This window comes from Sinorhizobium arboris LMG 14919 (assembly GCF_000427465.1).
GTDB lineage: Bacteria > Pseudomonadota > Alphaproteobacteria > Rhizobiales > Rhizobiaceae > Sinorhizobium > Sinorhizobium arboris.
Map to the genome: position 1 here is coordinate 283,426 of NZ_ATYB01000009.1, position 57,671 is coordinate 341,096.

The window sequence follows — 57,671 nt, forward strand, 5'->3', positions numbered from 1 at the left end:
GACGAAGCAGCCGGACGCTACCATGGGCGGGGAGAAACGCGCCCCCTCCTCGTTGGTCCAGTCGACGACGACGATCGGGCGACGGGTCACGTGGCCGGCATCGTTCAGCGTGCGAACCACTTCCAGACCGGCAAGAACCCCGGCGATTCCGTCGAAGCGGCCGCCGTTGATCTGCGTGTCGAGGTGGCTGCCCATGAGGACCGGCGCCAGCGTGGGATCGCTTCCTTCGCGCCGGCCGAAGATGTTGCCGAGTTCATCGATCTCGACGCTCAGGCCCGCATCCCGGCACCAGTTGACGAAGAGGTCACGCATTTGGCGATCGTCGTCCGTCAGCGTGAGCCGGGCAAGGCCGCCCGGCCGTCCCTGGCCGATTTCGGCGGAGCTTTCGATGGTCGACCAGAAGCGATCGACATCGACACGAATGTTCTGTGCGAACGGCATGGTTCACCTTTCAGATAGGGTGGGGAATGGAGCGGCCTACATGCCGAGCGACATCACGGTCGTCAGTCCCGGAAAGAGAACAAGCAGGAACATGATGAGCGCCATGACGCCGATGAACGGCAACAGGTATTTGAAGGAGGCCGACATCGGTATGCCTCCGGTGCGGCAGGCCGCCATGAGGTCAATGCCGAGCGGCGGCGTGTTTGCGCCAATCGCCAGGTTGATGGTCAGCAGCACGCCGAAATAGACGGGATCGATTTCGAAGGCCCTGAGGACCGGCAGGAAGACCGGGGCCAGGATCAGGATGATCGCGATCGATTCCATGAACGTGCCGAGCGCAAGAACGGCCAGCATCATCAACAGAAGGGCGACCGTGGCACTCTCCGTTGCGCCGGTGATGGCGTTTACGACGAGCTGCGGCACCTGTTCGACGGTCAGGATCCAGCCGAACACGGAAGCCGCGGCGATGACGATGAGGATCGAGCCCGTCATTTCCGTCGTGTCACGCAGGAGGCCGAAAACCTTGGCGACCGGCAAGCGACGATAGACCAGCGTTCCGACCAGCAGCGCATAGGCAACGCCGATGCCTGCTGCTTCCGTCGGCGTGAAGATGCCGAAGCGGATCCCGCCCACGATGATGACCGGTGCCAGGAGAGCCAGCACGGATTCCCTAAGCGCGACCGCCAGCCGGGCCCAGCTGAAGGGCTCGCCGCCCTTCCAGCCGTTCTTTCGCGATATCCACCACGCCACGACTATCAACCCAAGCCCGAGCAGGATGCCCGGGCCGATGGAATGGATGAAGAGCTGACCGATGGAAGTGCCGGTCGCCGTTCCGTAGACGATGAGCACGATGGAGGGCGGAACGACCGTGCCGAGCGAACCCGCGCAGCCGAGGCCCGCGGCGGAGAAGCCTGGATCGTAACCACGTTCTTTCATAGCCGGCAGCAGCATCGAGCCGATCGCCACCACGTCGGCAACGCCCGAGCCAGACAGCGAGCCGAACATCATGCAGGCGGCGATCATCACGATGGCAAGACCGCCGGTGCGCTGGCCGACGACGGCCGCGCAGAGATTGACGATCCTTGGCGCAAGCCCGCCATGGACCATCAGCAGGCCGGCCAGGAGGAAAAGCGGTATGGCGAGCAGCGTGAAACTGTCGATGCCGGCGACCATGCGCTGCGCCACCACCATTACCGGTAGCGCATCGCCGACCAGAAGATAGGCAACCGAGGACAGCGCGAGCGCGACGACGATCGGAGCGTCGATGAGAAGCAGGAGAACGAAGACGGCAAAGAGGACGAGAAGCGCGAGGCTCATTTGCGCAACTCCTTGGCCAGCAGGGCGACGAAGGCGAAGACCGCAGTGACCGGCAGAGCGAGGTAGACGAGGCCGGCGGGCCAGCTCATCACCGTCGTCTCGTGCGACCAGGTGAGCGCCGTAATCTTCCAGCCGGACCAGAAGACGACGATCAGGAACAGGAACGCGGCAAGACGTGCGAGGAGATCGAGAATGGCGCGGAAGCGCCCTTGCGCGACGATGAGGTCCGTAAGGCCCGCGCACAGGTGGGTCTTGCGCACGAAGGCGGAGATCGCACCTATGAATGTCACCCAGACGAGCAGGAGGCGCGGAATCTCCTCCGACCAACGCGGAGTGAAGGCGAAGGCGTAACGGCAGATGACGACATAGACGATGATGGCGGTGAAAATGGCGATGGCCAGGCCGCCGATGGTGCCGGCCGCCCGTTCTATGGCGCCGGCGATCCGCGAAGGCGGCATCGGAGCGTCTTGCATTGAAACCTCGTTGGCGTCGTTGAGAACGGCGGCGTCCTGCCCGCCGGAAGCGGACAGGACGGAGCTCTTACTTGCGGTAGCTGTCCATGATGGCGAGCAGCTCGGGACCGAACACGTCCTTTTCGCTTTCCCAGATTGGCTTCAGCGCCTCGATGAAGGCCGTCTTGTCGACTTCGTTGAACTCCATGCCCTTCGACTTGAGCTTCTCGATCAGTGCGACCTCGTTATCGGCGACCATCTGTCGCTGAGCATCACCCCACTTGAGGGCCGCTTCCTTGACGATGGCCTGGTCTTCGGGGGAAATCTGCGCCCAGGTCATGCCCGAGACCGTGAGGCAGGCCGCACCCCAGATATGGCCGGTCATCGAAACGTATTTCTGCACCTCGTAGAACGAAGAGGCGTCGATGATCGACAGCGGGTTTTCCTGCGCGTCGAAGACGCCCTGCTGCAAAGCCGAATAGAGTTCACCGAAGGCCAGCGGTGCCGGCTGCGCACCAAGAAGCTCGAAGGTCGCAAGGCGCACCTTGTCCGGCGTCACGCGGATCTTGATGCCGGCAAGGTCGCCTGGCTTTTCGATCGGGTGCTTGTTGTTCGTGATGTTGCGGAAGCCGTTCTCCCACCAGGCCAGCACCTCGATGCCCTTCGGCCGCAGGAGATCGGCGAGCGCCGTGCCAAGCTGGCCGTCGAGCGCGGCGAACGCCTGCTCGCGGCTGGTCCAGGCATAGGGCATTTCGATGATGCCAAACTTCGGCTCGACGAACTGGAAGGAGCCGCTGCCGATCAGACCGCCCTGGATGGTGCCGATCTGCATGCCCTCGATCACTTCCTTCTCCGTGCCGAGTTGGCCTGACGGGAAGATCTCGATCTTGACGCGGCCTTCCGTCTTCTCCGAGACTTCCCTGGCAAAATCCGTCGAAGCCTTGTGCCAGCTATGGGTATCGGCAAGCACATGGCCGAGACGAATCGTCGTTTCGGCCATGGCAGCCGAAGGAGCGGAAAGACCGATGATGCCTGCGATCACCGTCGCAGCCAAGCCGCGGGAAACTCTCGATATGCCCAGTTTCATAGCACCCTCATTTGTTGCGTCTATTCTGGGCATATTAGGCCGGCAGGATTGCTCGCAGGCAAATAACCGGGATCAATGGCAAGCATTGCATGCGCCTATGTCGGGGCCGGCGATTTCCTGTGGCAAAACCCTCTTCAATCGATTGTGGCGATGCACTCGATCTCGATGTCGAAGTGCGCCCAAGGCTTGACCGCAACACAGCTCCGAGCCGGGAAACTGGAGGGAAAATACTCCCGGTAGATCCCGTTCATATCGGCGGCAAAGTCATTGTCCGTAATAAAAACGAGCGATTTGAAGACGTTATCGAGCGAGGAACCGGCATGGCGCAAGCTAAAGGAGAGCGCGTCCAGCGACGCCCGCGCCTGGACCGCGATGTCACCTTTGATGATGTCTCCCGTCTTGAAATCGATCGGAGGCATCCCACAGGTATAGAGGACCGCGCCGACGCGCGTCAGCGCCGAAGTGGGTGCACCCAGCTTTCGGATCGCTTCGGAAATGACCGGAATTTCAATAACTTCGTGCTTCAAGATCTCGATACTCCAATCGCCATGCCGCTGACCTCGCGAATTTAGCGGATGGCTTGCGTGCCGGAAAGGGGCGGACCGCCATGAGCGGACCCGGACCAAGGGCGCCCGAAGGTCACGGGGCCGCCTGCCGTGAACGGCACCGGGTCTTCGTCGATCCAACCACCTGTCCTTCGCCGGACTGGCGCTCTCCACAGCACCGGGAGCGCCTTGGCTCCTCCTTTGCCGTGCGCCGCCTTTCAGCCGGTGACGCGAATGCGGAAGCGGCTCATGAAGTCGCCCTCCCACCACATCGGGAAATTGGTGCCCCATTTGTTGTTGTGGAGATTGAACGCGAGCCCTGTCTCGTAGGTGGGCGGCCCGTCGGGAAACTGCATGAATGGCTGTCCAAGCGGTCCCGCGAGCGGCGAGTCGAGCGGTTCGATCGCCAATCCCCTGCCGCCGGCAAGTGCTGCCCGCGCAAGGAAGATCGCCTGCAACGCTCCCCCACCCCGCCGGACGGTCCGCGCCGCCTCCTGCCAGAGCCCGGTCTTCAACAGTTCCCAGCGGTGGGCACTCTTCGGCGCAATCTCGACAAAACCCGCTTCCGGCATTCGGTTGGCAGGCTTGCCTCGCAGCACCACCGCGATTTCCACGCCTTCATCCCGCGACTGCACGACATAATCCACCCGGGCAGGGGCGCCTAGCTGCTCCTGTGCTGCGCTGGGAAGTCGGCAGGCAATCACAAGCCGGCCGCCTTCGCTTGCAACGCCGATCAGCTGGGGCTCAAAGGAAGCGGACAGTGACGTCTGCGCCCGGTGGAGCCCCGGTTTGCCGTGATCAAGGATCGCCCATTCCGGCCGATTCGTGAGATAACTGTCCATGAACCGGTCTAAATCGTTGGCGTCATAGCTCCGGTAACGGTAGCCGATTAGCCGTCCATCCCCTTCGAGCCGCCAATTGCCCGCTGCAAGCGCCAGGATGTCGCCGGTCCCGGGGTCGAGTTCCACTTCCACGCCGTCGATCGTGACCTTGCCCGTCGGCGCCAGCGGCCGGACGTCGATCGCGGCCGGCACCTCCGTCTCCCGAAGTGCCTCTTCCGCGCGCGTGCGGTCCTCCGCAGAAAGCGCCTCTACCGCCTGACCGAGATAGGCCCGCTGTTCGCGCCAGGACGCCTCGGCATAGCCGAAGCGGTAGTCACCTTTCCGCATCGCCTCGAATGCCGGCCGGTCCCAGGCCGTTTCGTCGCGCAGGAACGTCTTGATGTCGACGCCGCAAGTATGCTCAGCCACCAGCGCCAGCTTGCGCCCGAAATCGCGCCGCGCCGGCGACAGGCCCTCGGCCTCGAAGGTGTCGTAGAGCCGCTGCAGGGCGCGGAACCGCGCGATCTTTACCGGGTCGGCGGCAGCGCCGTGGATCCAGCTGTCGCCGAGTTCCGCGTCCACCACCGGGAAACGCTCGCGATGCTCCCAGAGGAATGCGCCGTAGTCCTCGAGCGTGGCCGCGCGGACTTCTGCATCCGGATGCCGGTGGCCCATTTCCCGCAGGACCTCCACCACCTGATGGATCTGCTGCGGGCCGACATTGTCGCTGGTGTGGGCAAAGCTCAGACCCTCGGAAAGGCCTTCGGGCAGGTGGGTGGCGCCGTAGCTTTGCTGATACATGACGACGATCTCCTCGCCGCCGGGGGCCCGCCATCGGAAAATCTCCGGAACATCAGGAGGCGGACAGGCGGTGTTGACGCCGATATGCAGGAATTTCAGTCCGGCATTTGCCATCAGAGACGCAACGCCGCGCGTGTGCCCGGGCACGTCCGTCATCTTCGCGGCGATGGTTTTCTTGCCAAAGCGGCGGTCGAGCTCGGCCGCATAGGAAAGCCCGGCCCGGAAAAGCGCAGGACTCATCAGTTCCGAATGGGTCGTGAACGGCAGGCCGTGCCAGCGGATCACCCCCTTCCCGATCGCCCGTTCGAGCCGCGCCACCTCTTCCGGCGAGCGCGTATTGAGATGATCCCAGATGAGCCAGGCGCCGGTCGTCCAGATGAATTTCGGGTTTTGCGGGTCCTCGGCATAAAAATGCTCGCCCGTCGCGATCGCCTGCGGGATGAAGCGCTCGTGATAGAGCCGCCGCACGGTCTCCGCATGGTCGGTGAAACCGATATCGAGGTGGGTCTTGAAGATCAGATGGATGCGCCGAGCGGTCAATGCACTGCCTTTGAGCTTGAAGCAACTCCGGGAAAGCTGCGTCACGGCGTTTCGTCCGGAGTTGCATGTTTTCAGAGAGTTAGATCATTCACTGTTTTCGTGGGCCGATGACATGATCTATCCCACCGTGCCGCGCACCACGAGCCGCGTGCGCACGGTTTCAGAAAGGGCCGGCGCCGCGGGATCCTTCAGGCGACGCAGGATCAATCGGACGAGCGCGCGGGTGCGCGCCTCGAGATCCACCTTCACGGTCGTCAGATTGTAGCTGCGCCAGTGCGACTGGGAGATGTCGTCGAAGCCGACCACCTTCACATCCTCGGGTACGCGCCGCTTCAATTCGTACCGTAGCGCATCGAGCGCCCCGAAGGCGCTCTCGTCGTTGGCTGCGAAAATAGCATCCGCGCCCTCGCCAACGCGGAAGAGATCGAGCGTGCCCGCATGGCCGGCGTCGTAGCTGAAATCACCGGGGATGATGGTCGGCCCGGGCAAGCCTCGCCGCGCCATCAGTGCTGCCAGGGTCCTGCGGCGGGCCTGTTCGGCAAGAGAATCGCGCTTGCCGGAAAGATAGGCGATGCGCCGGCAGCCATAGCCGGCAAGAAGCGCCACCGCCTGCTCCATGCCTTCCCACTGATCGACATCGATCCGGTCATGGAGGGCCTCCGGCTCGGGCGTGCGCGCCCCGCCTGCCGGCTCCTGGTCCATAAGATAGTTGATGTAGATCGGCACTGCCCGGTCGAGAAAGCGGGTGAGGACGTGGGGACGCACGTTCTCGGTGAAGGCGATCACCGAGTCCGGATTGAAGCCGCGCATGTAGGCGAGAAGCGTCTCGTCCATGCTGAAATCCGTGCGCGTCTTGAAGAGCAGCGTGGCGAAGCCTTCGGCCTGGAGAGCTGTGGTGAGCGCATCGATCTCCTGGCTCTCCCAAGGGCTGCAGACATCGGGCACGATCACGCCGACAAGGTGGGTGCGCCGCGTCACGAGCGCGCGCGCCGCGCGATCGGGGACATAGCCCAGTTCCTCGGCGATCCTCAGGATGCTTGCCCGCTTTTCCGGTTTCAGCGGCGCGTCCGGATTGAAGGCGCGCGAAACCGCGGCCCTGGAGACCTTGGCCGCCTCAGCCACCGTCTCCGCCGTGATGCGCTGCGGCGTCTCGTTAAGTTTGTTGGTCAAACGATCGACCCGACTTTCCCACAAAATTGAAATCGTGTTCACCAATATCCTTCCGCACGGAGCTCAGACGGTCAAGCCCCACATGCGCAGTTCCGCCCAGTTGTTCCTGTTTCTCAGGCTTTCCGGCAGGATCCGTCCGCCGGACCCGCGCCAGCAAATGAATTCCCTTCGCCTCGGGTTGACGCAAAATTGAAAACGTGTTCACTTTTTGCCGTGAGGGCGACGGCCATTGCCGAGCGGGCTCTCGCAGGCCGCGGGAGCCGGCCGATCCAATCGCGAAGGGAGGAAAATCGCGATGCGCATTCACCTGCATGCACTCTGGTTAAGTCTTGCCGCAGCAACCACGTTCGCCTCGCCGGCAATCTCCGCCGATCTTTCGATCACCTGCCGCTGCGTCGAGGGTGGCGTGAACTCCGAACTCGCCGCATGGGTCAAGAAAAGCGTCATTCCCGGCTTTACCAAGATGAAGGGCGACGCGGTCAAAGTCACTCTGACCGAATTCGCCGGTTCGGACGAGCAATTGACGCAGCAGCTCGCGCTCGACTTTTCCACGGGCGCCGGCCCGGACGTCGCCGGTTTCGACGGCTTCCTGATCCCCAGTTTCGTCGAGGGCGGGCTTTTGAAGCCGCTCGACGAACTGGCGGGCGACGCGGTGGCGAAATGGGACGGCTGGAGCCATATTACCGAGGGGGCCAAGGCACTGATGTCCTATCAGGGCAAGCCCTATGGCCTTTCGCTCGGCACCGATGTGCGCGTGATCTTCGTGCGCGCCGATCTCCTGAAGGAAGCCGGCATCGACCCCGCAACCTGGCAGCCCACGTCCTGGAACGAACTGCTCGATACCGCCCGCGCGCTCAAGGCTAAGAAGCCCGACTCCTTCCCGCTGCAGATCAACGCCGGCGTGCCTATGGGCGAGGCGACGACCATGCAGGGTTATTGGATGGCGCTGCTCGGTACGGGCGAGCAGGTCACCGATGACAAAGGCCGCTATATCGTCTCGAGTCAGGGCATTCTCGACACGCTCAACCTCTACAAGACCATTTATGTGGACGAGAAGCTCGGCGACCAGCGGGCACAGCTGCTGGGGGACGGTCGCAATCGCACATTTGCGAACTTCCGCGACGGCAAGACCGCGATGCTTCTCGAAAGCGACTGGTTCTATCGCTCGGTGACCGCTCCGGGTTCCGAATTCGCCGTCGAAGATCGCGACCAGGTGGTGACCTGGGCAAAGATGCCGGCCAAGGAGCCCGGCAAGGGCATTCGTGGCCAGGACTTCGTGACGATCTCCGGCGGCACCGGCTTCGTCCTTAATCCCAGTACCGATGAAAAGGAACTGGCCTGGGAACTGCTCGCCTTCATGAACAGCAAGGAACAGCTCGCCGAATTCCAGAAATACGAGCCGCGCATCCGCATTCGCGACGACGTGGAGATTGCGGACGCTCCCTTTCTTGCAGAAACTTCGCAGGCGCTGATGCCGCTCACAACCGCGCGACCGAACGACGCCAAGTACAATGCCGTTTCGGCCGAAATCCAGCGCATGACGGAGGCAGTCGTGTCGGGCGAGCTGTCGCCGGAAGACGCCATGAGCCGCTATCGCGACGCCGTTACCCGGATCGTGGGCGAGGAAAACACCGTAAGCCTGCTCTAACGGCTTGCGCTCGCCCCGGATCCCCCACGGCAGACATGACAATCCTCCGCGCATGTGGGGCCGGCAGGAGACGCCCCCGTGCGCGGAAGCAGGAGGTCGGATGAAATCCTTTTCCCTTCTATCCCGCGGCACCGGGGTCGCATTTCTCACTCCGGCGGGACTGCTGATCGGCGCCTTCGTGATCGCGCCGTTCTTCTGGGTCATCTATGTGTCGTTCACCAACCGCTCGCTGCTGGGCCGCACGGCGCTGAACCCGGACTTCGTAGGGCTCGCCAATTATTTCTCGCTCTTCGACGCAGCCACCTTTCTTACCCGCGGCGAATTCGGCTCCTCGCTGATCCTTACCATTCAGTTCGTTCTCCTGTCGGCGGTCGTCGGCCAGGCCGCACTCGGCATGGTGCTCGCGTGGATGCTGCAGTCGGTGCCCAGATCGCTGAAGCATGTGACCGAGGCGGTGGCGATCGGTGCATGGATCCTTCCCGAGGTCGTGATCGCCTTCGCATGGTTCGCCTTTCTCGACTATGAGAACGGTACGCTCAACATGATCATGGAAGCCCTGGGCTTCCCGCCGGGTGACTGGCTCCTGTCCTTTCCCTTCTGGGCGGTCGTCGTCTTCAACACCTGGCGCGGCACGGCGTTCTCCATGATGTTGTTCAATTCCGCCTTCTCCTCGATTCCGCCGAGCTATTTTCAGGCAGCGGACGTCGCCGGCGCTTCGAGCTGGCAGAAGTTCCGCGATATCGGCCTGCCGCTCATCCGCGGCCATGTGGTTACCGATCTGATCCTCATCACCATGTGGAGCTTCAACGTCTTCACGCCGTTCCTGCTGACGAGCGGGGGACCGTCCTACCGCACCGAGATCCTGCCTATCTACACCTATCGCATCGCCTTCCGCGATTTCGATTTCGGCAAGGGTGCGGCTGTCGGCGTGGTCGTCATGCTGATAAACCTCGTCTTCGCCCTCTTCTATCTCTGGGTGATGCGCCGTCGCGCCAAGGGGGTGGCTGCATGACACGCTATCTTGGCCTCTACTTCACCCGAATCGGCTTTTCACTGGCAACTGCGCTGATCGGGGCCTTTTTCGCCCTGCCGCTCGTCTGGTTCATCTTCGCGCCCTTCAACCCGCGCGCCGAGTTGGGGTTTTCCATTCCCGAGCCGTTCTCGCTTGCCAATTTCGAGGCCGTCTTCCAGAACGGCTTCGCAATGCGCGGCCTCTGGAACTCGCTCGTCCAGAGCGTCGGCGGCGTCATCCTCGTGGGTGCAGGCGCCACGCTTGCCTCCTACGCCCTGTCGCGCTCGCCGATCCCCGGCAAGAGCGTCATCACCTATATCCTGCTGCTCTTTTCCTCCGTCGTATCGGGATCGGCCGCGATGGTGCCGATCTTCCTCATCATCAACGGCATCGGCCTCATCGACACGCAAATCGCGGTGATCCTCGTATTCGCCGGCGGGCTTTTACCGACCGCCATGTTCATCCTGCGTGATTTCATCGACAGCATCCCGAAGAGCTACGAGGAGAGCGCCATGGTGGCCGGAGCCTCGCCGGTCCAGGCCTTCTTCGACGTGGCGCTGCCGGTCATCCGTCCGGGCGTCGTGGTCGTGGTCGTGTGGGCATTCGTGAGCATCTGGGGAAGCTTCCTCATTCCCTTCATCCTGCTGCGCTCCAGCGAAAAGATGCCCGCTTCAGTGGCGATCTATTCCTTCTACTCGGAGGCGGGGACCCCGATCGTCACGCTGCTTGCCGCCTATTCCCTGCTCTACTCCCTTCCCGTCGTCATTCTCTACCTGTTCGTGAGCTGGAAGTTCGGCTTCCGGTTCTTCGGCGGTATCAAGGCTTAAGGTTCCATGGCTTCCATACGCTGCAAAAGCATCACCAAGAAATTCGGCGAGTTTGTCGCCGTCTCGGATCTCAACCTCGAAATGGATGACGGCGAATTTGTATGCCTGCTCGGCCCCTCCGGGTGCGGCAAGACGACGACCCTGCGCATGATCGCCGGCCTGGAGACGCCGACATCCGGCCAACTTCTGATCGGCGACCGCGACGTCACCTTCCTGCATCCGAAGGACCGCAAGATCTCGATGGTCTTCCAGGATTACGCGCTCTACCCGCACATGAACCTCGCCGACAACATCGCTTACCCGCTGAAGGTGCGCGGCGAAAAGGAAACCAAGCGCCATGCACGGGCCCGCGAAGTGGCGGATGTGCTGAAGATCGGCCACCTCATGGAACGCATGCCCTCGCAGATTTCCGGCGGGCAGCAGCAGCGCACGTCGCTCGCGCGCGCGCTGGTCTATCCGTCCGAGGTCTACCTCTTCGACGAGCCGCTCTCCAATCTCGACGCGAAGCTCAGGCTGGAGGCGCGCGGTTTCCTGAACCATCTGCAGCGCGACATGGGAATGACGGCGGTCTATGTCACCCACGACCAGGCCGAAGCCATGGCGCTTGCCACCCGGGTCGCCGTTATGGATGCGGGCAAGGTGGTGCAATATGCGCCGCCGATGGAGGTCTACCGCCGGCCAGCCACCACTTTCGTCGCCAATTTCGTCGGCAGCCCGCCGATGAACCTGTTGCCGGTCGAGGCGATGATCGCCGACGGTGCGCTCCAGCTGAAAGCGGACAGGGTTTCCGTCGCGCCGCTCCCGGTCTCACGCGCGGCCGCGGCGGCATTGAAAAACAACAGCAAGCTGACCCTCGGCGTTCGCCCCGAGCATCTGGCGATCGCGCGCGGCGGAGAAGCAAACGCGATCACCGGCCAGCTCTTCGCCAACGAAAACATGGGGCCGGAGAAGCTCGTCACGCTCGAGCGGGACGATGCCGCGCGATTTACCGCCCGGATCTTCACCGACGACGTGATCGCGCTCGACACGACCGTGACGCTCGGCTTTTCCTCCGAACACATCCACCTTTTCGATCCGACTGGCGCTCGGATTCCCATGAACGGGGAAGAGGTCTGAAATGCAGTACAACCTGCATCTGACGACAGTCGACAAGGCGCGTTCGCCCTATTTCTACGTGCCGTTCGACGTTCCCCCGGGCACGACCCGGCTCGATGTGACGATGCGCTACGAAAAGGCCGGCGACTGCATCATCGATCTCGGCTGCGCCGATCCGCGGCTTGGCGACTTCCCGAGTGAGCAGGGCTTTCGCGGCTGGAGTGGCGGCGCGCGCGACTGCTTCTTCGTGGCAACCGATGACGCCACGCCCGGTTATGTGCACGGCGAGATGCCGGCCGGGACATGGCGGGTGATGCTGGGTCTCTACAGGGTTCCCGATCACGGCGTCGACTTGGAACTGACCGTCGCCTTCGACGACGCGCCGCGTCCGCATGCGCCGCAGCCATTGCGCCCGCGCCCCGTTCGAAACGGAGCCGGCTGGTACAGGGGAGACCTGCACTGCCACACCTTCCACTCGGATGCGAAAGGCAGCCCGGAACTCCTGCATGCCGCGGCGAGGCAGGCCGGGCTCGATTTTCTCGCCGTGGCGGACCACAACACGACCACCCAGCGGCGCTATTTCCATACCCACTCCTCACCCGACCTCGTCTTCGTGCGCGCCATGGAGGTGACCACGGCCGAAGGCCACGCCAATGTCTTCGGCGTCGACGACTGGATCGACTTCCGCATGACCGGCCGCGAGGACGCGCTGAGGCTATCGCAGATCGTGCACCGGAAGGGTGGATTGCTTTCGATCAACCACGACAAGCCGGCTATCCCCTGGAATTACGAGTGGCCGCGCGCCGACTGCATGGAGGTCTGGCAGCAGGCGTGGTTTGCCCGCAACTGGATATCGCTCAGACGCTATCAGGAGCGGCTCGCTTCGGGCTGCAAATTGTCTGCCATCGGCGGCAGCGACTATCACCAGCCCGCCCGATTGCTGCCGGAGGGGCCTTTGGTGCTTGCCCGTCCAACGACGGTTCTGTGGCTGCCGGAACTCTCCGAAGACGCCGTGCTCGCCGCAATGAAGGCAGGGCACGGCTACGTCACCGAAGGCCCTCGCGGCCCACATCTTGCGCTGACCGTCGATGGCGCGCCGATGGGTGCGACCGTTTCGGGCGGACGCGCGGAGGCGCATGTCACCGGTGCGGCGGGCGACGTCCTGGCCTGGTACGACGCGACCGGCGAGATCGCGCGCATGCAAATCGACACGGTCGACCAAACGTTCGTTCTCGAAGCCGTCCCGCAAGAATTCCTGCGTTGCGAAATTCTCGCTCATGCCAGCCACGGCGCACTCGTCGAGGAGTTTCGCGCCGCCATCGGTAATGGCCCCCTTCCCTGGGGCCTGACCGAAGCGGAACTCGAGGCCGAACCGTTGCGCCGCGCAATTTCAAATCCCGTCTATTTCGCGCCATAGGAGTGCCCGCATGCTCCTGTCCAACGCCCCCTGTTCCTGGGGCATCTTCTATCCCGACAATCCGCGCGTGAGCGCCTCGCAATATCTGGACGAAGTTGCCGCAGCCGGTTACCGGGGCACCGAACTCGGCCCCTACGGTTTCCTGCCCACCGATCCGGCAGCTTTGCAGGATGCGCTTGCCGCCAGGGACCTGGAACTCGTGGGCACGGTGCACGTGCATACATTTTCCGATCCTCACAGCGGCCCGCAGCTGCTTGCGGATGCCGAGAAGATCGGCAAGCTGCTTCATGCCCTCGGCGCCCGCTCCCTTACGCTCATGGACGAGGGCAACGTCTATCCGTCACATGCAGTTGGCCGGCTCACCGACACGCAGTGGCGGGCGATGACAGGTGCGCTGCGGGACACCCGGGCGCTGCTTCTTGAAAGGTTCAACATCACGCTGGCCTTTCATCCGCATGTGGCGACGGCGGTGGAGTTCGAGGAGCAGATCGATCGCCTGTTGCAGGATACGGAAATTCACCTCTGCTTCGATACGGGCCACCACGCCTTCTGGAATCAGGACCCGCTCGCCCACATGGAAAAGGTCTGGGACCGCATCGACTGCATGCACCTGAAGAATGTCGACGCAAGCGTGCGTGCGCGCATGCTCGCCGGGGACCTGACCGTGCGCGAAGCCTTCGAAGCGGGCGCGATGTGCCCGCTTCCGGACGGTGCCGTCGATATCGCCGCAGTGGCCCGGATGCTGAAGGAACGCCGCTTCCCCGGTCCCGTGGTTGTCGAGCAGGACTATTTCGAGGTCATGTGCGAAGGCCCTGCCCAACTCGCAAAGCGTAACGCCGAATTCCTGAAACTTCTGATCTAGGAGAAGTCGCCGATGCAGATTTCTGTCGGTCTGATCGGACTGGGCGAGGTCGCCCAGCTCATGCATCTACCCCTCCTCGCCGATCACCCCGGCTTCCGGATCGCCGGCGTCTGCGACGTCTCGCCTATGCTTGTCGAGGCTATTGGCACGCGCTATGGCGCCCGCCTTCGCACCACCCGCGTCGAGGAAATGCTCGCTGCCCCGGATATCGATGCGGTGTTCATCCTCGCCCCGGACTACCTGCATTCGGAGCTGCTTGGCCAAACGATGGAAGCGAACAAACACGTCTTCATCGAGAAACCGGTCTGCCTCACGCGACGCGAGCTTCTTCCACTCATAGAGCGCAACAGAAACAACCCGAAGACCGTCTTCGTCGGCTATATGCGTCGCTACGCCCGGCCGTTTCTGGAACTCAAAAAGCGTATGCCTCCCATCGACGAGATCCGCCATGTCCGGATCCGCGACCTGATCCGCGAGTCGCGCTTCTTCGTCGAACAGACGCGCCACATCGTGCGTGCCACGGATGTTTCCGCGGCCGTCATCGCTGAGGGCCGCGCACGGACGCAGGCGCTTCTACGGGAAGTGATGGGCGAGGATCGCCCGGATCATGCGGTGCGCGCCTATCAGGTACTGACCGGACTGTCGTCGCACAGCTTTTCCGCCATGCGCGAGCTATTGGGCCGGCCGAAGGGTGTGGCGGCGGCGCGGCAATCTGGCGGGGAATCGCTGGTGGTGCTCTTCGACTACGGTCACTTCACCGCGGTCTACGAGGCGGTGATCCACGACGTCGCGCGCTTCGATTCCGGCATCGAGGTGCTGACGCAGAACCGCCAATACAAGATCAATTACGATACGCCCTATATCCGCAACCTACCGACCCAGCTCGAAATCACCAGCTCCACCGACGCCGAGACCGGCACCGAGATCATCGGGCCATTCTACGAGGATGCCTTCCGGGTGGAACTCGGCGCCTTCCATGACTGCGTGACGCAAGGGACACGCCCAAAAAGCGATCTCGAGGACTCTCTTGCCGACCTTGAGCTCTTCGCCGCGGTTGGGCGGCATTTTTGAGAGCTTTCCGCTCTACTGCTCGATCGTGATATCTCGCAACTACTCGGAACGCCGACTTCGGCACTGCCCAGGCGCGCTGACCGTTATGGAGGGGTTCGGCCCCAATGGTTCCCCGCGTATGTGGCGCACCGCGTTTGTGACCGTGACGTGATGAAGCCTGGCGCGCACGCCGTCACAATCCCTCTCCATCGACCGTATGGAACCAACTTTGCTCGAAGGCGTTGCCGATACTGGATAAAGCCAACATCCAGAGCGACTCCAGGAGGCCCAGATGGATCTCACTACGCTTCTGATCATCGTTCTCATTCTTCTTCTATTGGGAGGCGGCTGGTACGGTCGAGGACGCTGGTACTAGAACACACTCTCTGTCTGGATAAACCCCGCCGCCAGTCCTCGTTCGGGAGAAGTGTTCGGGGCTGAAGGCGGCGAATTGGAAAAGGATTCGTCTCCGGCCGAAAGTTTCGCAACGCCTGTGGAGACTATTTTCCGTCCAACCACTCCTGCAGTTCCGCCTCCGCCCGCTCGAGGGCGCTGTAGTTCAGGAGTTTGCGCAGGAAGGCGATCGTGATGGCGCGGGCACGCAGATTGAAGCGGCCGTCGTCATTGTCGTCGCTGGCGGCCTGGTAGACGTCTAGCTTGTCGTAAAGCTGCTGCAGACGATTCTGTACGCTGCGCAGCGACAGGCCGCGGCGCCTGGCAATAGCCCTGTCGGTAAGACCAAGTGCGATATCGACGAGGATCTCGTATTCGGAATCGGTAAACCCGTTCGTCTGGCCGAGGCTCTTCTGCTGAAGACCCCGCACCTCGCGGTCGATGACGCATTGGCTCTCGACGAAGATCGAGCGCAGTGCAAGCTTCAGCCGCTCGTCGGAAGCGGATTTCAGAACGTACCCATAGGCGGCTCCATCCGGAACGATGCGCGAAACACCGCGCACATAGGCCTCGTCCGAATAGTTCGACCAGAACAGAATGCGGGTCTCCGGCCGCTCCTTCCAGATCGTGCGCGCCGCCTCGATGCCGTTGCGGCTCGCCATCTGGAGATCCATGACGATATGCGCCGATCTGTGCTCGCGGGCGAGCTTCTCGCCGACGGTTCCATTTTCCGCCTCGATCACAATGTCGCATTCCGGCAGGGCGGCATTGACCGCCTCATGCAGGTAGGAGCGATGCAGCGGGTCGTCCTCGACGATCAGAACCTTCATTCCGCCCTCCCCTCAATCGAGCCCGCGTCGTTTGGCGCGAGCGGCAGCACCACGCGGACTACGGTTCCGCGATTATTATGGCCGGGACCAATCGTGAAACGCGCGGAAATCAGTCGCGCCCGGGTCTTCATGTTGTCGATGCCCTCGCCGATCCGACCCCGCGTTTTCGCAAGTCCGGTTCCATCGTCGGAAATCTCGATCGACAACCGCTCGCCGTCGGCGCCTAGCCGCACCTTGACGGCGAGCGGGGCAGCGTGGCGCACGGCATTGTTGATCGCCTCCTGAGCGATGCGGAACAGCGCGACGATGACGGTCGGCTCCAGCCGCTCCAGCGCGCCATTCGTCTCGTCGGCAAGGCCCCATTCGATGACGGAGCCCGTGTCTCGCGTCGAGCGGTCCAGGTGGTGCTCGATGGCTTGGCTAAGCCCAAAGAGCTGGAGAACGGAAGGTTTCGCCTGCTCGATGATCTGTCGCAGGTCCTGCATGCAATGCTGCAGGGAGCGGGAGACGGGCTCCAGTGCCTCCGGCGCCACCTCGCCGTTGCGCGACAGCCGATCGATCCGGCGCGCGAGACGCGTGAGGTCGGCGAGGGTCTGGTCGTGCAGGTCCATGCCGATGCGTTGGCGCTCATGCTCCAACGCTTCGGTAAGTTTCAACGCACCTAGCCGCAGTCCCTCTTCGCGAGCACGCGCCTCTGCCTCCACGATCGCCGACCGTTGCGCTTGCTCGGCCGCCCGCAGCGCGAAGAAATAGGGCGTCAGAAGGTCTGCGATGATGCGGGCCCGCGCGACGTCGTCCATCGTATAGACACCGGCTTCCTGCGAGGAACATGAGAGCGCCGCGATGATAGCGCCCTGCACCTTCATCGGCACATGCAGGCGGCTCCTCAGCGACTGTTCGACGATCGGCCGCTGGAACGCGCCCTCGAAATGGAACCGCGGATCCGTCATGGCATCATCGGTCAGCAGGAAATCCACTTCGCCCCAAAGCAGGGAACGGATGGGGCTGTTGACGACAGGTGCGCCGGCGAGTTCGCCCCAGGCGGTCTCGATGCCCGTCTCGTAGGCGGTGTGATAGTTGCCGTCCTCGAGGAGCACGCAGACATCGAGATGGTCGTGCGGGATGATGTGGGCGACCTCTGCGGCGACGGAGCGAATGGCCGAGCGAAAGTCGAGCTGGCCCGCAAGCAGCCGGGAAATGCCGAGATAATGTTCGAACATGGCTGCGGGTGCGGAATGCAGCATGGTGGTTTCCTCCAGAAACGGCAGGCTCCTCAACCCGCCGCAGTCGCTTCACCAGTAAGCGCTTGCGGGAGCGCCGCCGTCTTGCGTAAACCCGCAGCTTGTTCCGCAAAACCCGCAAACATCTTGCCGCCTTGCGCCTGTACAGGTCCGTCGATCTCCCGCATCCTGCCCTTACTGAGAGGAGGAAGCTCAGTGCAAGAACAATCTCACTCGAACCCGATTATCCGGGCGGGTGAAGCGATCCGCCTGCTAGGCGATCATGAGGGAGAGAGACATGACAATCCGTAAGATGCTTCTGGCATCGGCCGCGATCGCTTGCGCCGCGATGCCAGCTTCCGCATTTGCCGACACCTCGGCCAAGAAGATCGCCCTTTCGAACAACTATGCCGGCAATTCGTGGCGCCAGGCCATGCTGACGAGCTGGGAAAAGGTGACAGGCGAAGCCGTGAAGGCCGGCGTCGTCGCCTCGGCCGACGCCTTCACCACCGCCGAAAACCAGGCGACGGAACAGGCCGCGCAGATCCAGAACATGATCCTGCAGGGCTATGATGCTATTGTGCTGAATGCCGCCTCACCGACTGCGCTGAACGGCGCGGTCAAGGAGGCCTGCGATGCCGGCATTACCGTCGTTTCATTCGACGGCATCGTGACGGAACCATGCGCCTGGCGCATCGCCGTCGACTTCAAGGAAATGGGCCGCAGTCAGGTCGAGTATCTTTCGAGTAAACTTCCGGAAGGCGGCAAGCTGCTCGAGATCCGCGGGCTTGCCGGCGTATTCGTCGACGACGAGATCTCGGCCGGCATCCATGAGGGTGTCAAGCAGTTCCCACAGTTCTCGATCGCCGGCTCCGTGCACGGAGACTGGGCGCAGGACGTTGCGCAGAAGGCCGTTGCCGGCATTCTGCCGAGCTTGCCTGACATCGTCGGGGTGGTGACGCAGGGCGGAGACGGTTACGGTGCCGCGCAGGCCATCGCCGCGACCGACCGTAAGATGCCGATTATCGTGATGGGCAATCGCGAAGATGAACTGAAGTGGTGGAAGGAGCAGAAGGATGCGAACGGCTATGAGACCATGTCGGTTTCGATAGCGCCTGGTGTCTCCACGCTCGCCTTCTGGGTCGCCCAGCAGATCCTCGACGGCAAGGAGGTCCAGAAGGATCTCGTCGTTCCCTTCCTGCGGATAGATCAGGACAATCTCGAGACGAACCTCGCCAATACCCAGGCCGGTGGGGTCGCCAACGTGGAGTACACGCAGGAGGACGCCATCAAGGTCATCGAGTCGGCAAAGTAGGCCTCCCGGCGACTGCCGCGCGGCCGTAGACTTGCCGCGCGGCAGCCTGTTCAAGCAGATGATGGCGAGCATGATGGACGACGTAGCGAAGGCGATCATTGAGGTCGACGGCGCCAAAGTGAGCTTCGGCGCCGTCAAGGCGCTCGACGGCGTCACGCTTCGGGTCATGCGCGGCGAATGCGTTGGGCTCGTCGGGCACAATGGCGCCGGCAAGTCCACGATCGTCAGCGTGATCAACGGCAGCCTCACGCCGCATGTCGGAACCGTCACGAGTGACGGCGAGCGGCAGGAGCGCTACGGCATCAATGCAGCCCGGGCCCGCGGCGTGCGTTGCGTCTTTCAGGAGCTGTCCCTCTGTCCCAACCTCTCCATTGTCGAAAACACCCGCCTGATGCACCGCGCTCTCGGCGGTTTCGGCTGGCGTTCGCGCGCCGCGAAGATCATCGAGAAGAGCCTCGACGTCGTCTTCCCAGGACATGGCATCGAAAGCAGCCGGGCCGTGGGAGATCTTTCGATCGCCGAACGGCAGATGGTCGAGATCGCCATGGCCTTTTCCGACGCCGGCCCGCCGCCGCGGCTGGTGATCCTCGACGAACCGACATCGTCGCTTGACGCAAGCCTCGCCCGCCAGATGCTCGCCCATGTCCGCCGCTTCATCGCCGGGGGCGGATCCGTTATCTTCATCTCGCATATCCTGCACGAAGTTCTCGAAACCTCCGACCGTATCGTCGTCATGAAGGACGGCCGCGTCGTCGCCGAACGTCCGGCGCACGGTTTCGACCATCACGGACTCGTGGAGGCCATGGGGAGCGTCGCGAAAGCGGAAACCGTACAGCGCCCGGTCCGCGACCGGTCCGTTGCGCCGATGGTTCTGTCCCATCAGGCAGCGGGACTTTCCTTCAAGGCGCGTACCGGCGAGATCATCGGCCTCGCTGGCCTGGCAGGCCACGGACAGACCGAGCTCCTCCTGGCGCTGCATGCCGCCCGGTCCGGCAACTGGCTGCCGAAGCGTGATCCGCTTGTCACCTTCGTCGCCGGCGACCGCCGCCTCAACGGAGTGTTCGAACTGTGGAGCATCCTGCGGAACTTCTCCATCGCCTCGCTCGGCGACATGTCTCGCCGCGGTCTCGTTCTCGAGGTTGGCGAAAGAACGAGAGGAACGGCCTGGAAAGAAAGGATCGAAATCCGCACGCCCGATTTGGCCAACCGCATCCTGTCGCTTTCCGGCGGCAACCAGCAGAAGGTGCTCTTCGCCCGCGCACTTGCCACGCGCGCACCGATCGTACTGATGGACGATCCGATGCGCGGCGTTGACGTCGGAACCAAGCAGGAGGTCTACGCGATCATCCGCGAGGAGGCGGCACGCGGCCGCACCTTCATCTGGTATTCGACGGAGATGGAGGAGGTCTGCCTCTGCGACCGCGTCTATGTGTTCCGTGAGGGCCGCATCACGGCCGAACTCGTCGGCGATGCCGTCAACGAGGCGAACATCATCTCTGCCTCCTTCGAGGGGGCTGCATGACGTTCCGCCTATCCTCCGACGCTATGCGGCTCGCCATTCCCGCATTATCGCTGACGCTGCTGCTGGCCGCGGTGTTCTGGCTGCAACCGCGTGCCATGAGCTATATCGGGCTGAACCTGCTGTTCAACCTGGCTGTGCCGATCGCGCTCGCGACGATCGCCCAGATGCTCGTGATGGCGGTGAACGATCTCGATCTCTCGATGGGCGCTTTCGTCAGCTTCGTTGCCTGCGTGACCGCGACTTTCCTGCGGGATGCGCCGGCAATCGGCATCCTGATACTCGCCGGCGCCGTCGCAGCCTATGCGGCGCTCGGCGTCGTCATCCATCTGCGCAACCTGCCCTCCATCGTCGTAACCCTTGGCATGAGCTTCGTCTGGGGCGGCCTTGCGGTGCTGTTGCTGCCGGCCCCGGGCGGGCAGGCGCCCGGTTGGGTGCGCTGGTTGATGACCGTCAAACCGCCTCTGGTCCCGATGGCGATCGTCGCGAGCATCATAATCGCCGCCGTTGCGCATTTCATCGTGAGGCGGTCCTCCCTCGGCGTTCTGATCCGCGGCATCGGCGGCAACCAGCGCTCGGTGGAGCGCGCCGGCTGGTCGATTGTCGCGGCGCGCGCCACCGCCTATGGCCTTGCCGGCCTTTTTGCGGTCCTGGCCGGTATCGCTCTCGTCGGTTTGACCACCTCGGCCGATGCCAATATCGCCCTGCGCTACACGCTGCTGTCCATCGCCGGCGTCATTCTTGGGGGCGGCGAGTTCATCGGCGGCCGCGTCTCTCCGGTCGGCGCCGTAATCGGGGCGCTGACGCTGACGCTTGCCGGCTCATTCCTCTCCTTTCTGCGGATTTCGCCGGATTGGCAGATTGGCGCTCAGGGCGCGATCCTGATCGTGGTGCTCGCGCTGCGCCTGATGCTGAACCGCCTCGAGAAACGGGAGAAACGCCGATGAATGCGCTCATCCGCCAGTCCGGCAAACCCTGGATCTGGTCGTGGCTTGCCGCCTTCACCGTCTGGTTCCTGACGATCATGGTGACGGGCGGTGCCGGAACGCTCGGGCTGTCGCAGGCAGCGCTCACCTTCGCCGCCTTCTCGGTAATCGTCGGCATCGGGCAGATGTTCGTCATCACCCTCGGTCCAGGCAACATCGACCTCTCGGTTCCCGCCACCATGACGCTCGCTGGCACCGTGGCGCTAAAGCTGATGAATGTCGAAAACGGCATGATCGTGCCCGGCCTGATTCTTGCCGTCGTCATCGGTCTTGCCGTCGGTCTTTGCAATTACACGCTGATCAAGGCGCTGCGGATTCCCCCGATCATCGCAACACTCTCCATGAGCTTTATCGTCCAGTCCGGCGCGATCTGGACGAACCGCGGTCTGCGCATCAAACCCCCTAGCGTGCTTGCGGAATTCACCACCTCGAATACATTCGGCGTACCGAACGTGGCGATCGTCGCTTTCCTGATCTCGATCATCGCCTGGATCCTGCTTGAGAAGACGATCTACGGCCGCTGGATCTCCGCGATCGGTCAAAGCATGCCGGCCGCGCGTATGGCAGGCATACCGGTCGACGGCACGCGCTTCGTCACCTACCTGTTCTGTGCTGTGCTCGCTTCGATCAGCGGCTATCTGCTCGCCTGCTTCTCCGGCGGCGCGGCGCTCAACATGGGGACGGAATATCTTCTGATGTCGATCGCCGTCGTCGTGATCGGCGGCACCGCGGTCGCCGGCGGCGATTCCAACGTGCCGGGCATCTGGGGCGCATCGCTCTTCATGTTCCTGGTGGTTTCCATGCTCAACACCTACGGGCTCGGTGCAGGCATCCGCCTCATCATGACCGGCCTCATCATCATCAGCGTCATCATGCTCGCCGGCGGTCGCCGGAACCTGCGATAAACGGAAACACTGCAATGGCCGAAGCCTCCATCTACGAAATCCACGACCCGCGCTTCCGGCAGTTGATCGTGACGAGCGCCGGTCTCGACGAACTCTATTCCGGCTGCCGCTGGGCGGAAGGTCCCGTCTGGTTCAACGACGCGAACCAGCTCCTGTGGAGCGACATTCCCAACCAGCGGATCCTGCGATGGACGCCGGAAAGCGGCGTTTCCGTCTATCGACAACCTTCCAATTTCACCAATGGCCATACGCGCGACAGGCAGGGACGGCTCATCTCGTGCGAGCACGGCACCCGCCGCGTCACTCGTACCGAAATCGACGGCTCGATCACCATGCTCGCCGATCGTTTCGAAGGCAGGCGGCTCAATTCGCCGAACGATGTGGTGGTGAAATCGGACGGCACAATCTGGTTCACCGATCCCACCTACGGCATCATGTCGGACTACGAAGGCTATCGCGCGGAGCCGGAACAGCCGACGCGCAATGTCTACCGTCTTGATCCGGAGACCGGCGAGCTTTCGGCAGTCGCGAAGGACTTCATCCAGCCGAACGGCCTCGCCTTTTCGCCCGACGAAGCGACGCTCTACGTGGCGGATTCAGCGGCAAGCCATGACGACCGCCTGCCTCGGCATATACGCGCCTTCGACGTGAAGGAAGGGGCCCGGCTTGCGAACGGTCGCGTCTTCTGCGTCATCGACAAAGGAATTCCGGATGGCATCCGCACGGACGCGAACGGAAATCTATGGTCGAGCGCCGGAGATGGAGTGCACTGTTTCGATCCTGCGGGCAAGCTGATCGGCAAGATCCTCGTTCCGCAGACCGTCGCCAATCTCACATTCGGCGGTCCAAGGCGCAACCGCCTGTTCATTGCGGCGACCCGCTCACTCTATTCACTTTATGTCGCCGCGACGGGATCCCAAGTGCCTTAGAGCGGAATCGGGCCGCGGACCCACGCAGCGGATCAGGCCTTAAAACGGTCAAACGCAGTCAGTCGCCTGATCGGAGGGTCGGCCTCCCTCCAGCGATAGATTTCCGAGCGGAGATAGCGAAGCTCGTCGTCGAGCGCGTCTTCCGCAATCTCGATCCACCAGGATTTCGGCCGACCATCCGTGCCGTCTGCCCAGCGGTAGCCGCGGGCCTTCAACTGGTCCTTCATGTCGAAAGGACTGTTTTCGGCGAAAATGCGGACACGACATCGCTGGCTTGCCGCATAAAGCTCGGCAAACGGTGTGGCTGCCGATGTTTCCCCGCCATGCGTGAGAACCTCGAGCAGGGCGAAACAGTCGTCGACCGCCCGGTGGCCCTCATGAAAATAACCCGCCTGACCGATCAGGTAGCCGAGCTTCGTCCCTTCGAAGCCACGCGAGGCCCAATCGATCTCGGACACCGAACAGGCCCAGGCCTTTCCGGCAAACATGGTCGAAAGGGTCTCGCAGAACGGCCGATCGAATCCGGCATTGTGGGCAATGATAAGGTCGGCCGGCTCGATCAGCGCACGGAGCTCACCGATGTCGATCCTCCGGCCCGCTACCGTCTCGTCGGTGATTCCGGTCAAACGGGTGACCTCGGCCGGAATTGGATTTGTCGGTTGCTGCAGGCCGCCATAGACGCCGGTGACATCACCAATATTGCCGACCCCATCGAATGTGAACGCGACGACGCCGATCTCGATGATCTCGTCCTTGCGATGGTTGAGGCCGGTGGTCTCGGTATCGAGAACGACGCCTTTCAACGGAAACCCGGGCCGCGCGAGCACGGCGGCGGAACGCGGCTCGAGCTTTTTGAGGACGCGGTACCGGCCCGTCGCCTGGAGTTGCCGCACCATGTCGACTTCGCTCAATGCAGCATAGGGCTGGCGCTTCGTTGCCGATGAACCGATCGACTTCGCGGAGGTCGTTTCATTCGAAACAAACAGATCGAACTGCTGCACCATTCAGTTTCTCGGGCTGATTCTCAAAGACGATTCGTCGGACTGCTTCGTCCCCTGGATCCGATATAGGACATTCGCTCGAGCAATTCAGGAGAAATCATGGAAACCCGGCGAAATCAGCAGCCGTGGCGACTTTACCCTGTGGACGATCCAGCGCGCCCCAGGAAATCGTATCTGCGGAAGGGGTGTATCAGGCTCGGCCGCGGCGCTCAGGTCTAATGTCCTGGGCGGGATCCCGCTCCCAATACCATGCCACATACATGTTTTTCCTGTCTTGCCCGCGGCCTTTCAGGAACGCGCGTACCGAACGAACGTCGTCCCTTTCGCCCGCGAACCAGACAAAGCTCTGACGGTCCATGGATGCGATCGCCTGCTTCGCTTCTTCGGCGAGAATTCCTCTGACGCCAACCGGGTAACTCTTGCGATGGAGCCAGCGGACTTCGAGAGAGCACGGCGAGGAAAGCGGTTGCTCCTCCGCCTCGTCGAGTACCTCGATGATCGCCTGCAGCCGCGTGCCCGGTGGGGCCTCCTCTGCAATCCGTGCAATGGCAGGAAGTGCGCTTTCGTCTCCGGCCAGGAGAATGGATTGCGCCGCCGGAAGACGGCCGCCGCCCGGTCCAAGCAGGGCGACCTTCTCCCCCGGCTGCGTATCGCGGGCGAAATCGGCTCCAGGCGTTTTAGCACCGGGCGCCGGGTGCTGCAGGAAGTCGATCCATAATTCCCCCCTCTCAACATCGACGCCGCGGATCGTGTAGACACGCACCAGCAGTTCGTCGTCGCCTTCGGGCCACGCCACCCGACCATCCTCCCGCAGACCCGGCCAAACCGGAGCCCTGCCCCTTGGCGGCACAAGCAGACGAACATGCATGTCGCCGCCGATGAACGGGGTCACGTCAGCGCAAGTAAACCTGACCCGGCGCATGCGCGGCGTCACGTCTTCGGCGGAAACGACGGTCACCTCGTGAATGTTCGGCAGCAATGCGAGCTTCGCCGGGTCTGACCAGGTCAGTTCCAGAGGGTCTTCGCCCGCGAAGTAAAAAAGGTGCTCCGCAATGATGGTGCGGCTCGTTTGCAGCGCCTCTTCCGATAGGCACGTCAACTCGATCAACAGCGTGCGCTCCTGCACGCGGATGATTGCGGTCCCAAGCTCGCTTCTCAGCAAGGCGAGATCCTCGCTGCGCTGCACCTCGGCATGTTCGATGAAGTGCTCGCAAATTTCGTCGAGCATACTTCCTGCATCCTTCGGAAGCGCTATCCCTGAAAGTCTGAATTCCTGAGCGATGGTCATCGGTCCTCCTCCAGGAAGCTTTGGTGTGCCGTCACTATCCGGTGCCGGCCGATCGGCAGCATGATCGGCCTGCCCGAGGTGGGATCGGTGATGATACGGCTGTCGAGGCCGAAGACCTGCCGCACATTCTCGTCCGTCAACACATCTTGCGGCGTGCCGGAGACTTGCACACGGCCGCCGGACATGGCGACGAGATAATCGGCATAACGCGCCGCCAGATTGAGATCATGAAGGACCATGACGATCGTGGTGCCGCGCGAATGGTTGAGATCGGTCAGGAGATCCAGCACTTCCACCTGATGGCTGATATCGAGAAAGGTCGTCGGCTCGTCCAGCAGCAAAACATCGGTCTGCTGCGCCAAGGCCATGGCGATCCAGACCCGCTGGCGCTGCCCGCCGGACAGTTCGTCCACCGGCCTGTCGGCAAGCTCCGAAATCCTGGTGGCTCTGAGCGCTGCGTCCACGGCTTCGTCATCCTTGCGCGTCCAGCGCGAAAACAGGCTCTGGTGCGGATGCCGTCCGCGGCTGACGAGGTCGGCGACGGTGATGCCTTCAGGCGCAATTGGCGATTGGGGAAGGAGCCCCAATGTGCGGGCGAGCTCTCTCGGTGGCATGTGATGGATCGACTTGCCGTCGAGGAGCACACACCCCTGGTGCGGCGAAAGCAATCGGGACATGGCGCGCAGAAGCGTGGACTTGCCGCAGGCATTGGCGCCGACGATCACGGTGATTTTGCCCGGCGGCACGGCGAGATTGAGCTCATGCAGGATTTCGGTCTCGCCGTAGCCGGCCGAAAGCTCAATAGCTGTAAGGGAATGAACGGTCACAGCGAGCCTCCGGTCCGATTGACGCGCACGATCAGCAAAATCAGATAGGGAGCCCCGAGGGCGCCGGTCACCACGCCGACAGGATAGCGGCTCGGCAGAAGGAACTGGCCGGCATAATCGCCTGCGAGCACAAGGATTGCACCGATCAGCGCCGACGGGATGAGCAGCGATCCGCTGCTGCCGACAACGCGGGCGGCAATCGGGCCGGAAAGGAAGGCGACAAAAGCGATCGGACCCGTGACCGCCGTTGCGGAGGCGATCATGCCCACGGCGGCAACGATGATCATGACGCGGGTGCGCGAAACCCCGACACCGAGCGCTGCAGCTGTATCGTCCCCCAGCCGCAGTGCCTCGAGGTCGCGCGCGCGGCTGAGCAGCAACCCCGCCGAAAGCGGCGAGCGCCAGCAGAAGCGGCGCCGCCTGACCTAGCTGGGCTCCGTTGACGCTGCCGGTCAGCCAGCGCATCGCCTCCTGCAGGTTCCAGGCCGGGGCCAAAGAGAGAATATAGGCGACGAAGCTTTCCAGCATGGCCGAAACGCCGATCCCGATAAGGATCAGCCGCATTCCGGCAATGCCGTTTCTGAACGACAGGCCGTATATCAGGAGTGCCACGCCGAGACCGGCGACGACAGCGACAAGGGAGACGACCGGCCCCTTCAGCGACAGGACGACGATGGCAAAAACTGCCGCTGCGCTTGCCCCGGAGCTGATGCCGATGATGTCGGGGCTCGCGAGAGGATTGCGCAGCATGATCTGGAAGGCGACACCGGCAAGCCCGAAACTGAGGCCTGCGAGCACGCAGAGAACCGCTCGCGGCAACCGCAACCGGCCGACGGTAAAGGCCGCATTCGACACGTCGTCGCCAAGCAGCACGCGGATCACATGTTCCGGCGGCGTGAAGGATTGGCCGAGCGAGAGCGTCAGTGCAAAGATCGCGACGACAAGAGCCAGCAGCGCCGCAATCACGAAGAAGTGCCTGCGCGCGCGACGGCGGCGGTTGGCAAGAACGAGATCGAGTGAAGAGGAAATCATTGTCACAGCTCGCGAACCCGCTGACGCCGGACAATGGAGATGAAGAAGGGCGCACCCAGCAGCGCGGTCACGATTCCGACGTCGAGTTCGGCGGGCCGGGCAACTATGCGCCCGATGATATCGGCGGCAAGCAGCAGGCAGGCGCCACCGAGCGCCGAGAAGGGCAATAGCCAGCGATGATCGACCCCGACCAGGAGGCGGCAGAGATGCGGAACGACGAGCCCCAGGAAACCGATAGGACCGCAGACTGCCGTCGTTGCGCCTGAGAGCAGGATGGCGCCCAGCGCGGCTATGGCGCGCGCCAGAGCGACGCGTTCGCCAAGTCCGGCCGCGAGTTCATCGCCCAGCGCCAGCGAGTTCAACCTTCGCGCCGAAAGCAGGCTGATCGCCAACCCCGCCGCAAGAAACGGCAGGACCGGAAGAATGCGCTCGAAAGTCGCCCCGCCCACGCCGCCGATCTGCCATGAACGAATGCCGCCCGCGATATCGTTTCGCGGCAGCACGACAGCGATAACCATCGAGGCGAAGGCAATTGATGTCGCCGCCCCCGCAAGCGCAAGTTTCAGCGGCGTTGCCCCGCCCCGCCCGAGGGACCCGATGGTGTAGACGAAAACCGCGGCGCATCCGGCGCCGAGAATTGCCGCCCAGATATATGCTTCGGCCGAAGTGATACCGAACCATGCAACAGCGACGACGACCGCAAGAGATGCTCCCATATTCACCCCCAGAATACCGGGATCGGCAAGGGGATTGCGCGTGACGCCCTGCATGATCGACCCGGCGAGCCCGAGCGCGGCACCCGCCATGAGAGCGAGCAGCGTGCGCGGGATGCGCACGGTGACTGCTGCCTGGCCGATGCTGTCGGCCCGTCCGGCAAGGGCAGCCAGAATATCGGCCCAGGCAACGGCGCGCGAGCCGATCATAACCGAGAGTGCGCACAGCGCTGCAAGAAGCGCAGCGAGCCCGATGAGCCAGAGGCTGCGGGTACGGTTCGATCGCCCCCGAACAGGCGGTCGACGGGACGATTTCAGGCTGCCGACCGTCATTGAGATTTTCCTGCGGCCTCCGCGAGCAGGGCCACGTAATCCTTCAGTAGCCATTGGATCGAAAGCGGCGTCGGATTCGCCGCCGTGCCGAGCGGGTTCCTGCCCAGCATGACGAATGCCCCCTTCGCCACGGCCGGCATTCTGGCCATCAGCGGGTTTTTCTTCAGCGCATCAAGCAGCTGCCGATTTCCATAGGTCACGACAATGTCGACGTCGTCGAAGGAATCGATCCGCTCCGCGCTGACGGAGCCCGCGAACTTGCCCGGCGCGGAAGCCTCTACGACACTTTCGGGAGAGGCCAGCCCGAGATCCGCGAAGAATTTAACGCGCGTGTCGTTGGTCGTATAGAAGTTGACGGTGCTCAGATCCGATTCGTCGAGATGCGTAATGAACATCGCCGATTTGCCGTGAAACTCGGGGACGTCCGCGACCGTCTGCGCGATGTCGGCTTCGATCTTCCTGATCAGTATCTCGCCCTCGGCAGCCATGCCCAGGCCGGCGCTGTTGTAGCGGATCATCTCGCGCCAATCCGTCGACCAGGGCGCCTCGGGATAGGCAACGACGGGTGCGATCTGGCTCAGGGTGTCGTAATCCGACTGGCTGAGGCCGGAATAGGCCGCCAGGATCACGTCCGGCTCGGTGGCCGCGACCGCCTCGAAGTCGATACCGTCGCCCTCGTCGAAAAGCATCGGCGTCTCGGCCTGGAGTTCGTTCAGCCTCTCGGCCACCCACGGCAACAGGCCGTCGCCGTCATCATCTCCGAAATTGGCTGCGGCAAAGCCCACGGGGACGAGCCCGAGCGCCAGCGGCACCTCATGATTGGCCCAGGCAACGGTCGCGACCCGTTCCGGCTTCGACGCGATGACGGTCGTGCCGAAGGCATGCTTGATGGTGATCGGATAGGATGTCGCCTCGCCTGCCCAGGCCGTGCCAAAGGCAATCATCCAGGTGCATGTCACCGCCACTCTCGCGGCCTGAAGCAGTAAGCGCAGCATCGAGCAACTCCGCCGGAAGTTTAAGTTGACCTCCCGTTTCAGGTTAATCGCCTGGCGTCAACGGGCAGGCCGGCGCCAACGGGCGGGGAGCACAGAGATTTCCGTGGGATCCTACAAATCCCCGGAAATTTACAATACTGGAGAAAGGTTCTCAAGTTAGTAGCCTCGCCCGGGGCAGCGAAGCAGACATTGCGGACATCCGTTTCGGCGTCCCGAGAAGGCCACGTCAAATTCTGGAATGATAATATGGACATGGAAAGAACACGCGACAGCTCGAGAATGACCGCGATCGGCTATCGCAGCGCTCTTCTTCTGGGTTGCACTGCACTCGTCGTCCTCGCACCGGACCCGCTGCTTGCTCAGGAGAGCGGAAGTTCGAACGCCGTAACCAGCCTTGAAGCGATCACCGTCGAAGCCGGTGGCCTCGATCCCGACAATGATTCGAAATCGATCGTCGCAACCAAAACCCTGAGCGGCAGCAAGATGGCGACGGATATCCTCGACATACCGGCCTCCGTATCCGTCATCACATCAAAGGAAATCCAGGAGCGCGGCGCGCAGGATGTCGAGCAGGTGCTGCAGTATACGGCAGGCGTCAGCACCGATTTCTATGGGTCCGACGATCGCTTCGATTACTTCAAGATCCGCGGTTTCGATGCCTACACCTATCGCGACGGACTGACGCTCGGCGACCCCTTCGGCGGAATACGCGAAGAGCCTTACGCCTTCGAGCGCGTAGAGGTGCTGAAGGGCGCCAACTCCACGACATTCGGGGTCTCCGACCCGGGCGGTGCGGTGAACTTCGTGACCAAGCGGCCGAAGAGCGAACGCTTCGGCGAAGCCTATGTCACCGGCGGCTCTTTCGACCACCGCGAAACGGGCGTCGACTTCGGCGACAACATCACCGAGGATGGCACCCTTTCTTACCGGCTTACCGGCAAGGTCAAGCGGGCAGATGACGAATACGATTACTCGCAGGACGACGAGAACTTCTTTATGGGCGGCCTGACATGGCGCCCGAGCGACGACACCAACCTAACGATCGTGTTCGACCACCTCGACCGCGACGGCGTGCCCGGCAGCGGCGGCCATCCCGTCGGAACGGATTTCGACAGAAGCCGTTTCTTCGGCGAGCCGGACTTCAACTATCGCGACGTCAACAGGAATACGCTGAGCGTCCTGTTCGACCATGACTTCGGCTCCGGCCTGACCTTCAGTTCGAATGCGCGCTACAGCGATGCCAGGAGCAATTTCGGCTACGCCTACATCTCCAGGACGCCGACCGATGGTTCGACCGTTGCCGACCGCGCCTTCTTTGCCAATGACACGGCCGCCGAAAACTTCATCATCGACGCCCGCCTGCAATATGATGCAAGTTTCCAGGACATCGACAGCCGCAGCCTCGTCGGCGTCGAATACAACAAACTCCAATCCGATAATGACGGCTACTTCGGCGCAGCTCCGAGCATCGACTGGCTGAACCCGGTCTATACCGGCGCACCGGCATCGGTTCCGCTTTATCAAAGCCTGACGAACGATCAGGAGACGAGAGCCCTCTACTTCCAGCAGGACCTGACCTTGTCGGAAAAGGTGATCGCCACCGTCGGCCTGCGCAACGACTGGCTCGACCTCCATCAGCGCAACAACATCACCGACACGACGAGCGAAGCCGATCTCAGCGAATTCACCAAGCGTGCCGGCCTCACCTACAGGGTGACCGACGAGGTCGCCGCCTATGTGAGCTATGCGGAATCGGTGCTTCCTACCTCGCTGACCCTCGAACCCGAGCGCGGCGAACAGTGGGAGGTCGGCATCAAGTACCGGCCCGACGCGTTTCCTGCCCTGTTCAGCGCGGCGCTCTATGACCTGACCAAGAACAATATTACCCGCACCAATCCGGCGACGGGCTTCCAGGAGACGATCGGCGAGGTTCGGGTCCGCGGTCTCGATCTCGAGGCCAAGGCGGAGCTAACCAACAATATCAGCCTGATCGCCGCCTATTCCTATATGGAATCGGAGATCCTGGAGAACGGAACGCTCGGCAACGAGGGCAACGAAATGTCTTTCGTGCCGCATCATCTCGCTTCGCTCTGGGTCAACTACCTTCTTCCCGGCGAAGGTTCGCGCGGCGATATGAACTTCGGCCTGGGCGCGCGCTACACGGGTTCGTACTATTTCGACGACGCGAACACCCAGTCGACCGGCAGCAGCGTCGTCTTCGACGCCGCCTTCAGCTACAAGATCCAGGAAAACACATCCTTCGATGTGAAGGTGAGCAATCTTTTCGACGAGAAGCAGGTCTCCTATGGCGGCTTCGGTGCGGATTTCTACAATCCGGGCCGTGCAGTCTACGCGACCCTGCGCCAGACCTGGTAATCGGCGGTCCCGCCCGCGACACGTGGGCGGGAAAAGCCTGTCTCCAGAGCACTTCAACGAAAAACATGTACCGGTTTACCGTGCGTCGTTCCAAATGTCGGAGGATTTCACGGTTTCAACGGCACAGTGAAGCGCTCAGGTCATGCGACCTTAGGTCGGTTCGGCCTAAGGCCGTGATCGATTCCAACGAGTCGAGAAGCGGAGCGCGGGCGGAGCCTCACACGCTGTTCCCTCGTCCTCTCTAGCGACCCTGCCGCCGCCGCCAGGCAGCGGGCGTATCGCCGACGATCTGCCGGAAGACCTTGGTCAGATGCGCCTGGTCGGAAAAGCCGAGCTTGGCGGCAACATCAGCCACGGCAAGATCGCTTTCCATCAACAGCCGCTTCACATGATCGATGCGTTTCGAAAGCTGCCATTGCAGCGGCGTCTTGCCGGTGGTTTTCTTGAAGACATGGGAAAACCAGCTTTCCGACAAACCGACGGTCTCGGCCATTTCGGCAACGGTCAGGCGGCAGTCGCTGAGCCCGTTGACGCGCGCCATGAGCTTATTCATCTGCGCTTGGGTCAACCTGCCGTTGTTTTGTTCAACGCCCTGCGCCGGAATGTCGAGCAAGCCAGTGACGATGCTGCCGACAAGGCTTTCGCCATAGACCGCATGCTTCGACGGTTTTGAAACTTCATCGACCATCAAGCGGGCGAGCACTTCGACGGCCCCGGTATCCTGGACTTCGACCGGGCTGCGCAGGGCCGTCATCGCAGCCGAGCTTCCGACCGATGGCGACAGATATCGCAGCAGTCGATCCTTATGCAGGTGCAGATTGAGATGCGAGAAGCGGTGCGTCGCGCCACTGGTCGTCCACATCGGAACACCGGGAGGAACATAGACGGCCCGTGTCATGGGACGAAAATGCTGCAGGAATTCACCGTCCCGGTTCGACATTCGAATCTGAGAAGAAACGTCGGTGAAGAAAATCATGATGCGCGGATCATCCGACAGGTAGTAGCCCCTGGCGCCCGACTGACTCTCCGCTTCCCAGAAGACACTTACGAGACCATCGAAACGGCGCCACTTGACCGGCGCGACTGTGCGAATCCCTTCGGTGTGCCAAATCATGGAGTGCCAATAGCTCAATGTAGGAATCTGCCCCTGGCTAGTAGGATGCGTGATGCCGTGCCCTTAGACCGGGCACTCTGAAAATCGTCTCATTGCAACGAGCTGTGCACCTGGAGGCACCGGTTTCCGGGTCCAAAAAATATGAGCATACTTATCATGTTTCAGCGCCATGACAAGCGACTCTAGTGCGGGGCCAATGTGCTCTCATCGATATGTGCGGTGGCATATACCCGCCGGGCGACGATCGCGAGAAGAAGGAGCGTCACCGTTGCTATAACGCAGCATATGGAAAAACCGAGCGAGAAGCCGCTTTTCGCTGTCTCCAGCCAGACGGCTGAAGCTGAACCGGGCATCGACTGAGCTGTCTCGACTGCTCCGGCAAGGGTCGCAGAAACGGCCTCGGCCTGCACGCGACTGAGGCTGCTCAGGTCGGCGTGGTTCATCGCCAAACGATAGACGGCGGTCGCCAAGCTGCCCAGCACCGCGATGCCCAATGCGCCTCCAAATTCTGCGCTCGTTTCCGATATGGCCGAAGCCGAGCCTGCCCGTTCGGGCGGTGCAGTCCCCACGATCAAGCCGGTCGTGGTGAGAACGACAGGGACGAAGCCGAAGCCTATGATCATGCTTGAGCCAAGGATGCCGATCAAACTCTCGGCGTAAGCGGCAACGGCCATGGCGGCAGCTCCCGCTGCATTGATCAGAAGCCCGCCGACCACGGTCCTGACGGGTCCGAAGCGGTTGGTGAAGCGGTAGGCCTGGAAGGACATGACCGCGAAGACGAAGGCCGATGGCGCAGACCAGAGTGCGGCTTCCAATGGCGACAGACCGAGCACAAGCTGCAGGAAGAGGTTCTGAAACAGGAAGACGCCGAAGACGAAGAAGACACCGGCGAGGTTTACCATCAGCGATGCCGAGAAGGCTGGCACCCGGAAGAGTGCGAGGTCGACCAATGGGTCGCTGAGCCGCCGCTGGCGTCTCACAAACAGGAGGCCGACCACAAGCCCCAGTCCGATATAGGCCAGTTGGGCAGGTTGGAAGCCGTCGGCAGCCATATGCTTGACGCCGTAGATGATCGGCAGAACGGTCGCGAGCGAAAGGACCACGCTCGGCAAGTCCAGTCGGCCGGCATCGTTGTTCCTGTATTCCGGCAACAGAAATGGGGCGACTGCCAGAAGCAGGAGCATCACCGGTATGTTGATCAGAAACACCGAGCCCCAGTGGAAATACTGCAGCAGAATTCCGCCGATGAGGGGACCGACGAGACCGCCCAGCGCAAAGGCCGTGCCCCAAATGCTGATCGCCCTGTTTCGCTCCGCCTCGTTTTTGAAGAGATTGACGATCAGCGACAGCGTGGAGGGCGCGATCGTCGCGCCGGCGATGCCAAGCAGGGCCCTTGCCAGAATGAGTTGCCCCGGAGTGTTCGAGAAAGCAGCAAAGGCGGATGCGACGCCGAAGGCAAAGGCGCCCATCAGCAATACCCGCCGGCGGCCGATCCGATCTCCCAGCGTCCCCATGGTCACGAGAAAGCCCGCGACCATGAAGCCATAGATGTCGTTTATCCAGAGCAGTTGCGATGCGGACGGATCGAGGTCCGCGACGATCGCGGGCACCGCGAGGAACAGCACCGACAGGTCCATCGAGTAGATCAGGCATGCGATCGACAGGACGCATAGGCCAATCCACTCGCGGCGGCTTGCCTGCTCAGGCATGTGAATAGTCTCGGCCATGGTCGTCTCCCGGAAGCCGGCGGAGATTTCCCCGAATCGCGTCAGTTGACAAGTATCAATTTCCAAGGCGACCGGCTTTCATTCCACGGAACGCTACGGCCGGGCGAGATGGCTATCATCTCGGTTCCGTGCGGCACAAAGGCGGCGGAATCCTCAACGACCTGGTGACGATGCGCGCGACGCGCCCTCCGCGCGCACGATGCTCCGAACTCGGCCGGTAACAGGTCGCTGTGCCGCGCCTCCGAATTGCGCCATCACCCACTCTCGCAGGACGCGCGTTGCCGGCCGGTCAGCCATGCGCGGGCTGTAGACGAGATCGTAGCGGTCGCCTTCGAGCGACAGCTCGAACGGTTGGACGAGGATGCCGGAGGCGAGCTCTTCCGCTACCAGCGTGAGGCTTAGCAGCCCGATCCCCTGCCCCGCCACCACGGCCTGGACCGCGTGGATCTCGTCAGTGAAGGAAATGCCGGCGCTTGCGTCGATGTCCTCGGCCCCGGCCTGCGCCAGCCACTGCCGCCACACAGGCGCGCGCGGATCGTCGCGCCGTGCCGGACCCCAGTCGAAATGGATGAGCGTCGCATGCCGGAGATCGGCAGGGCTGGTCTGAGCGAGGCGCGGCGCGCAGACCGGCGCGAAGCGATCCGCAAAGAGCGGCTCCGTAACAAGACCCGGATAGTTCCCGCCACCGAAGCGGATAGCGGCGTCCGCATCTGCCTCCAGATCGACGGTCCGGTTGGAGGCATCGAGACGCAAGGTCCAATCGGGATGCGCCTCGCGAAACGAACCCGCGAGCGGTGCCAGACGCTTCGCGACGAAGGCGACGGTGGAAGTGAGCCGCGCCACCTGGCCGGTCTGCTGGCGGCGCACGTCCGCGATGGCCTGTTCGAAGCGGTCCAGGCCCTCACGCAGCACTGGAAACAGCGTCTTTCCCGCAGCGGTCAGATGCACCTGCCGCGTTGCGCGCTCGAACAGCCTGACGTTCAGCATCTCCTCCAACTGGCGAATTTGGTGGCTGACGGCGGTCGCTGAAACGTTGAGCTCCTCGGCTGCGCCCTTGAAGCTCAGCCGGCGTGCAGCAGCCTCGAAGGCACGCAAGGCCCCAAGCGGCGGCAACTGTCTCATCGCACCCTCACACATGAATACAATTCATCTATCAGCTGAGAAGTCCTCCTTTGTCAATGAGGGCCGCCCTGGGCATATTGCCTTCCACAAGCAAGGCGACGGTGCCGAGCTGAGAATAACTCAAGCATGAAAGGACAGCCCATGTATCTCGAACAGGTCGTCACGAAGCCGGATCCCTATGCGCCGTTTCTGCTCTCGCAGGCAATTAAGGCCAATGGCTTCGTCTTCGTTTCGGGTCAGGCGGCAATCGGCGACGACGGTGAGATCGTCGGCGAGGATGACTTCGACCGCCAGGCCGAGCAGGCTTTCCGCAATCTCGCCCGCGCCCTGACGGCCGCCGGCTCCAGTCTCGACAGAGTCGTCAAGGTTACGATTTTCCTGCGTTCGATGGAAAATTTCGCAAAGATCGTCGAACTGCGCCGCAAGTGGTTCTCCGCCCCCTATCCGGCCGACAGCATTATCGAAGTCTCCTCGCTCTATTCGCCGAAGGCACTGATCGAGGTCGAGGCAATCGCACTCGACGGGGGCCGCTGACATGAACGCGCCGGCGATCGTCCCCTCACCGGTCTTCACCGGTGCCAGCCTCAGAGGTCTCGATTTCGCCAACCGCCTGTCGGTCGCGCCGATGACACGCATCAGCGCCTCGTCCGCCGGTGTGCCGGGCGAACGCATGGAGCGCTACTATCAGCGCTTCGCACGCGGCGGCTTCAGCCTGGTGACGACCGAAGGCATCTACACCGACAAGGCCTATGCGCAGACCTATTCGGGCCAGCCCGGTTTGACCGACCGGGAACAGGCGGACGCGTGGCGCCGCGTCGTCGATGCGGTCCATACGGCCGGCGGCAGCATCTTCGCGCAGCTCATGCACGGCGGCGCGCTTTCGCAAGGGAACCCCTACCGTTCCGATACAGTGGGTCCCTCGGCGGTCCGCCCGAAAGGCAGCCAGATGACCGGCTACCGCGGCGAAGGCTCCTATGCCGTGCCGCGCGAGATCAGCGAAGCAGAAATCGCCGAGGCGATCGATGGCTTCGCCGGTGCCGCGCGCCTGGCGATCGAGGTGGCCGGTTTCGACGGCATCGAGATCCACGGCGCCAACGGTTATCTCCTGGATCAGTTCTTCACCGACTACACCAACCATCGCCAGGACCGTTGGGGCGGCGGCATCGTCGCTCGCTTCGGCCTGTCGCTGGAGGTGCTAAAAGCCGTGCGCGCGGCGGTCGGCCCGTCCGTGCCGCTCGGCCTGCGTCTCTCTCAGGGGAAGGTCAACGACTTCCGGCACAAATGGGCGGAAGGGGAACAGGGGGCGGCGAGAGTGTTCGAGGCACTGGCCGACAGCCCGGCCGATTTCGCTCATGTGACCGAGTTCGAAGCATGGCAACCGGGTTTCGAAGGCGGCGAAATCCCTCTCGTATCGCTTGCTCGCCGTCATGCGCCGCGTCTCTTCCTCATCGCCAATGGCAGCCTGCACGATCTTGCCCGCGCTGAGCAGGTGATCGGGGCCGGAGCGGACATGATCGCGCTTGGCCGCGGCGCGCTCGTCAATCCCGATTGGCCGCGCCTCATGGCCGCTCGCAGCAAGTTGCGACCGTTCGAACTTTCGATGCTCGCACCGATCAGCGACATCAAGGACAGCGAACTCGCCCTTTAATATGAGAGGGCGGCGACCAGTCTGAAGGCAAATGTCTCAGAGCAGGCATGCCCGTGTCGCCGCCACGCTGCCGCCTATGGCACGCCGGAAGGGTCGGGCAGCTGTTGCTTGAGCCACGACTTGAACGCGATCATGCCCCTGGTGAACTGACGTGACTTCAGCCATGTCAGCCAGTAGTCACCCGCCGCCACGGTGATATCGAAAGGCTGCACCAGACGCCCGCTCTCGATATAATGCTCGAACATGGTTATCGGCAGAAGGGCGGCACCTGAGCCTCGGGCGGCCGCCTCTGCGAGCGCCAGGGAGGTATCGAAGACCATGCCGCGCAGGATGGGAGGCTGGGCGCCCGCTGCGCGGAACCATTGCGCCCACTCATCGGACCGGTACGAACGCAGCAGCTCGATTCCGGCGAGGTCGACCGGTTCCTTCAGTCGAGCGGCAATCTGAGGCGAGCAGACCGGCGATAGCGGTGCGGCCGCCAGGTGCATTGCGTCCGTGCCATGCCATGACCCGTCCCCGAATCGGATCGCGAAGTCGAGGCCGTCGCCGGCGAGATCGACGCGGTTGTTATTGCTCAGGATGCGTAAGTCGAGGTTCGGATGTGCGTCATGAAAATCCGACAACCGCTCCATCAGCCACCCGATTGCGAAAGTGCCGACAACGCCGACAGTCACGACTTCGTGGAAGTTTCCTTCCTCGAAACGGCTTATGGTCGCACACATACGCTTGAACACATCGCTCATGACCGGCGCAAGCGCTGACCCCTCATCGGTAAGGGCAAGGCCCCTGGGCAGCCGCCGGAACAACTTAACGCCAAGCAGATCCTCGAGCGACTTCACTTGATGGCTGATTGCAGTCTGCGAAACCCGTAGCTCCAGGCCGGCACGGGTAAAGCTGCAGTGGCGCGCCGATGCCTCGAAGGCACGCAATGCATTGAGGGGCAGCTTTGGGAGTTCCATGGAATCCGTTTCGTCAAGGCCAAATCTGATTCATGCCTACCCGCAACATTGCTCGTTTGTCGAGTGCCATTGCTTCTGCCATTCTCTCCACAGCTCAAGGCAACACAGGATCACGATGATTTCCGGTCGGGGCGACCGAAAATCATGAACGTGATCGATTCCAATAAGTTAGAGCGGGATTCGGGCGGAAAGCCGCATACAGTTTTCCTCATCCCGCCGTAGGCATTCGATCACGACCGTCGCGGTATCGCGCCGGCGGCACCTATCCCTGTGTCAAGTTTTTGTCTGGTCTGAACCATTGGTATCGGCATGAAGCTCATCGGTTATATCTTCAGCATGCTCTCGGCTGCTTTGCTGGCCATGTTCGGCATCGGCGCCGTTTATCTGTCGGAAATGGCGAAGGATCTGCCTGACCACCGCAAGCTTGCAGAGTGGGAGCCGGCGCTCATGACGCGGTTTTACGCGTATGACGGAACGCCGATTGCCGAATACGCCAAAGAAAGGCGCCTGTATCTGCCCATCGCCGCGATCCCTAGCCGCGTGAAGGCGGCCTTTCTCTCGGCGGAAGACAAGAGTTTCTATTCCCATTCCGGAATCGATGCCCTGAGTATCGTAAAGGCTGCCTGGTCCAATGCCGTGAACCTTGGGTCCGGCCAGCGAATGATCGGCGCCTCGACAATCACTCAGCAACTTGCCAAGAACTTTCTGCTTTCTTCGGATCGCACCCTTGAACGGAAGATCAAAGAGGCGGTGCTTTCCATCCGCATAGAGCGCTCGCTCAGCAAAGACAAAATCCTGGAACTCTATCTGAACGACATCTACTTGGGGCTCGGGGCCTACGGCATTGCCGCCGGCGCTTTGACCTATTTCGGGAAGTCGGTCACCGAACTGACCGTCGCCGACGCAGCGTATCTCGCTGCCCTGCCGAAGGGACCCAACAACTACAATCCGCACCGGCATCCCGAACGCGCGATCAGCCGGCGCAACTGGGTGATTGGCCAGATGCAGCGCAACGGCTTCGTTAGCGCCGCAGAGGCAAGCAACATGATGGCGAGGCCTCTCGGCGTTGAGCCTCGGGCCGAGACCTTCTTCATGGCAGAGGCAAACTATTTCGCCGAGGAAGTACGCCGGGAAGTCGCCGGGCGATATGGCGAAGCGGCTCTCTATGGCGCCGGTCTCTCCGTGCGCACGACGCTGGACCCTACCCTTCAGAGGGCTGCGCAGCGAGTGCTGCGGGCTGGCCTCGTCGAATACGACCGGGCCCGAGGGTTTCGGGGGCCGGTCGGGCATATCGATATTTCCGGAGACTGGGCGACAGCGTTGGCTGAACAGGAGACATTGGCGGATGTGAAGGAGTGGAAGCTCGCGACAGTGCTCTCCTGTTCCGATGCGGGTGTGCGAGTCGGACTGCGAAGTCCAAGGCTTGGCTCCGAACCCGGTCCTGAAACGGGTTTTATCGATGGCAAGACCCTGCAGTGGGCATTGAAGGTCTCTGCCGGAGGCAGGTTCAGGCAGGCCGACTCCATCGACCAGGTCCTCTCGCCGGGGGACGTTATCTATGTGGAGAAGGCGGAAGACGGTTATCTCCTGCGACAAATACCGGAGGTGCAAGGCGCGATCGTATCGATGGACCCGAATACAGGGCGCGTGCTTGCGAGCGTTGGCGGTTTCTCCTTTGCACAGTCACGCTTCAATCGTGCCACGCAGGCATCGCGCCAGCCCGGCTCAGCCTTCAAGCCCTTCGTTTACGCCGCCGCACTGGATACCGGCTACACCCCGGCAACGCTGGTTATGGACGCCCCCTTTTCGATGCCGGATGGGGCGGGCCGTCTGTGGGAACCCAAGAACTATGACGGCAAATTCAGCGGCCCTTCCACGCTGCGCACCGGACTGGAGAAAAGCCGCAACCTGATGACGGTGCGCCTCGCCCGGCATCTCGGCATGGACGTCGTTGCCGAATACGGCCGCGCCTTCGGCCTCTACGACAGGCTCGCCCCATACCTGCCGATGTCGCTCGGAGCCGGCGAAACGACGTTGACGCGGCTCGTTTCGGCCTATGCAGTCCTCGCCAATGGCGGACGCTCGGTGCAGCCCTCGATGATCGACCGAATCCAGGATCGTCACGGTCGCACGATCTTCCGCCACGATGGACGCGACTGCGATCGATGCAATGCCGCAAGCTGGCTGCATCAGGAAGAGCCGGTGCCTCGCGACAACCGCGAGCGGGTTCTCGACCCGATGACGGCCTATCAGGTGACATCGATGCTGCGTGGCGTGGTGGAGCGCGGAACGGCGCGCCGGGTGGCGCAGCTCGACGTTCCGGTCGCCGGCAAGACCGGAACGACGAACGACGAGAAAGATGTCTGGTTCGTCGGCTACACGCCGACCCTCGTGACCGGCATATTCATGGGCTACGACACGCCGAGACCTATGGGGTATGGCGAAACGGGCGGCGGACTCGCGGCTCCGATCTTCATCGACTTCATGAAGGTGGCATTGAACGGCAAACCCGGCGTGGAGTTTCCCGTTCCGCCGGGTTTGTCCTTCGCGAGCGTTGACCGCCGTACCGGCAGGCGAGCCGCTTCGGGAGATCCCAGTTCGACTATCGAGGTCTTCAAGCCCGGAACCGGGCCGTGCCTGACGGAGTGTCCCGTCATAGACGGAATGGGAGGGGAGGAACCCGAAGACGTCCCTGCCACACTGCGCGAGCAGCTTCTGACCGCCCCCCAGGGCCTCTATTGAGCCGATTACCTCCAATCTCGCCGAGGGATGGAAATGAGGAAATACGCCTTCGCCCCGCGGAGCAGTGCACGCAACAGGCGGCTGCGCATTGCCTGCATCATGGCAGCGTTCACCGCCATTTTCGCCGCCGCCTTCATACGGCTTGTCCAACTCGGCATGAAGGAAGAAGCGCGCAGCGAAATCAGCCTCACCTATGACAGGGCTCCGAGTGGACGACCTGCAATCGTCGATAGGAACGGCCAACTGCTCGCGACCGACATTCCGATCGCATCGCTCTACATGGAGCCGCGCTCGATTCCCGATCTGGACGAGGCTGTTGAGAAACTCGCGGCGATCTTCCCGGAGCTCGATGCGCGCGAACTCCATTCGCGCCTCCGACGCAAAGATGCCTTCACGTGGGTCAAGCGGCAGATAGCTCCGGAGAAGCAGCAGGCAATCATCGATTCGGGACTGGCCGCAGTCGGCTTTCGACCTGAAAATCAACGGCTCTACCCGAACGGCTCCCTGGCTGCCCATGTCCTTGGCGCCGTGGATATCGATAACGTCGGCATCGCCGGTATCGAAAAATGGATCGATGCGAACGGGCTCGCAGACCTGCGCGGCGCCGGCATCGAACTTAGGGGGCGCGAGCTCCAGCCGGTCGAGCTTTCAATCGACCTGCGCGTTCAGTACGCCATGGAGCAGGAACTCGGCAGAGCCGTCACGAAATTCGGAGCTGTCGCGGGTGCCGGGCTCCTGCTTGACGTCGCGAATGGCGAAATACTTGCGCTCGCTTCCTATCCAGCCTTTGATCCGAACAATCCCGTGGATGCCTTCAGGCCCGACCGGATAAACCGCGTTACCGCCGGCGTTTTCGAGATGGGATCGACCTTCAAGACCCTGACCACGGCGATGGCGCTGGAGTCAGGCAGGTTCGATCTCGAATCCGTCGTCGACGCAAGCAGACCCTTGAGCTTTGGGCGGCAACGCATCCACGACTATCGCGGACAATACCGGCCGCTCACCATTCCCGAAGCCTTCATCCACTCCTCGAACATAGCCATGGCGAAAATGGCGCTGTCACTCGGACCCGAAGCGTTGCGGACTTTTCTTGGGCGTTTCGGCGTTCTGTCTCGGCTTTCGACCGAGCTGCCGGAGAGCGCCGCGCCGCTCCGGCCCTCCGATTGGAGCGAGGTCACCACGGCAACGGTTTCATTCGGCCACGGGATCGCCGTCACGCCGCTGCAAGCCAGCATGGCCGTCGCCGCTCTGGCGAACGGCGGAAAGCTGATCAGGCCCACCTTCATAAAGGACAGCCCCGTGTCCGAACGGACCATCGCGGAGGATCTCGTGTCTGCGGACACCAGTGAGGCGATACGTCACCTCCTGCGCCTCAACACGGCGGTCGGCTCAGCCAAGAGGGCCGATGTCCCCGGCTATGTGATCGGCGGTAAGACCGGCACGGCGGAAAAGGTGGTCCAGGGCCGCTACTCCAAAGTGCTCAACGTCACATCGTTCATGGGCATCGTACCGGCGGACAATCCCAGGTACCTGCTGCTCGCCCTCCTGGACGAGCCCCGCGGCCTGACGGAAACCTATGGCAACCGTACCTCCGGCTGGAATGCCGTGCCGCTCGGCGCCGCCCTCTATCAGCGCATCCTCCCAATGCTCCTCACGCCTGCTTTCCCATCGCCGGCAGGCGCCGAAGCCGTTCCCGTCGCGACGGGAGACTGTCGCGCAGGAGTCGACCTCTTGCCCGGTGCCCCCTGTCTTTCAGGCGCCGGAGATCGCTCAGGGGAAAATGGATGACGGCGACGCCCCACTTACGCGGCGGCCGCCGTGGCCGAACGCCGCGTCACCCGCGCAGGCCCGGCGCCTCTTGCCCGGTGCGCTCCACATATTCCCTGTAGCCACCGCCATATTGATTGATCCCGTCCGGCGTCAGCTCCAGCACGCGATTGGAAAGTGCGGACAGGAAACGGCGATCGTGCGAGACGAACAGCATGGTGCCCTGATAGGCCGAGAGCGCCTTGATCAACATTTCCTTCGTATCGAGGTCGAGATGGTTTGTCGGCTCGTCGAGCACGAGGAAGTTCGGCGGATCGAACAGCATTGCGGCCATCACGAGCCGCGCCTTCTCGCCGCCGGAGAGCACGCGGCATCTCTTCTCGACGTCATCGCCGGAAAAGCCGAAACAGCCGGCCAGCGCTCTGAGCGGCGCCTGCCCGGCCTTGGGAAAACGTTCCTCAAGCCATTGCAGAATGGTGCTTTCGCCTTCGAGCAGATCCATGGAATGCTGGGCGAAATAGCCAAGCTTCACGCTGGCACCGAGTGAGACGCTGCCCTTATCGGGCGTGGTGGTGCCTGCGACCAGCTTGAGCAGTGTCGATTTGCCGGCGCCGTTAATGCCCATGATGCACCAGCGCTCGCGCCGGCGCACCATGAAATCGAGGCCGTCATAGATCGCCCGGCTGCCATAGGCCTTGTGGACATTCTTGAGGTTGACGACGTCTTCGCCGGAGCGCGGCGCCGGCAGGAAGTCGAAGGCGACCGTCTGGCGACGACGAGGCGGCTCGACGCGGTCGATCTTTTCGAGCTTCTTCACCCGGCTCTGAACCTGCGAGGCGTGAGAGGCACGGGCCTTGAAGCGTTCGATGAACTTGATCTCCTTGGCGAGCATCGCCTGCTGGCGCTCGAACTGCGCTTGCTGTTGTCGCGCGTTCAGCGCCCGCTGCTCTTCATAAAATCCATAATCGCCCGAGTAGGTCGTCAGCGCGCCGCCATCGATCTCGATGATCTTGGTGACGATCCGGTTCATGAACTCGCGGTCGTGAGACGTCATCAGCAGAGCGCCATCATAGCCTTTCAGGAAATCCTCGAGCCAAATCAGGCTTTCGAGATCGAGATGGTTGCTCGGTTCGTCCAGCAGCATCACGTCCGGGCGCATCAGTAGGATGCGGGCGAGCGAAACGCGCATCTTCCAGCCGCCCGACAGCTTTGCGACATCGCCGTCCATCATTTCCTGGCTGAAGCTGAGGCCGGCGAGAACCTCGCGCGCACGTCCCTCGAGCGCATAGCCATCGAGTTCCTCGTAGCGCGCCTGCACCTCGCCGTAGCGCTCGACGATCGCATCCATTTCATCCAAACGGTCCGGATCCGACATGGCCGTCTCGAGTTCGCGCAGCTCCGCCGCGACGGCGCTGACCGGGCCTGCCCCTTCCATGACCTCGGCGACGGCCGACCGACCGGCCATTTCGCCGACATCCTGATCGAAATAGCCGATCGTCATACCCTTCTCGACGGAGACCTGCCCCTCGTCAGGCAATTCCTCGCCGGTGATCATCCGGAAGAGCGTCGTCTTTCCCGCCCCGTTCGGACCGACAAGCCCCACCTTTTCGCCGCGGTTCAACGCTGCCGAGGCTTCAATATAGAGTATGCGGTGACTGTTGGACTTGCTGATATTTTCGACGCGGATCATGTGGAGGACGGCCCAGTTGGTTGCGCGCACCCCTATGCCACGGGTTGACGTAGCTGTCACGCCAACCGGACATATCTTCCTCCCGACACATGTGACGTACTCGTCACCGGATGCGTTCGCCCCCGGGATTGCTCACGTCAAGTTTCCTGAGCCATGGCAGGGGCCGCTTGAATTCAACCCCGATCTCATGCGCGTTCTGCCACGCGACCCATCCGGACGCACAGACGTGTTCCGGAATGAAGAGCAGCTGAATCTCCGGTCCGGTCGATATCGGTGAGCTGAATCGCAGTCGCGCCCCTTTGGAATTGATGTCTACAATGAGACATTCGATTCCGATTCCTCCCGCGCCCTCCTGCATAAGGCGGGCGCGCTTGAGGGATTTCCGTCTCGCAAGTTGGCGCAGTTCGGCACTAGGCATGGTGATTTCCTTTAATGAGCCCGCCGCGGAACCCTGCTGCAGGCGATTGTGCGGTGCTGTTTACTCGATCAGTGCTATCCGCTGGTTCGCCAGGAGCTTCTTGGTGCCCGCGCTATCGCAGGCCGACTGCATGGTCGAATTCCCGCTGAACGTGATCTTGTCGGCGATCACCTGCGTACAGCCGTTCGCCGTCGCGGAATTGCCCTTGTAGTCGAGCGACGACGCCGGCGTGTAGACCGCGCCGGTCAAGACCGAGTTGGACGTCCCGTTGATGGAATGGCTCACGGCAGTCTGGCTGCGGCTGCCGAAGAAGAGAATCCCGGAATAGGGTCCCGAGGTCGGAGCCTTCAGATCGAGGGAGACGTTCCCTCTGAGGTCCAGTCGAGCATCGTTCGCGAGAAAGAAGGTCACGCCGCTGTAGCCATTCACCGGCGTGCCTACGTGCAGCCGCGCTGCCGAGGTCGCGGTCGGGTTACCACCGTTCGCGGTAAACGTGCCGCCGGTTATAATATACAGGCCCGGTTCGAACTCGACCGTTCCCTTCACGTCAAGCCCGTTGGGAAAGCACCTGACCCTGACCCCGCTGGGATGCATCTGTGTCGTTTTGACGAGGGTCAGTTGGCCTGGGTTGCCAATATTCCTGCTGCCTGCGTCGCAGGCGAAGCCGGCCCACGGGAACGGCTCGGCTACGCCCGCATAGGGGTCGATGCTTGCCGGTGCGTTCTCGTGGACGCTATCGCACTGTTTCAACCTCAAGCCCAGCGTCGCCACGGCTCCGCCGACCGCATGGACGCAGTCGGCGTTCATCGACGCGGATCCGGACATGAGGAACGAGTCTGAAGCGCTTGAATTCGATGCTACATCGCACCCGCTGAGATCCACCGAAGCCGAGCCGGAGACGGTTACAGCGCCCGATTTTGTCTTCGAGAGCGCAAGCACACAGGCTGTCGACCCACCCTCCACCTGTGCAACGGCACGCGCCCTCATCGTGACCGGTTGATCGGAAAAGATAGAGGAAAACAGCCGCGAACGCGTTTCCGTCACGACGACTTCAAGCCGATCCAGAGTCCCGGCGCTTGCGGCCGGTGAGGAAGATGGGCTGATTGCCAGCGTGCCGGCCGACGGCGAGTAGCCGCTTTTGGAGGCGATCTGTGTGGCCGTAGCCTCGAGCGCAGATCTTTGATCGCCCGCGCGCAGGCGCCCTGCGGCCGCATGCGCCGCGACGTCCGCGGCGTGCTGAAGCTTGCGCTGCTTCAGATACCAGAAGCCCGTCTCCGCGCCGAGGCCCATGGCTCCGACGAGAACGGGAAAGGCGACCGCCGCGATAACGGCGACCGTGCCGCGTTCGTCCGCCAGGAATTTTAGCGCACCGGTCCGCTTCCGCGGCGCCGGCCGTCTCGCATGGATCACGTCGTTTCTTTCGCTCATTCGCATGCCCAGTGGTCTGAGGTTTCGGCCGGACGATACATCCCACCCTGGTCGTTAGCGATTCGGCCGGTTGGCCTAGTCCGGCCCGTAAGGGCTTGCCGTGCCTGCTTAGGCCATCAGGTCGAATGGTCATCGAGCGGTTCAGGGGGCACATTTCGCGGGACTAGAACGGCTCCAGTACCCACGGAAAAGGCACCTGAGATGATTTCGACATTCGCAGCTTCGCTCGCATTCTTTCTCTTTGCCGGACTGATGACCTATGCCGGCATCAAGGACGTCGCGACCATGACCATATCGAACCGTCTCGTGCTTGCATTGGCGGTTTCCTTCACGGTTCTAGCGCCCGCCGCCGGATTGGGCGTGGCGACGATCTCGTCCAGCATTCTCATCGCCTCCGGCGTACTGGTCTCGACCTTCGTGCTCTTCTCCTTCGGCTGGATCGGCGGCGGCGACGCGAAGCTCTTGCCCGTGGCCGTACTCTGGCTCGGGCCGGACCTCGCGCTCGACTTTCTCCTCTACACGGCCCTGATTGGTGCGGCGTTGACGCTTGGCCTTCTGCAATTCCGGCGCATGCCCCTGCCGGTGGTCCTGAAGAAGAGCGCCTGGTCCGCGCGCCTGCACTCCCCCGAGACGGGCGTTCCCTACGGGGCGGCGATGGCGCCCGCTGCCCTACTGCTGCTCCCGCAAAGCCACTGGTTCTCCGCCCTCCTCTGATGGCGGCACCGACATTCCCTCACCAAACGATAAGGTCTAGCCAATGATCCGCCTTGCCATTCTCCTGCTTGCGCTGGCAGCCGGCGGCGCTGCCTCCTGGTTGGCGCTGGGCGCCGTAGACCAGCCGACAACCGCGACCGCACAAGTTCAAGAGGCGCCTTCGCAGGAGGTGCTTGTCGCCTCCGCGGAGTTCAAACGCGGAACGACGCTCGAGGAGACCCACGTGCGGTGGCAGCCCTGGGAGGGCGAGATCCCTCCCGTGTTCATCAGCCGCAGTTCACGCCCGGACGCGATCGCATCCCTGAAGGGGTCGCTCGCCTTGAGCGACTTCGTTGCGGGAGAACCTATCCGCCAGGACAAGGTCGCCCAGCCTGGCGCCGGCTTCCTGTCCAGCATGCTGCCCTCGGGGAAGCGGGCAATAGCGGTCCGCGTGACTGCGGAGAGCACGGCCGGCGGGTTCATTCTGCCCAACGACCATGTCGACGTCATCCATACCGTCGCCCGTTCGGGCTCGGGAAAGGATGGTGACGTCCTCAGCCGCGCCATCCTCTCCAATATTCGAGTGCTGGCGGTTGATCAGACCGTTTCGGAGGGGGCGGATGGGACCTCGGTCATCGGCAAGACCGCGACGCTCGAAGCGGACCCCCGACAGATCGCAACGATCGCGGCGGCGGAAGCTTCAGGCACGGTTTCGCTCGCGCTCCGGCCCCTGGTCGACAACCACGAACCATCGATCGTTGAAAGCGAGGGTCCTCGTCGCGGAGTGGTGCGCGTCATCAGTGGCGGGCGCATGTCGATGACTGAAGTTCCCTCCCGCTCCGGCGGAAGTTGATCAGCTCAAGAAAGTTTCGAACCAATGAAACAGCTCGGAAACGAAATCCACGGAACCTTTCCGGCGGCCTCTGCGCTGCCGCCCATACCGAAGGTAGAGATCGCCGCCTTCTGCCGTTCGGAAGAGGTGACCCAGGCGATCCGTACGGCGGCGCTCGACCGTCGCATGGCGCGAGCCACGCTGACGATAAAGACCGGGGGGATCAACGAAGCCGCGGCGCTTTACAGCGGCTTCACCTCGCCGAATCTGGTGGTCGTGGAAAGCGACGAGGACGACGTTCCGCTGATGGCGGCGCTCGAAGGCCTTGCCATGGAATGCGTCACGGGTACCAAGGTTATCGTCATAGGGCGTTCCAACGACGTCGCGCGATACAAGAAGCTCCTGGACGCCGGCGTGAGCGATTACCTCGTAGCGCCCTTCGATCCGATGGACTTCGTCGCTGCGGTGCACCGCTGCTTTCGCGCTCCGGTCGAGGAGAAGCTTGGGCGTATCGTCGCCTTCGTCGGCGCCAAGGGCGGGACCGGATCCTCGACGCTCGCGCACAACGTTGCCTACGCCATGTCAAAGCGCGTCGATGCGGATGTGCTTCTGGCCGATCTCGACCTGCAGTCCGGTACGCTCGACCTGAACTTCGACATCGAGGCGACCCAGGGCATGGTCGACGTGCTGGAGAGTCCCGATCGGCTGGACGAGGTGCTTCTGCGCCGTCTGGCCGTGCCCCATACGGATCGCCTGCACCTTCTGCCGGCGACCGCGGATCTCAATAAGTTCTTCAGTCTCCGGGAAGATGACGTTGATCACCTCCTCGATGTCGCTCGTTCGAGCTCATGGCATCTGGTGGTCGACCTGCCCCATATCTGGACAGGATGGACGCGCAAGATCCTCCTCGAAGCGGACGATATCGTCATCACGGCGACGCCCGATCTCGCCAGCATGCGCAACGCGAAGAACCTGGTCGACTTCTTGAAGAGGGCGCGCCCGAACGATCCGCCGCCGAGGATCGTTCTCAACAAGACCGAAACACCCAAGCTCGCAGAAATCAAACCGAAGGATTTCGTTGCAGCCGTCGGGGTGCAGGAGAGCATTTCCGTGCCCTTCGACCCGAAGCTGTTCGGTGCCGCGGCGAACAATGGCCGGCTGGTGATCGATCAGGCGCCTCAGTCTGCGGCGGGCCGGGCGATGGTCGCGCTAGCCTGGCGCGTCAGCGGCACAAGGGAGAGGCGAGCCGATCGGCGCGGTCTCAAGGCGCTGCTGCAAACAGTGCTTGGCCGCGGCAGATCGAAGGGCTCATCGGCAGTGCGCAAGAAAGCGGGCGAGCTGAAAGCGTCCGAGGCGGGGGCGTCGGCAGCCGAGTTCGCGCTGATCGCGCCGGTGCTCGCTCTGGCTCTCGTCGCCATGGCGGATGTCGGGCTTGCACTTTACGAGCGAATGACGATCGACCATGCGCTGCGCGCCGGCGCGCAAGCTGCCATGGCCGATCCCGGGCCGACGCAAGTCCAAAAGGTGATGCAGTCCACGCTGGCGAAAAGCGCGCTGCTGGCCAATGCCACCGTGTCAGCGGTGAAGCGCTACTGCGCCTGCCCGGAAAATCCCGACATCGACCCGGATGCGGCGCCGCAATGCGGAACGAGCCTTTGCGCCAATGCGGCGGCGCCGTTCATCTACTACCGCCTGGCGGCGACGAAGGATTATCAGCCGATGTCGCTGCCGCAGGTGCTTCCGGCCTTTCGGCTCAACTCCTCCATGCAGGTGCAGATCCGATGAGGAAGGCGCGCCGCGACGTCCAACGGCTATGGCGCAGCGAAGCGGGTGCGACGGCGGTGGAATTCGCGCTCGTGTGCCTGCCGCTGCTGCTGCTGATCCTCGGCGTCATCGAGTTTGGCCGTGTATTTTATGTCCGAAACGATCTCTCGCACGCCGCCGACATTGCTGCGCGCAAGGTACTGATCGGGCAGGTCGCCCGCGATGCGTCCGATAGCGAGGCACAGCAGAAACTCGAAAGGGCGGTGCGCGAGAGCTTTCGCAGCGGCAACCCCTTGCTGCTTCAAATCGTCACCGGCAAGGAAACCGTAGACGGGATCGACTTTCGCATCCTGTCCATCCGGTATCCTTTCACCTTTGTCCTGCCGGGTCTGGCGAATGGCCCGTTGAACCTGCAGCTTTCAAGACGCATCCCGATCGGGTGATCGACGGAGGTTTACGCATTGGCAGCGCCGTTTAATTGGCGTCGACCTCGGGCTCGGGCGCAGTGATCTCCGGTTGCGGAGCGGTAACGCCGCCGGATCGGATTGGCTCGCAGCGGCCGGTGCAGCTATAGGTTGTCTTTGCCCCGCCCTCGTCGACGGTAACCAGACGCCCGCCTGCAGCGACGACGTCAAGGATGACGTTGGCCACCTGCGCGCCGTCCGCGCCGATGACGATCAGATTTGTCGATCCTGGCGTTCTGCCGGTCAGAACGACCGTCTTGTCGTCACTCAGCGTCGCCTGCGCGATTGCTGGATTGCCGATGATGAGCGTGCTCGCGGGCTGCGCCAGGAGGAGCATTCTCGCATAATCTACAATAACCCTGACGACGCCGTCGGCCTGGCGGGTCGACTGCAGCGTCACGTCTGCAGCGGGCTGGCTTTTCGCCGCCTCGGGCGCCGCAATCATGGCGCATGTCGTAAGCGTCAAACCAACCCATCCGGCGACGCTGCGCATTGGAACCACTCCCATCGGTTGCTCCCGGTCTATCAACGGACGGGTGTGCCATCCGTTCCAATAGCCTGCCAAAGCGTGAAGCTACTGCAATGGCGACGATCGGACTAGACCACTAGGCCGATCCGCTCGCGGTCGGCCATCGGCCATCAGGCTGAATGGATCGAGAGGGTTAATAAAGTCTATATGAGAGCCACACAGCAAGCGGGAACGAGTACCCTGGCCCGGCCCTGTGATGCCGAACTTGGCGTCGGCGCAACCTCAAACCACTGAAGGACCCGAACCATGAAAAATCTCCTTGTCCGCTTTGCCCGCAACGAATCCGGTGCGACCGCCATCGAATACGGCCTGATCGCCGGCCTGATCGCCGTCGCCATCATCGGCGCGGTAACCACCGTCGGCACCGATGTAAGCAAGGTGTTCACCACGATTTCAGGAAAGCTGAACCCCGCCACCTAAGCTCAAATGGGCAGGGCTCTTGCAAAGCAGTGCGGAGGGTTGAGCCCTCCGCCAGCCTTTTTTGGCACGAGCAGTTAATGTGAGACCGCAGGGCGACGTCGATGTTTGGCAAAAAATCGATACTGGATCAAACGGCCGCCGAAAGAATGGAGCAGCCGTCGCGCGAAATCGAACCTGCGGCTCCGCGCGAGGTCAAAAAGTCTGCCCCGGTTCCGGCCGCCGCCAGACCCGAGAAGGCCGAACAGTACTACAACCTCAAAAAGGAAATTTTCAGCGCGCTCATCGCCACGATCGACGTGGCAGTGCTGTCCACCATGGATGGCGAGCAGGCGCGTACCGAGATCGGCGCTATCGTCAACGATATCGTCGCGGCCAAGAAGGCCGGCATTTCCATGGCCGAGCAGAACGACCTTCTGCACGACATCTGCAACGACATTCTGGGTTACGGCCCTCTCGAGCCCCTGCTCGCTCGCGACGACATCGCCGACATCATGGTGAATGGCGCGGACCAGGTGTTCATCGAGGTGGCCGGCCGGGTGCAGCAAACGGGTATCCGCTTCCGGGACAACGAGCAGCTCCTGAACATCTGCCAGCGCATCGTCAGCCAAGTCGGCCGGCGCGTCGATGAATCGAGCCCGATCTGCGACGCGCGTCTCGCGGACGGTTCGCGCGTCAACGTCATCGCACCGCCGCTCGCCATCGACGGCCCCAGCCTGACCATCCGCAAGTTCAAGAAGGAAAAGCTGACCGTCGACCAGCTGGTGCGTTTCGGCTCGATCTCGCCCGAAGGCGCCGAGATCCTCAAGATCATCGGCCGCGTGCGCTGCAATGTGCTCATCTCCGGCGGCACTGGCTCCGGCAAGACGACGCTGCTCAATTGCCTCACGGGCTATATCGACGACGGCGAACGCATCATCACCTGCGAAGACGCGGCAGAGCTTCAATTGCAGCAGCCGCACGTCGTGCGTCTCGAAACGCGCCCGCCGAACATCGAAGGTCAGGGTGAAATCACCATGCGCGCACTCGTCAAGAACTGCCTGCGCATGCGGCCCGAGCGGATTATCGTCGGCGAGGTGCGCGGGCCAGAGGCCTTCGACCTGCTTCAGGCGATGAACACCGGCCATGACGGCTCGATGGGAACACTTCATGCGAACTCGCCGCGCGAGGCGCTCTCCCGCATCGAGGCGATGATCACCATGGGCGGGCACTCGCTGCCCGGCAAGGCAATTCGGGAGATGCTCGTCTCGTCCGTCGACGTGATCGTCCAGGCGGCACGTCTTCGCGACGGCTCGCGGCGCATCACCCACATCACCGAAGTGCTCGGCATGGAGGGCGACGTGATCACGACCCAGGACCTCTTCGTCTACGACATGGTTGGGGAGGATGATAGGGGCAACATTATCGGACGACATCGCTCGACCGGGATCGGCCGCCCGGCATTTTGGGACCGCGCGCGCTATTACGGCGAAGAAGCCCGCCTCGCCGCGGCGCTCGACGCTGCGGAATTGAAAGCGGCTGCGTAAGTCACGACTGACACAGGTGTATTAACGATGCTGTCCCTGCTGTTTCCCGCGATCGTGTTTCTGTTAGCTTCCACCAGCGTCGGCGGCATGATGGTTGTTGCCTTCTACCCGCGCGTGGTCAAGGCAAGCGCCTATCGCCACAGGTTCGACCGCATCGCGGCAGTGGCGGAGTCCTCGCAGAGCGAGCGGGCGGAAGAGGAAGGCCGGGAGCGCCGGCGGTCGGTGGAAAAGACGCTGCGCGAGATCGAAGCGAAGCACCAGGCGAAGGCCCGCAAAGGCCGTAAGCCGCCACTGATCGGCAGGATGCGCCAGGCCGGCCTGCAATGGTCGACGAAGACCTATTTTCTCATTTGCGCCGCTACGGCTCTGGCCACCTGGGGCCTGATGCTTTTCTGGGGTCTCGGCATGCTGACCGCGGTCGGCTTTGCAATAGCCGGGGGCTTGCTGCTGCCGCACATCTACGTCAACGCAAAGCGAAAGTCGCGATTTGCTCGTTTCACGGCCGAATTTCCGAATGCCGTCGATGTCATCGTACGAGGGCTCAAGGCGGGCTTGCCTATGCCCGATTGCCTGAGAGTGATCGCGGCGGAAGCACAGGAGCCGGTCAAGAGCGAGTTCGTCACCGTCGCGCAGGACCAGACGCTCGGCATCCCGGTCGACGAGGCGGTGCAGCGCATGTGCGAGCGCATGCCGCTGCCCGAGGCCAATTTCTTCGCGATCGTTATTGCCATCCAAAGCCGAACCGGCGGCAGCCTCGCGGAAGCACTCGGAAATCTCTCCAAAGTGCTGCGGGAGCGGAAGAAGATGAAAGCCAAGATCAAGGCCATGAGCGCGGAGGCGAAGTCTTCCGCTGGCATCATCGGCGCCTTGCCGTTCTTCGTAGCCGGCGCCGTGTACCTGACGAGTCCGGACTACATGACGCTCCTGTTCACGACGCTCACGGGCAAGCTCGTGCTTGCTGGTTGCGGGCTGTGGATGAGCGTCGGCATTTTTGTCATGCGCAAAATGATCAACTTCGACTTCTGAGGGCACGAGATGAGCCTGGGCGTTAACATTCCCGATCCGGAACAGCTGACTGCCTTGATGGCCGGCCTCTCCGCCTTTTGCGCGGTCGTGGTCGCTTCCTGGCCCTATGTCTTTCGGGACACGCTGGCCGATCGCCTGAAGAAGGTCGAGGGCGAACGCGAACGTATCCGGCAGAGGGAGCGTTTCCGGCTCGGTGCCGAGAAGCGCAACGGGTCGCTGCGCGTGGAGCCGAAGCGCCTGTTCCAGGCAATCGTCGATCGCTTCAATCTTGCCAAGCAGGCGGAGGACGGGGAAATCGTCCGCAAGTTGAACATGGCCGGCTATCGCGGCCACGCGCCGATCACGGCCTTTCTCGCCGTAAGGCTGATAGCGCCGATGGTCCTCTTCGCGGCGACACTGCTCTATATCCTGCTCATTATTCGCCCGGAGGCGCCCTTGCTCCTGGTCTTGGGCATGGCCGCCGGCGTCGGCTCGCTCGGCTATTTCGCGCCGGCGATCTTCATCAGGAACAGGATCACCAAGCGGCAGCAGGCGATCCGCCGATCATGGCCGGAGGCGCTGGACCTCCTGTTGATCACCGTGGAATCGGGCATGGGCATCGAAAGCGCCTTCCGCAAGGTGGGCGAGGAGGTCGGTGCACAGTCGCCGGAGATCGCCGAGGAAATCCTCCTGACCACGGCCGAGCTTTCCTACCTGCAGGATCGTCGCCAGGCATTCGAAAATCTGGGCCAGAGAACCGGCGTGGAAGGTGTGCGCGCCGTCGTGACCAGCCTTATCCAGGCGGAAAAATACGGCACGCCGCTGGGGCAGGCCCTTCGCGTCATGGCTCAGGAGAATCGAGACATGCGCATGAGCGAAGCGGAGAAAAAGGCGGCAGCCCTTCCGCCAAAGCTCACAGTGCCGATGATCATCTTCTTCCTGCCCGTGCTCTTCGCCGTCATCATCACGCCGGCGGCGATCCAGATCATGAGTATGTAGAATGAACCAGTCTGGAGAAAGAGCATGAAAGCCGCTCCTGATTCCGCAATGGAGCGGGATGAGGAAATGTGCGCGGCTGCCCGCTGGCATGGCGCTCCAGAATAGGTGTCGAGGGACTCGCCCGGGCAGAGTTGGGGTGGGGCGAGGGCGGCGCTGCGCGAGGTTCGGCGCGCAGCGCCGCATCTGCTTCCGTTGTCGGGCCGCCCATTTTTATCCGGCTTTAGCAAGAGCGGTGATTTTCGCCGCGATGCCTTCGAGCGGTAGCACGAAATCGACGAGACCGGCGCTGATCGCCGATTTCGGCATTCCGAATACGACCGAGCTCCGTTCGTCCTGCGCGATCACTTTCCCGCCGGCCACATGCAGCGCCCGGAGACCCTCGGTGCCGTCATCGCCCATCCCCGTCAGGACGACGGCGAGAGACTCGCTTTTGAAAGCGCGGGCGATCGAGCCGAAAAGATAGGAGCCCGACGGCTTGAAGCCCTGGATGGGAGCCTCGTCGACCACGCGCAGGCGTGACTTGCCCGAGACGCCGAGCTGATGACCGTCCGGAGCGAGGTAAACGGTGCCCGGCCTCAATAGCTCGCCGTTCACCCCAACCTTCACGTTGAGCGCAATTGCCGCGTCGAGCGACGCGGCGACGCCTTCGATGAAACCGTTCGACATGTGCTGCACGATGAGGATGGGTGCGGGAAAATCGCTCGGAAGCTCTTTCAATATCGAGCGGATCGCGGTCGGGCCTCCGGTTGAGGCGGCGATGCCGACGATGCCTATCGGCGTCTCGGAGGCCGGCCGCACCGCATGTTCGATCGGGCGATTTCCGTTTGTCTTCTTCCGCCATTGACGAACGACCTTGACCTGCGCCATGGCCTTCACCGTCGAAAGAAACTTTTCGACGGCCCCTTGCTCGTGAGGCCCGCCAGTCGGCGCCGGGATGACCGCGAGTGCGCCTGCCTCCAGGGCACGCGCGGACATGGCACCCAATTGCGACCCATCGTGGTACGCGACCATGACGACCGGCGTCGGCGCCGTGATCATGATCTCGCTGACGGTCTCGGCTCCATCGTCGCCGGCAAGTCGAAGTTCCACTGCTACAATGTCCGGCAAGAGTTTGCGGGTCATTCGCACTGCACCCTTGCCGGTGCTGGCCACTCCCACGAGCTCGACGGAGGGGTCGATCTCAGCCGCGCTCTTGACGAGCTCCTCAAGATCAGGCGTCGGTGTCGCAAGGAGAATACGTATCATCTAGGTGCCGTCACACGACCCGGCGCATGGTCTCGAGAAAGTGCTGTGCATCGAACTGGTCCTTCCTGAGATAGGCGTTCGCGCCGGCGCGCAACCCTCGCATTTTGTCGTCCAGCGTTTCCCGCCCGGTCACCAGCACGACGGGGGTGTCGGTGAAGCGCTCGGAGCTGCGAATTGCCTCGGTGAGCTCGAACCCGTTCATGGTCGGCATGTCGACATCCGCAACCACCATGTCGGCCCCGCGTTCGCGAAGCTCCTCCAATGCTTGCCTGCCATCGGCCGCAGTGGACACGTCGTATCCCGCTGCTTCCAGGATGAGTTTCACAAGCGTCCGCACATATTTGGAGTCGTCGACGACGAGCACCGTGCGACGCGTTGCCGGAGCCGGGCGAGGCGCGCAGGCGCCGACTGGCAGCCGCTTCTCCGCAGCGGCTTCGGCGATCGCAGAGACGTTCAGAAGCAGAGCGATGCGCCCGTCCGGCAAAACCATGCCGGCGCTGTAACGGCGAACATTTGCAAGCCGGGGCCCAAGCGGACGGGCGATAAGCTCCTGCTCTCCGGCAACTCCGTCGACGAGCACCGCGACTGGACCGCCGGGAGCATCCACCACGACTGCGGGCAAAGCCTGTCCGTTTTCGATGCGCATTGGCCGCGACGCAAGCCAATCGGCAAGGTCGACGAAGGGGATCGGGCCGGCTGCAGTATTGACCATGTTCTCAGAGGCAGCGAAGTCATCGGTGCCGACGCGTATCACCCGCTGGACGGAGGCCGTATCGATAGCGAACACGTACTCGCCGGCAATGATTTCCAATGCGCGCACGGTCGCCAGGGTCAGCGGCAGAGTGAGAGCGAAGGCCGCGCCTCCCGTCGGCACCTGCGAGACTTCGGCGGTGCCGCGGAGCGCTTCGATATTCCGCTTGACGATGTCGAGGCCTATCCCGCGCCCGGCGAGGCTGGTGACCGTCGTCGACGTCGATACTCCGGACTCGAAAACACGCCGGAGCAGCTGCGCCTCATCTTCCGCCGTGACGTCCGAGGCTTTGCTGAGAGTGCTTATGTCGAAGCCGCGGCCATCGTCCTCGACTCGCACCTGCATCCGGTCCCCGGAGACGGTTACGGCAATGAGGACCTTGCCCCTTTCAGACTTTCCGGCCGTTCGGCGTTCTTCGGGCGGCTCGATGCCATGTGCGACCGCATTGCGCACCAGATGCCGGAGCGCATCCTGAAGGCCCGAAAGTATCGAGCGGTCGATCTCGATTTCCCCTCCCTTGACTTCCAGCTCGGCCAATTTGCCCGATCCGAGGGCCATGTCGCGCACCAGGCGATCGAGGCCCTTGCAGGCCTCCGCAAAGGGCTGCGTGCGCGCATGCCGCACCTCGTGGTCCAGCGCCGTCGCGGCACTGTGCATCAGGTTCATGTCTCTGCGCAGAGAGGTCGCCAGCTGGCGCAATCCGCTCTCCAGGACTGCCGCCGGTGCCGCAAATTCGGGGCCGATACCACGCAGTTTTCTTGCCTGCTCCCGCAGCAAGGACGCTTGCCCGGCGTGGCGCCGCATGACGGCGTCGAAAGACAGTAATTCACCGCTTCTGTAAAGCAGCGTATCCAACCGATCGGCAGAGACACGCATCGAGCCGTCGGTATCGCTGACACGAACGGGCACCTGCAGCTGCGTCGGCGACGGACGCTTCGGTTTGCCACCTCCGTCATCAGGGGCCTTCACGGTGGCGGCCTTCAGTGCCTCGACCACGCTCTCGCCATGCGCAGGCGAAGGTGCGATACCGGTCTCCAGCAGTCGGGCCGCATCCCGGATCGCATCGGCACCGGACAGAAGCAGA

Annotated in this window: 48 protein-coding genes and 2 pseudogenes (2 of these 50 only partly in view); 25 read left to right on the forward strand and 25 right to left on the reverse strand. The window is 62.6% G+C overall.

Translation table 11 applies throughout. The features are described from left to right. The 7 genes from SINAR_RS0109175 to SINAR_RS0109205 all read right to left on the reverse strand — a co-directional run. Positions 1–441, reverse strand: partial view of a Zn-dependent hydrolase gene (locus SINAR_RS0109175; RefSeq protein ID WP_027998819.1) — the 5' portion only. Its footprint begins 804 nt before the window's first position; only the first 441 of its 1,245 coding nucleotides appear in the window; it begins with the start codon at positions 439–441; its stop codon lies off the left edge, out of view. Positions 442–477: 36 nt separating this feature from the next. Then, a complete protein-coding gene (locus SINAR_RS0109180; protein ID WP_027998820.1) occupies positions 478–1,758 on the reverse strand; it encodes a TRAP transporter large permease in 1,281 nt (426 codons plus the stop codon). After that, the gene (locus SINAR_RS0109185) at positions 1,755–2,231 is read right to left on the reverse strand and encodes a TRAP transporter small permease (RefSeq protein ID WP_027998821.1); all 477 of its coding nucleotides are present in this window, start codon (positions 2,229–2,231) and stop codon (positions 1,755–1,757) included. Before SINAR_RS0109185 ends, SINAR_RS0109180 begins: the two co-directional genes overlap by 4 nt. Before the next feature lie 67 nt (positions 2,232–2,298). Next, positions 2,299–3,297, reverse strand: a complete 999-nt coding sequence (locus SINAR_RS0109190; protein WP_027998822.1) for a TRAP transporter substrate-binding protein — start codon at positions 3,295–3,297, stop codon at positions 2,299–2,301. Between the two features lie 134 nt (positions 3,298–3,431). After that, entirely contained in the window at positions 3,432–3,824 is a 393-nt protein-coding gene (locus SINAR_RS0109195) for a RidA family protein (protein WP_027998823.1), read from the reverse strand. Between the two features lie 236 nt (positions 3,825–4,060). Next, the gene (locus tag SINAR_RS0109200; protein WP_027998824.1) at positions 4,061–6,004 is read right to left on the reverse strand and encodes a DUF5054 domain-containing protein; all 1,944 of its coding nucleotides are present in this window, start codon (positions 6,002–6,004) and stop codon (positions 4,061–4,063) included. A gap of 117 nt (positions 6,005–6,121) precedes the next feature. Continuing rightward, complete coding sequence (locus SINAR_RS0109205; RefSeq protein WP_027998825.1) at positions 6,122–7,174, reverse strand: LacI family DNA-binding transcriptional regulator; 1,053 nt, start codon at positions 7,172–7,174, stop codon at positions 6,122–6,124. A gap of 295 nt (positions 7,175–7,469) precedes the next feature. On the opposite strand from SINAR_RS0109205, the gene SINAR_RS0109210 reads away from it, so the two are divergent. From SINAR_RS0109210 to SINAR_RS0109240, 7 genes are all read left to right on the forward strand, one after another. After that, positions 7,470–8,822: an extracellular solute-binding protein gene (locus SINAR_RS0109210; protein WP_027998826.1), complete on the forward strand. Its 1,353-nt coding sequence runs from the start codon at positions 7,470–7,472 to the stop codon at positions 8,820–8,822. Between the two features lie 100 nt (positions 8,823–8,922). Continuing rightward, positions 8,923–9,834, forward strand: coding sequence for a carbohydrate ABC transporter permease (locus tag SINAR_RS0109215; protein ID WP_027998827.1), 912 nt, complete (start codon positions 8,923–8,925; stop codon positions 9,832–9,834). Next, the gene (locus SINAR_RS0109220; protein WP_027998828.1) at positions 9,831–10,661 is read left to right on the forward strand and encodes a carbohydrate ABC transporter permease; all 831 of its coding nucleotides are present in this window, start codon (positions 9,831–9,833) and stop codon (positions 10,659–10,661) included. The genes SINAR_RS0109215 and SINAR_RS0109220 overlap by 4 nt, the downstream gene beginning before the upstream one ends. A 6-nt stretch (positions 10,662–10,667) precedes the next feature. Then, complete coding sequence (locus tag SINAR_RS0109225; protein WP_027998829.1) at positions 10,668–11,777, forward strand: ABC transporter ATP-binding protein; 1,110 nt, start codon at positions 10,668–10,670, stop codon at positions 11,775–11,777. Between the two features lies 1 nt (position 11,778). Next, the gene (locus SINAR_RS0109230; protein WP_027998830.1) at positions 11,779–13,173 is read left to right on the forward strand and encodes a CehA/McbA family metallohydrolase; all 1,395 of its coding nucleotides are present in this window, start codon (positions 11,779–11,781) and stop codon (positions 13,171–13,173) included. A 10-nt stretch (positions 13,174–13,183) separates the two neighbouring features. Then, on the forward strand, positions 13,184–14,035 hold the full coding sequence (locus SINAR_RS0109235; protein WP_084617241.1) for a sugar phosphate isomerase/epimerase family protein: 852 nt from the start codon (positions 13,184–13,186) through the stop codon (positions 14,033–14,035). A 12-nt stretch (positions 14,036–14,047) separates the two neighbouring features. Continuing rightward, positions 14,048–15,106 (forward strand): Gfo/Idh/MocA family protein, encoded by a 1,059-nt coding sequence (locus tag SINAR_RS0109240; protein WP_027998832.1) that lies wholly within the window; start codon positions 14,048–14,050, stop codon positions 15,104–15,106. A gap of 479 nt (positions 15,107–15,585) precedes the next feature. On the opposite strand, the gene SINAR_RS0109245 is transcribed toward SINAR_RS0109240, so the two are convergent. Together SINAR_RS0109245 and SINAR_RS0109250 are read right to left on the reverse strand one after the other, a co-directional pair. Then, positions 15,586–16,308, reverse strand: a complete 723-nt coding sequence (locus SINAR_RS0109245; protein ID WP_027998833.1) for a response regulator transcription factor — start codon at positions 16,306–16,308, stop codon at positions 15,586–15,588. Then, positions 16,305–17,552, reverse strand: coding sequence for a GAF domain-containing sensor histidine kinase (locus SINAR_RS0109250; RefSeq protein ID WP_027998834.1), 1,248 nt, complete (start codon positions 17,550–17,552; stop codon positions 16,305–16,307). The genes SINAR_RS0109245 and SINAR_RS0109250 overlap by 4 nt, the downstream gene beginning before the upstream one ends. Positions 17,553–17,826: 274 nt before the next feature. Here SINAR_RS0109250 and SINAR_RS0109255 point away from each other — a divergent pair, with 274 nt between their 5' ends. The 5 genes from SINAR_RS0109255 (at position 17,827) to SINAR_RS0109275 (ending at position 23,182) form a co-directional block, all read left to right on the forward strand. Further along, entirely contained in the window at positions 17,827–18,843 is a 1,017-nt protein-coding gene (locus SINAR_RS0109255; RefSeq protein WP_027998835.1) for an ABC transporter substrate-binding protein, read from the forward strand. A gap of 73 nt (positions 18,844–18,916) precedes the next feature. Continuing rightward, positions 18,917–20,365: a sugar ABC transporter ATP-binding protein gene (locus SINAR_RS0109260; RefSeq protein WP_027998836.1), complete on the forward strand. Its 1,449-nt coding sequence runs from the start codon at positions 18,917–18,919 to the stop codon at positions 20,363–20,365. Further along, positions 20,362–21,309: an ABC transporter permease gene (locus SINAR_RS0109265; protein WP_027998837.1), complete on the forward strand. Its 948-nt coding sequence runs from the start codon at positions 20,362–20,364 to the stop codon at positions 21,307–21,309. Before SINAR_RS0109260 ends, SINAR_RS0109265 begins: the two co-directional genes overlap by 4 nt. Continuing rightward, positions 21,306–22,253: an ABC transporter permease gene (locus tag SINAR_RS0109270; protein ID WP_027998838.1), complete on the forward strand. Its 948-nt coding sequence runs from the start codon at positions 21,306–21,308 to the stop codon at positions 22,251–22,253. The genes SINAR_RS0109265 and SINAR_RS0109270 overlap by 4 nt, the downstream gene beginning before the upstream one ends. Before the next feature lie 14 nt (positions 22,254–22,267). Continuing rightward, complete coding sequence (locus SINAR_RS0109275) at positions 22,268–23,182, forward strand: SMP-30/gluconolactonase/LRE family protein (protein ID WP_027998839.1); 915 nt, start codon at positions 22,268–22,270, stop codon at positions 23,180–23,182. A 32-nt stretch (positions 23,183–23,214) separates the two neighbouring features. On the opposite strand, the gene SINAR_RS0109280 is transcribed toward SINAR_RS0109275, so the two are convergent. From SINAR_RS0109280 to SINAR_RS0109305, 6 genes and pseudogenes are all read right to left on the reverse strand, one after another. After that, positions 23,215–24,186, reverse strand: coding sequence for a 3'-5' exonuclease (locus SINAR_RS0109280; RefSeq protein WP_027998840.1), 972 nt, complete (start codon positions 24,184–24,186; stop codon positions 23,215–23,217). Positions 24,187–24,373: 187 nt separating this feature from the next. Further along, complete coding sequence (locus tag SINAR_RS0109285; RefSeq protein ID WP_027998841.1) at positions 24,374–25,471, reverse strand: DUF2218 domain-containing protein; 1,098 nt, start codon at positions 25,469–25,471, stop codon at positions 24,374–24,376. Beyond that, a complete protein-coding gene (locus SINAR_RS0109290) occupies positions 25,468–26,298 on the reverse strand; it encodes an ABC transporter ATP-binding protein (protein ID WP_027998842.1) in 831 nt (276 codons plus the stop codon). Before SINAR_RS0109290 ends, SINAR_RS0109285 begins: the two co-directional genes overlap by 4 nt. Then, positions 26,295–27,330: pseudogene (locus SINAR_RS01000000133285) on the reverse strand (FecCD family ABC transporter permease). The gene SINAR_RS0109290 and the pseudogene SINAR_RS01000000133285 overlap by 4 nt, the downstream one beginning before the upstream one ends. 2 nt (positions 27,331–27,332) lie before the next feature. After that, positions 27,333–28,376, reverse strand: a complete 1,044-nt coding sequence (locus SINAR_RS0109300) for a FecCD family ABC transporter permease (protein ID WP_027998843.1) — start codon at positions 28,374–28,376, stop codon at positions 27,333–27,335. Continuing rightward, positions 28,373–29,320 carry an iron-siderophore ABC transporter substrate-binding protein gene (locus tag SINAR_RS0109305; protein WP_050577480.1) on the reverse strand — a complete coding sequence of 316 codons (948 nt, stop codon included), beginning with the start codon at positions 29,318–29,320 and terminating at the stop codon, positions 28,373–28,375. The genes SINAR_RS0109300 and SINAR_RS0109305 overlap by 4 nt, the downstream gene beginning before the upstream one ends. Before the next feature lie 297 nt (positions 29,321–29,617). On the opposite strand from SINAR_RS0109305, the gene SINAR_RS0109310 reads away from it, so the two are divergent. Further along, the gene (locus SINAR_RS0109310) at positions 29,618–31,747 is read left to right on the forward strand and encodes a TonB-dependent siderophore receptor (protein ID WP_027998845.1); all 2,130 of its coding nucleotides are present in this window, start codon (positions 29,618–29,620) and stop codon (positions 31,745–31,747) included. 241 nt (positions 31,748–31,988) lie between these two features. Here SINAR_RS0109310 and SINAR_RS0109315 read toward each other — a convergent pair whose 3' ends face one another. From SINAR_RS0109315 to SINAR_RS01000000133290, 3 genes and pseudogenes are all read right to left on the reverse strand, one after another. Next, positions 31,989–32,879: a helix-turn-helix domain-containing protein gene (locus SINAR_RS0109315; protein WP_027998846.1), complete on the reverse strand. Its 891-nt coding sequence runs from the start codon at positions 32,877–32,879 to the stop codon at positions 31,989–31,991. Positions 32,880–33,043: 164 nt separating this feature from the next. Next, positions 33,044–34,588 carry an MFS transporter gene (locus SINAR_RS0109320; RefSeq protein ID WP_027998847.1) on the reverse strand — a complete coding sequence of 515 codons (1,545 nt, stop codon included), beginning with the start codon at positions 34,586–34,588 and terminating at the stop codon, positions 33,044–33,046. Positions 34,589–34,781: 193 nt separating this feature from the next. After that, positions 34,782–35,710, reverse strand: a pseudogene (locus SINAR_RS01000000133290) (LysR substrate-binding domain-containing protein); the annotation flags it as partial. Positions 35,711–35,851: 141 nt separating this feature from the next. Here SINAR_RS01000000133290 and SINAR_RS0109330 point away from each other — a divergent pair. Continuing rightward, positions 35,852–36,244 (forward strand): RidA family protein, encoded by a 393-nt coding sequence (locus tag SINAR_RS0109330; RefSeq protein WP_027998848.1) that lies wholly within the window; start codon positions 35,852–35,854, stop codon positions 36,242–36,244. A gap of 1 nt (position 36,245) precedes the next feature. Next, positions 36,246–37,358: an NADH:flavin oxidoreductase gene (locus SINAR_RS0109335; protein ID WP_027998849.1), complete on the forward strand. Its 1,113-nt coding sequence runs from the start codon at positions 36,246–36,248 to the stop codon at positions 37,356–37,358. Positions 37,359–37,432: 74 nt separating this feature from the next. Here the strand turns inward: SINAR_RS0109335 and SINAR_RS0109340 are convergent, their stop codons facing one another. Continuing rightward, positions 37,433–38,317, reverse strand: coding sequence for a LysR family transcriptional regulator (locus tag SINAR_RS0109340; protein ID WP_027998850.1), 885 nt, complete (start codon positions 38,315–38,317; stop codon positions 37,433–37,435). A 309-nt stretch (positions 38,318–38,626) separates the two neighbouring features. Between SINAR_RS0109340 and SINAR_RS0109345 the strand changes: the two genes are divergently transcribed. Continuing rightward, positions 38,627–41,059 carry a penicillin-binding protein 1A gene (locus tag SINAR_RS0109345; RefSeq protein WP_027998851.1) on the forward strand — a complete coding sequence of 811 codons (2,433 nt, stop codon included), beginning with the start codon at positions 38,627–38,629 and terminating at the stop codon, positions 41,057–41,059. Between the two features lie 33 nt (positions 41,060–41,092). Further along, entirely contained in the window at positions 41,093–42,847 is a 1,755-nt protein-coding gene (locus SINAR_RS01000000133295) for a peptidoglycan D,D-transpeptidase FtsI family protein (protein ID WP_234710588.1), read from the forward strand. 46 nt (positions 42,848–42,893) lie between these two features. Here SINAR_RS01000000133295 and abc-f read toward each other — a convergent pair whose 3' ends face one another. From abc-f to SINAR_RS0109365, 3 genes are all read right to left on the reverse strand, one after another. Continuing rightward, on the reverse strand, positions 42,894–44,516 hold the full coding sequence (gene abc-f / locus SINAR_RS0109355) for a ribosomal protection-like ABC-F family protein (RefSeq protein ID WP_027998852.1): 1,623 nt from the start codon (positions 44,514–44,516) through the stop codon (positions 42,894–42,896). A 103-nt stretch (positions 44,517–44,619) separates the two neighbouring features. After that, positions 44,620–44,934 carry a PilZ domain-containing protein gene (locus SINAR_RS1000000138455; protein WP_419761327.1) on the reverse strand — a complete coding sequence of 105 codons (315 nt, stop codon included), beginning with the start codon at positions 44,932–44,934 and terminating at the stop codon, positions 44,620–44,622. A gap of 60 nt (positions 44,935–44,994) precedes the next feature. Next, on the reverse strand, positions 44,995–46,362 hold the full coding sequence (locus SINAR_RS0109365) for a pilus assembly protein TadG-related protein (protein ID WP_027998854.1): 1,368 nt from the start codon (positions 46,360–46,362) through the stop codon (positions 44,995–44,997). Between the two features lie 201 nt (positions 46,363–46,563). Between SINAR_RS0109365 and SINAR_RS0109370 the strand changes: the two genes are divergently transcribed. The 4 genes from SINAR_RS0109370 to SINAR_RS0109385 are packed head-to-tail and all read left to right on the forward strand — an operon-like array spanning position 46,564 to position 50,094. Further along, positions 46,564–47,076, forward strand: a complete 513-nt coding sequence (locus tag SINAR_RS0109370; protein WP_027998855.1) for an A24 family peptidase — start codon at positions 46,564–46,566, stop codon at positions 47,074–47,076. A 43-nt stretch (positions 47,077–47,119) separates the two neighbouring features. After that, complete coding sequence (gene cpaB / locus SINAR_RS0109375; RefSeq protein WP_027998856.1) at positions 47,120–47,908, forward strand: Flp pilus assembly protein CpaB; 789 nt, start codon at positions 47,120–47,122, stop codon at positions 47,906–47,908. A 24-nt stretch (positions 47,909–47,932) separates the two neighbouring features. Beyond that, positions 47,933–49,672 carry a TadE/TadG family type IV pilus assembly protein gene (locus SINAR_RS0109380; protein WP_027998857.1) on the forward strand — a complete coding sequence of 580 codons (1,740 nt, stop codon included), beginning with the start codon at positions 47,933–47,935 and terminating at the stop codon, positions 49,670–49,672. Continuing rightward, on the forward strand, positions 49,669–50,094 hold the full coding sequence (locus tag SINAR_RS0109385; protein WP_027998858.1) for a TadE/TadG family type IV pilus assembly protein: 426 nt from the start codon (positions 49,669–49,671) through the stop codon (positions 50,092–50,094). Before SINAR_RS0109380 ends, SINAR_RS0109385 begins: the two co-directional genes overlap by 4 nt. Positions 50,095–50,125: 31 nt before the next feature. Here the strand turns inward: SINAR_RS0109385 and SINAR_RS0109390 are convergent, their stop codons facing one another. Next, complete coding sequence (locus SINAR_RS0109390; RefSeq protein WP_027998859.1) at positions 50,126–50,623, reverse strand: pilus assembly protein N-terminal domain-containing protein; 498 nt, start codon at positions 50,621–50,623, stop codon at positions 50,126–50,128. 267 nt (positions 50,624–50,890) lie between these two features. On the opposite strand from SINAR_RS0109390, the gene SINAR_RS0109395 reads away from it, so the two are divergent. The 4 genes from SINAR_RS0109395 (at position 50,891) to SINAR_RS0109410 (ending at position 54,591) form a co-directional block, all read left to right on the forward strand. Beyond that, a complete protein-coding gene (locus SINAR_RS0109395; protein WP_027998860.1) occupies positions 50,891–51,064 on the forward strand; it encodes a Flp family type IVb pilin in 174 nt (57 codons plus the stop codon). Positions 51,065–51,165: 101 nt separating this feature from the next. After that, a complete protein-coding gene (locus tag SINAR_RS0109400) occupies positions 51,166–52,587 on the forward strand; it encodes a TadA family conjugal transfer-associated ATPase (protein WP_027998861.1) in 1,422 nt (473 codons plus the stop codon). 27 nt (positions 52,588–52,614) lie between these two features. Next, on the forward strand, positions 52,615–53,613 hold the full coding sequence (locus SINAR_RS0109405) for a type II secretion system F family protein (protein ID WP_050577461.1): 999 nt from the start codon (positions 52,615–52,617) through the stop codon (positions 53,611–53,613). Between the two features lie 9 nt (positions 53,614–53,622). Then, positions 53,623–54,591: a type II secretion system F family protein gene (locus SINAR_RS0109410; RefSeq protein WP_027998863.1), complete on the forward strand. Its 969-nt coding sequence runs from the start codon at positions 53,623–53,625 to the stop codon at positions 54,589–54,591. 210 nt (positions 54,592–54,801) lie between these two features. Here the strand turns inward: SINAR_RS0109410 and SINAR_RS0109415 are convergent, their stop codons facing one another. Both SINAR_RS0109415 and SINAR_RS0109420 read right to left on the reverse strand, forming a co-directional pair. Further along, entirely contained in the window at positions 54,802–55,836 is a 1,035-nt protein-coding gene (locus SINAR_RS0109415) for a chemotaxis protein CheB (RefSeq protein WP_027998864.1), read from the reverse strand. Positions 55,837–55,846: 10 nt separating this feature from the next. Further along, positions 55,847–57,671, reverse strand: partial view of a hybrid sensor histidine kinase/response regulator gene (locus SINAR_RS0109420; protein ID WP_027998865.1) — the 3' portion only. Its footprint extends 284 nt past the window's final position; 1,825 of the gene's 2,109 nt are visible here — the last part of the coding sequence; the start codon falls outside the window, past its right edge; the stop codon is at positions 55,847–55,849.

Bases quoted from the DNA above. Each gene is read 5' to 3' on its own strand.
- SINAR_RS0109180 (WP_027998820.1), bottom strand. From the start codon at position 1,758: ATGAGCCTCGCGCTTCTCGTCCTCTTTGCCGTCTTCGTTCTCCTGCTT.
- SINAR_RS0109185 (WP_027998821.1), bottom strand. From the start codon at position 2,231: ATGCAAGACGCTCCGATGCCGCCTTCGCGGATCGCCGGCGCCATAGAA.
- SINAR_RS0109190 (WP_027998822.1), bottom strand. From the start codon at position 3,297: ATGAAACTGGGCATATCGAGAGTTTCCCGCGGCTTGGCTGCGACGGTG.
- SINAR_RS0109210 (WP_027998826.1), top strand. From the start codon at position 7,470: ATGCGCATTCACCTGCATGCACTCTGGTTAAGTCTTGCCGCAGCAACC.
- SINAR_RS0109215 (WP_027998827.1), top strand. From the start codon at position 8,923: ATGAAATCCTTTTCCCTTCTATCCCGCGGCACCGGGGTCGCATTTCTC.
- SINAR_RS0109220 (WP_027998828.1), top strand. From the start codon at position 9,831: ATGACACGCTATCTTGGCCTCTACTTCACCCGAATCGGCTTTTCACTG.
- SINAR_RS0109225 (WP_027998829.1), top strand. From the start codon at position 10,668: ATGGCTTCCATACGCTGCAAAAGCATCACCAAGAAATTCGGCGAGTTT.
- SINAR_RS0109230 (WP_027998830.1), top strand. From the start codon at position 11,779: ATGCAGTACAACCTGCATCTGACGACAGTCGACAAGGCGCGTTCGCCC.
- SINAR_RS0109235 (WP_084617241.1), top strand. From the start codon at position 13,184: ATGCTCCTGTCCAACGCCCCCTGTTCCTGGGGCATCTTCTATCCCGAC.
- SINAR_RS0109240 (WP_027998832.1), top strand. From the start codon at position 14,048: ATGCAGATTTCTGTCGGTCTGATCGGACTGGGCGAGGTCGCCCAGCTC.
- SINAR_RS0109245 (WP_027998833.1), bottom strand. From the start codon at position 16,308: ATGAAGGTTCTGATCGTCGAGGACGACCCGCTGCATCGCTCCTACCTG.
- SINAR_RS0109250 (WP_027998834.1), bottom strand. From the start codon at position 17,552: ATGCTGCATTCCGCACCCGCAGCCATGTTCGAACATTATCTCGGCATT.
- SINAR_RS0109255 (WP_027998835.1), top strand. From the start codon at position 17,827: ATGACAATCCGTAAGATGCTTCTGGCATCGGCCGCGATCGCTTGCGCC.
- SINAR_RS0109260 (WP_027998836.1), top strand. From the start codon at position 18,917: ATGGACGACGTAGCGAAGGCGATCATTGAGGTCGACGGCGCCAAAGTG.
- SINAR_RS0109265 (WP_027998837.1), top strand. From the start codon at position 20,362: ATGACGTTCCGCCTATCCTCCGACGCTATGCGGCTCGCCATTCCCGCA.
- SINAR_RS0109270 (WP_027998838.1), top strand. From the start codon at position 21,306: ATGAATGCGCTCATCCGCCAGTCCGGCAAACCCTGGATCTGGTCGTGG.
- SINAR_RS0109275 (WP_027998839.1), top strand. From the start codon at position 22,268: ATGGCCGAAGCCTCCATCTACGAAATCCACGACCCGCGCTTCCGGCAG.
- SINAR_RS0109280 (WP_027998840.1), bottom strand. From the start codon at position 24,186: ATGGTGCAGCAGTTCGATCTGTTTGTTTCGAATGAAACGACCTCCGCG.
- SINAR_RS0109285 (WP_027998841.1), bottom strand. From the start codon at position 25,471: ATGACCATCGCTCAGGAATTCAGACTTTCAGGGATAGCGCTTCCGAAG.
- SINAR_RS0109300 (WP_027998843.1), bottom strand. From the start codon at position 28,376: ATGACGGTCGGCAGCCTGAAATCGTCCCGTCGACCGCCTGTTCGGGGG.
- SINAR_RS0109305 (WP_050577480.1), bottom strand. From the start codon at position 29,320: ATGATTGCCTTTGGCACGGCCTGGGCAGGCGAGGCGACATCCTATCCG.
- SINAR_RS0109310 (WP_027998845.1), top strand. From the start codon at position 29,618: ATGGACATGGAAAGAACACGCGACAGCTCGAGAATGACCGCGATCGGC.
- SINAR_RS0109320 (WP_027998847.1), bottom strand. From the start codon at position 34,588: ATGGCCGAGACTATTCACATGCCTGAGCAGGCAAGCCGCCGCGAGTGG.
- SINAR_RS0109330 (WP_027998848.1), top strand. From the start codon at position 35,852: ATGTATCTCGAACAGGTCGTCACGAAGCCGGATCCCTATGCGCCGTTT.
- SINAR_RS0109335 (WP_027998849.1), top strand. From the start codon at position 36,246: ATGAACGCGCCGGCGATCGTCCCCTCACCGGTCTTCACCGGTGCCAGC.
- SINAR_RS0109340 (WP_027998850.1), bottom strand. From the start codon at position 38,317: ATGGAACTCCCAAAGCTGCCCCTCAATGCATTGCGTGCCTTCGAGGCA.
- SINAR_RS0109345 (WP_027998851.1), top strand. From the start codon at position 38,627: ATGAAGCTCATCGGTTATATCTTCAGCATGCTCTCGGCTGCTTTGCTG.
- SINAR_RS01000000133295 (WP_234710588.1), top strand. From the start codon at position 41,093: ATGAGGAAATACGCCTTCGCCCCGCGGAGCAGTGCACGCAACAGGCGG.
- abc-f (WP_027998852.1), bottom strand. From the start codon at position 44,516: ATGATCCGCGTCGAAAATATCAGCAAGTCCAACAGTCACCGCATACTC.
- SINAR_RS1000000138455 (WP_419761327.1), bottom strand. From the start codon at position 44,934: ATGCCTAGTGCCGAACTGCGCCAACTTGCGAGACGGAAATCCCTCAAG.
- SINAR_RS0109365 (WP_027998854.1), bottom strand. From the start codon at position 46,362: ATGAGCGAAAGAAACGACGTGATCCATGCGAGACGGCCGGCGCCGCGG.
- SINAR_RS0109370 (WP_027998855.1), top strand. From the start codon at position 46,564: ATGATTTCGACATTCGCAGCTTCGCTCGCATTCTTTCTCTTTGCCGGA.
- cpaB (WP_027998856.1), top strand. From the start codon at position 47,120: ATGATCCGCCTTGCCATTCTCCTGCTTGCGCTGGCAGCCGGCGGCGCT.
- SINAR_RS0109380 (WP_027998857.1), top strand. From the start codon at position 47,933: ATGAAACAGCTCGGAAACGAAATCCACGGAACCTTTCCGGCGGCCTCT.
- SINAR_RS0109385 (WP_027998858.1), top strand. From the start codon at position 49,669: ATGAGGAAGGCGCGCCGCGACGTCCAACGGCTATGGCGCAGCGAAGCG.
- SINAR_RS0109390 (WP_027998859.1), bottom strand. From the start codon at position 50,623: ATGGGAGTGGTTCCAATGCGCAGCGTCGCCGGATGGGTTGGTTTGACG.
- SINAR_RS0109395 (WP_027998860.1), top strand. From the start codon at position 50,891: ATGAAAAATCTCCTTGTCCGCTTTGCCCGCAACGAATCCGGTGCGACC.
- SINAR_RS0109400 (WP_027998861.1), top strand. From the start codon at position 51,166: ATGTTTGGCAAAAAATCGATACTGGATCAAACGGCCGCCGAAAGAATG.
- SINAR_RS0109405 (WP_050577461.1), top strand. From the start codon at position 52,615: ATGCTGTCCCTGCTGTTTCCCGCGATCGTGTTTCTGTTAGCTTCCACC.
- SINAR_RS0109410 (WP_027998863.1), top strand. From the start codon at position 53,623: ATGAGCCTGGGCGTTAACATTCCCGATCCGGAACAGCTGACTGCCTTG.
- SINAR_RS0109415 (WP_027998864.1), bottom strand. From the start codon at position 55,836: ATGATACGTATTCTCCTTGCGACACCGACGCCTGATCTTGAGGAGCTC.